45 protein-coding genes and 3 pseudogenes (2 of these 48 running past the window's edge) are annotated in these 57671 nt (G+C 72.3%); 27 read left to right on the top strand and 21 right to left on the bottom strand.

Annotated features, from left to right (window positions below; translation table 11 throughout):
• The 4 genes from eccCb to ACOBQU_RS13880 all read left to right on the top strand — a co-directional run.
• Positions 1–3353, top strand: the 3' portion of a protein-coding gene (gene eccCb, locus ACOBQU_RS13895) for a type VII secretion protein EccCb (protein WP_423627068.1). The gene continues 730 nt to the left of window position 1, outside the view; only the last 3353 of its 4083 coding nucleotides appear in the window; the start codon falls outside the window, past its left edge; the stop codon is at positions 3351–3353.
• Complete coding sequence (locus tag ACOBQU_RS13890) at positions 3350–4813, top strand: DUF6177 family protein (protein ID WP_423627066.1); 1464 nt, start codon at positions 3350–3352, stop codon at positions 4811–4813. The genes eccCb and ACOBQU_RS13890 overlap by 4 nt, the downstream gene beginning before the upstream one ends.
• Positions 4814–4888: 75 nt before the next feature.
• Positions 4889–5644 carry a class I SAM-dependent methyltransferase gene (locus ACOBQU_RS13885; protein WP_423627064.1) on the top strand — a complete coding sequence of 252 codons (756 nt, stop codon included), beginning with the start codon at positions 4889–4891 and terminating at the stop codon, positions 5642–5644.
• Between the two features lie 76 nt (positions 5645–5720).
• Positions 5721–6101 carry a winged helix-turn-helix transcriptional regulator gene (locus tag ACOBQU_RS13880; RefSeq protein WP_423627063.1) on the top strand — a complete coding sequence of 127 codons (381 nt, stop codon included), beginning with the start codon at positions 5721–5723 and terminating at the stop codon, positions 6099–6101.
• Positions 6102–6543: 442 nt separating this feature from the next.
• Here ACOBQU_RS13880 and ACOBQU_RS13875 read toward each other — a convergent pair whose 3' ends face one another.
• Positions 6544–6906 carry a DUF192 domain-containing protein gene (locus tag ACOBQU_RS13875; RefSeq protein ID WP_423627061.1) on the bottom strand — a complete coding sequence of 121 codons (363 nt, stop codon included), beginning with the start codon at positions 6904–6906 and terminating at the stop codon, positions 6544–6546.
• A 424-nt stretch (positions 6907–7330) separates the two neighbouring features.
• Positions 7331–8371 carry an L-glyceraldehyde 3-phosphate reductase gene (mgrA, locus tag ACOBQU_RS13870; protein ID WP_423627059.1) on the bottom strand — a complete coding sequence of 347 codons (1041 nt, stop codon included), beginning with the start codon at positions 8369–8371 and terminating at the stop codon, positions 7331–7333.
• Between the two features lie 235 nt (positions 8372–8606).
• On the opposite strand from mgrA, the gene ACOBQU_RS13865 reads away from it, so the two are divergent.
• From ACOBQU_RS13865 to ACOBQU_RS13850, 4 genes are all read left to right on the top strand, one after another.
• Positions 8607–9368, top strand: coding sequence for an isoprenyl transferase (locus ACOBQU_RS13865; protein WP_423627058.1), 762 nt, complete (start codon positions 8607–8609; stop codon positions 9366–9368).
• A 310-nt stretch (positions 9369–9678) separates the two neighbouring features.
• Positions 9679–11001: a PhoH family protein gene (locus ACOBQU_RS13860; protein WP_423627057.1), complete on the top strand. Its 1323-nt coding sequence runs from the start codon at positions 9679–9681 to the stop codon at positions 10999–11001.
• A 532-nt stretch (positions 11002–11533) separates the two neighbouring features.
• Entirely contained in the window at positions 11534–12295 is a 762-nt protein-coding gene (locus ACOBQU_RS13855; RefSeq protein WP_423627055.1) for a transglycosylase SLT domain-containing protein, read from the top strand.
• 120 nt (positions 12296–12415) lie between these two features.
• Entirely contained in the window at positions 12416–14002 is a 1587-nt protein-coding gene (locus ACOBQU_RS13850; RefSeq protein WP_423627053.1) for an AI-2E family transporter, read from the top strand.
• A 70-nt stretch (positions 14003–14072) separates the two neighbouring features.
• On the opposite strand, the gene ACOBQU_RS13845 is transcribed toward ACOBQU_RS13850, so the two are convergent.
• Both ACOBQU_RS13845 and ACOBQU_RS13840 read right to left on the bottom strand, forming a co-directional pair.
• A complete protein-coding gene (locus ACOBQU_RS13845; protein WP_423627051.1) occupies positions 14073–14603 on the bottom strand; it encodes an alkyl hydroperoxide reductase in 531 nt (176 codons plus the stop codon).
• A gap of 2 nt (positions 14604–14605) precedes the next feature.
• Positions 14606–15160, bottom strand: a complete 555-nt coding sequence (locus ACOBQU_RS13840; protein WP_423627049.1) for a peroxiredoxin — start codon at positions 15158–15160, stop codon at positions 14606–14608.
• 131 nt (positions 15161–15291) lie between these two features.
• Between ACOBQU_RS13840 and ACOBQU_RS13835 the strand changes: the two genes are divergently transcribed.
• Positions 15292–16230 carry a LysR substrate-binding domain-containing protein gene (locus ACOBQU_RS13835; RefSeq protein ID WP_423627047.1) on the top strand — a complete coding sequence of 313 codons (939 nt, stop codon included), beginning with the start codon at positions 15292–15294 and terminating at the stop codon, positions 16228–16230.
• Between the two features lie 87 nt (positions 16231–16317).
• Here the strand turns inward: ACOBQU_RS13835 and ACOBQU_RS13830 are convergent, their stop codons facing one another.
• The 3 genes from ACOBQU_RS13830 to ACOBQU_RS13820 are packed head-to-tail and all read right to left on the bottom strand — an operon-like array spanning position 16318 to position 19978.
• Complete coding sequence (locus ACOBQU_RS13830) at positions 16318–18762, bottom strand: FtsX-like permease family protein (protein ID WP_423627045.1); 2445 nt, start codon at positions 18760–18762, stop codon at positions 16318–16320.
• On the bottom strand, positions 18759–19454 hold the full coding sequence (locus tag ACOBQU_RS13825; protein WP_423627043.1) for an ABC transporter ATP-binding protein: 696 nt from the start codon (positions 19452–19454) through the stop codon (positions 18759–18761). The genes ACOBQU_RS13830 and ACOBQU_RS13825 overlap by 4 nt, the downstream gene beginning before the upstream one ends.
• On the bottom strand, positions 19451–19978 hold the full coding sequence (locus tag ACOBQU_RS13820; RefSeq protein ID WP_423627041.1) for a PadR family transcriptional regulator: 528 nt from the start codon (positions 19976–19978) through the stop codon (positions 19451–19453). Before ACOBQU_RS13820 ends, ACOBQU_RS13825 begins: the two co-directional genes overlap by 4 nt.
• A 335-nt stretch (positions 19979–20313) precedes the next feature.
• Between ACOBQU_RS13820 and ACOBQU_RS13815 the strand changes: the two genes are divergently transcribed.
• Positions 20314–22926, top strand: a complete 2613-nt coding sequence (locus ACOBQU_RS13815; RefSeq protein ID WP_423627039.1) for a transglycosylase domain-containing protein — start codon at positions 20314–20316, stop codon at positions 22924–22926.
• A 94-nt stretch (positions 22927–23020) separates the two neighbouring features.
• Here ACOBQU_RS13815 and ACOBQU_RS13810 read toward each other — a convergent pair.
• The 4 genes and pseudogenes from ACOBQU_RS13810 to ACOBQU_RS13795 form a co-directional block, all read right to left on the bottom strand.
• Positions 23021–25083, bottom strand: a pseudogene (locus tag ACOBQU_RS13810) (SpoIIE family protein phosphatase).
• 56 nt (positions 25084–25139) lie between these two features.
• Positions 25140–25817: a class I SAM-dependent methyltransferase gene (locus tag ACOBQU_RS13805; protein ID WP_423627038.1), complete on the bottom strand. Its 678-nt coding sequence runs from the start codon at positions 25815–25817 to the stop codon at positions 25140–25142.
• 116 nt (positions 25818–25933) lie between these two features.
• Positions 25934–26587, bottom strand: a complete 654-nt coding sequence (gene fomD, locus ACOBQU_RS13800) for a cytidylyl-2-hydroxypropylphosphonate hydrolase (RefSeq protein ID WP_423627036.1) — start codon at positions 26585–26587, stop codon at positions 25934–25936.
• 255 nt (positions 26588–26842) lie between these two features.
• Entirely contained in the window at positions 26843–28249 is a 1407-nt protein-coding gene (locus tag ACOBQU_RS13795) for a class II fumarate hydratase (RefSeq protein WP_423627034.1), read from the bottom strand.
• Between the two features lie 226 nt (positions 28250–28475).
• Here ACOBQU_RS13795 and ACOBQU_RS13790 point away from each other — a divergent pair, with 226 nt between their 5' ends.
• On the top strand, positions 28476–29981 hold the full coding sequence (locus tag ACOBQU_RS13790) for a ricin-type beta-trefoil lectin domain protein (protein WP_423634454.1): 1506 nt from the start codon (positions 28476–28478) through the stop codon (positions 29979–29981).
• An 86-nt stretch (positions 29982–30067) separates the two neighbouring features.
• On the opposite strand, the gene ACOBQU_RS13785 is transcribed toward ACOBQU_RS13790, so the two are convergent.
• Positions 30068–31732: a fumarate hydratase gene (locus tag ACOBQU_RS13785; protein WP_423627033.1), complete on the bottom strand. Its 1665-nt coding sequence runs from the start codon at positions 31730–31732 to the stop codon at positions 30068–30070.
• Positions 31733–32468: 736 nt separating this feature from the next.
• Here ACOBQU_RS13785 and ACOBQU_RS13780 point away from each other — a divergent pair.
• Together ACOBQU_RS13780 and ACOBQU_RS13775 are read left to right on the top strand one after the other, a co-directional pair.
• Complete coding sequence (locus ACOBQU_RS13780; protein WP_423627031.1) at positions 32469–33134, top strand: DUF1707 SHOCT-like domain-containing protein; 666 nt, start codon at positions 32469–32471, stop codon at positions 33132–33134.
• 181 nt (positions 33135–33315) lie between these two features.
• Positions 33316–33717: a WhiB family transcriptional regulator gene (locus tag ACOBQU_RS13775; RefSeq protein WP_423627029.1), complete on the top strand. Its 402-nt coding sequence runs from the start codon at positions 33316–33318 to the stop codon at positions 33715–33717.
• 163 nt (positions 33718–33880) lie between these two features.
• Here ACOBQU_RS13775 and glpX read toward each other — a convergent pair.
• Positions 33881–34914, bottom strand: a pseudogene (glpX, locus tag ACOBQU_RS13770) (class II fructose-bisphosphatase).
• 150 nt (positions 34915–35064) lie between these two features.
• Here glpX and ACOBQU_RS13765 point away from each other — a divergent pair.
• Positions 35065–35616, top strand: a complete 552-nt coding sequence (locus ACOBQU_RS13765) for a DUF4245 domain-containing protein (protein ID WP_423627027.1) — start codon at positions 35065–35067, stop codon at positions 35614–35616.
• Between the two features lie 149 nt (positions 35617–35765).
• Here the strand turns inward: ACOBQU_RS13765 and ACOBQU_RS13760 are convergent, their stop codons facing one another.
• The 4 genes from ACOBQU_RS13760 to ACOBQU_RS13745 all read right to left on the bottom strand — a co-directional run bounded on the left by ACOBQU_RS13760 (position 35766) and on the right by ACOBQU_RS13745 (position 39434).
• Positions 35766–36356, bottom strand: a complete 591-nt coding sequence (locus ACOBQU_RS13760; RefSeq protein ID WP_423627025.1) for a malonic semialdehyde reductase — start codon at positions 36354–36356, stop codon at positions 35766–35768.
• A gap of 179 nt (positions 36357–36535) precedes the next feature.
• On the bottom strand, positions 36536–36841 hold the full coding sequence (locus ACOBQU_RS13755; protein ID WP_423627023.1) for an exodeoxyribonuclease VII small subunit: 306 nt from the start codon (positions 36839–36841) through the stop codon (positions 36536–36538).
• Between the two features lie 9 nt (positions 36842–36850).
• Positions 36851–38065: an exodeoxyribonuclease VII large subunit gene (gene xseA / locus ACOBQU_RS13750; protein ID WP_423627021.1), complete on the bottom strand. Its 1215-nt coding sequence runs from the start codon at positions 38063–38065 to the stop codon at positions 36851–36853.
• Positions 38066–38105: 40 nt separating this feature from the next.
• Positions 38106–39434: an APC family permease gene (locus ACOBQU_RS13745; RefSeq protein WP_423634452.1), complete on the bottom strand. Its 1329-nt coding sequence runs from the start codon at positions 39432–39434 to the stop codon at positions 38106–38108.
• Positions 39435–39610: 176 nt separating this feature from the next.
• Here ACOBQU_RS13745 and ACOBQU_RS13740 point away from each other — a divergent pair, with 176 nt between their 5' ends.
• The gene (locus tag ACOBQU_RS13740; RefSeq protein WP_423627019.1) at positions 39611–40603 is read left to right on the top strand and encodes a 4-hydroxy-3-methylbut-2-enyl diphosphate reductase; all 993 of its coding nucleotides are present in this window, start codon (positions 39611–39613) and stop codon (positions 40601–40603) included.
• 56 nt (positions 40604–40659) lie between these two features.
• Positions 40660–41418, top strand: coding sequence for a polyphosphate--glucose phosphotransferase (gene ppgK / locus ACOBQU_RS13735; RefSeq protein WP_423627017.1), 759 nt, complete (start codon positions 40660–40662; stop codon positions 41416–41418).
• A 4-nt stretch (positions 41419–41422) separates the two neighbouring features.
• Here the strand turns inward: ppgK and ACOBQU_RS13730 are convergent, their stop codons facing one another.
• Positions 41423–42163 carry a DUF6542 domain-containing protein gene (locus ACOBQU_RS13730; RefSeq protein WP_423627015.1) on the bottom strand — a complete coding sequence of 247 codons (741 nt, stop codon included), beginning with the start codon at positions 42161–42163 and terminating at the stop codon, positions 41423–41425.
• 225 nt (positions 42164–42388) lie between these two features.
• Between ACOBQU_RS13730 and ychF the strand changes: the two genes are divergently transcribed.
• The 5 genes and pseudogenes from ychF (at position 42389) to ACOBQU_RS13705 (ending at position 49387) form a co-directional block, all read left to right on the top strand.
• Positions 42389–43477, top strand: a complete 1089-nt coding sequence (gene ychF / locus ACOBQU_RS13725) for a redox-regulated ATPase YchF (RefSeq protein WP_423627013.1) — start codon at positions 42389–42391, stop codon at positions 43475–43477.
• A 202-nt stretch (positions 43478–43679) separates the two neighbouring features.
• The gene (locus ACOBQU_RS13720; RefSeq protein WP_423627011.1) at positions 43680–43952 is read left to right on the top strand and encodes a hypothetical protein; all 273 of its coding nucleotides are present in this window, start codon (positions 43680–43682) and stop codon (positions 43950–43952) included.
• Positions 43934–44197, top strand: a pseudogene (locus tag ACOBQU_RS13715) (DNA-binding protein); the annotation flags it as partial. The gene ACOBQU_RS13720 and the pseudogene ACOBQU_RS13715, both read left to right, overlap by 19 nt.
• Positions 44198–44314: 117 nt before the next feature.
• Positions 44315–47659, top strand: a complete 3345-nt coding sequence (locus ACOBQU_RS13710) for an AAA domain-containing protein (RefSeq protein ID WP_423627009.1) — start codon at positions 44315–44317, stop codon at positions 47657–47659.
• A 525-nt stretch (positions 47660–48184) separates the two neighbouring features.
• Positions 48185–49387 (top strand): amidase family protein, encoded by a 1203-nt coding sequence (locus ACOBQU_RS13705; protein ID WP_423627007.1) that lies wholly within the window; start codon positions 48185–48187, stop codon positions 49385–49387.
• A gap of 61 nt (positions 49388–49448) precedes the next feature.
• Here ACOBQU_RS13705 and ACOBQU_RS13700 read toward each other — a convergent pair whose 3' ends face one another.
• Both ACOBQU_RS13700 and ACOBQU_RS13695 read right to left on the bottom strand, forming a co-directional pair.
• Complete coding sequence (locus ACOBQU_RS13700; RefSeq protein WP_423627005.1) at positions 49449–50720, bottom strand: MFS transporter; 1272 nt, start codon at positions 50718–50720, stop codon at positions 49449–49451.
• A 257-nt stretch (positions 50721–50977) separates the two neighbouring features.
• Positions 50978–51592, bottom strand: a complete 615-nt coding sequence (locus ACOBQU_RS13695) for a malonic semialdehyde reductase (RefSeq protein ID WP_423627003.1) — start codon at positions 51590–51592, stop codon at positions 50978–50980.
• Between the two features lie 345 nt (positions 51593–51937).
• Between ACOBQU_RS13695 and ACOBQU_RS13690 the strand changes: the two genes are divergently transcribed.
• The 6 genes from ACOBQU_RS13690 (at position 51938) to ACOBQU_RS13665 (ending at position 57232) form a co-directional block, all read left to right on the top strand.
• On the top strand, positions 51938–52447 hold the full coding sequence (locus ACOBQU_RS13690) for a MarR family winged helix-turn-helix transcriptional regulator (protein ID WP_423627001.1): 510 nt from the start codon (positions 51938–51940) through the stop codon (positions 52445–52447).
• A 333-nt stretch (positions 52448–52780) separates the two neighbouring features.
• Entirely contained in the window at positions 52781–54373 is a 1593-nt protein-coding gene (locus ACOBQU_RS13685; RefSeq protein ID WP_423626999.1) for a S8 family serine peptidase, read from the top strand.
• A 428-nt stretch (positions 54374–54801) separates the two neighbouring features.
• Positions 54802–55554 (top strand): GntR family transcriptional regulator, encoded by a 753-nt coding sequence (locus tag ACOBQU_RS13680; protein WP_423626997.1) that lies wholly within the window; start codon positions 54802–54804, stop codon positions 55552–55554.
• A gap of 377 nt (positions 55555–55931) precedes the next feature.
• Positions 55932–56114: an SPOR domain-containing protein gene (locus ACOBQU_RS13675; protein WP_423626995.1), complete on the top strand. Its 183-nt coding sequence runs from the start codon at positions 55932–55934 to the stop codon at positions 56112–56114.
• Positions 56115–56179: 65 nt separating this feature from the next.
• Positions 56180–56566, top strand: coding sequence for a (deoxy)nucleoside triphosphate pyrophosphohydrolase (locus ACOBQU_RS13670; protein ID WP_423626993.1), 387 nt, complete (start codon positions 56180–56182; stop codon positions 56564–56566).
• Positions 56567–56779: 213 nt separating this feature from the next.
• The gene (locus ACOBQU_RS13665; protein ID WP_423626991.1) at positions 56780–57232 is read left to right on the top strand and encodes an ATP-binding protein; all 453 of its coding nucleotides are present in this window, start codon (positions 56780–56782) and stop codon (positions 57230–57232) included.
• Positions 57233–57530: 298 nt separating this feature from the next.
• Here the strand turns inward: ACOBQU_RS13665 and ACOBQU_RS13660 are convergent, their stop codons facing one another.
• Positions 57531–57671: the 3' end of a hypothetical protein gene (locus ACOBQU_RS13660; protein ID WP_423635021.1), read on the bottom strand. The gene runs 285 nt beyond the window's last position; the window shows 141 of its 426 coding nt (coding positions 286–426); the start codon falls outside the window, past its right edge; the stop codon is at positions 57531–57533.

Below are 57671 nucleotides of genomic sequence, written 5' to 3'. Positions count from 1 at the left end.
CGATCGCGCTCGGCGTGCCGGGGGAGCGGCTGGACGCCTGGGAGTGGGTCAAGTGGCTGCCGCACGCCCTCAGCGGCCGCGACGCCACCGACGCGCCCGACGGGGACGCCGCGTACGGCGAGCCCGTCGCCGCCCGCCGCATCGCGCCCGACCTCGCCCAGCTGGCCCGGCTGTGCGCCGCCGACCTGCGGCGCCGCGCCTCGTACGCCGCCGAGGTGCGGCGCGGGCTCGCCGACCGGCGGGCGCTGCTGATGACGGACCGGATGCTGGTCATCAGCGATGTGCACGGCGACACGGCGGCGGAGCTGCCGCGCCCCGACACCGCCGTCTCGCTCGCGGACATGGGCGTCACCGTGCTGCACCTGCTGGCCGAGCGGATCCACGAGCCGGACGAGGTCAGCGTCCGCGTCACGGTCGACGGCGAGCGGATCACCGTCGAGGACCTGCGCCCGGCCCCCGGCACCCCGGGCCCCGCGGGCACGGTCACCGCCCCCGCCTGCGCCCACGGCCTCGCCGACACCGTCACCGTCCCCGGCGCCGAAGGCCTCGCCCGCCTCCTCGCGCCGCTGCGGCTGTCCCCCGAGTCCGCCGCCGAGGGCACCCCGGTCTCCGGCCCCGTCGACTTCCCCGCGCTGCTCGGCGTCGACGACCCGGCCGCGCTGGACCTGACGCGGCTGTGGGCGCCGCGCGGCGAGCGCGACGCCCTGCGCGTGCCCATCGGCGTGGACGACCGGCACGAGCCGGTGCTGCTCGACCTGAAGGAGTCCGCCGAGCTGGGCATGGGCCCGCACGGCCTGTGCGTGGGCGCCACCGGCTCCGGCAAGAGCGAACTCCTGCGCACCCTGGTCCTGGCGCTCACCGCCACGCACCCGCCCGACGACCTGGCGATGGTCCTCGTCGACTACAAGGGCGGCGCGACCTTCGCGCCCTTCACCGGCCTGCCGCACGTCGCGGGCGTCATCACCAACCTGGAGAACCAGGCCGACCTCGTCGAGCGCGTCCACACCAGCCTCGCCGGGGAGATCACCCGCCGCCAGCAGGTCCTGAAGGACGCGGGGAACGTCGCCGACGTCGGGCACTACGCCGCGCTGCGCGCCAAGGAGCCGGGCCGGGGCCTGGAGCCGCTGCCGCACCTGTTCGTCGTCATCGACGAGTTCGGCGAACTCATCACCGCCAAACCCGACTTCATCGACCTGTTCCTGTCCATCGGGCGGATCGGCCGGTCCATCGGCGTGCACCTGCTGCTGTCCAGCCAGCGCGTCGAGGGCGGCAAGCTGCGCGGCCTGGAGACATACCTGTCGTACCGGCTCGGCCTGCGCACCTTCTCCGCCGACGAGTCGCGGACCGTCCTCGACACCGTCGACGCCTTCCAGCTGCCGCCGCTGCCGGGCTTCGGCTACCTGAAGGTGGACACCTCGACGTACGTCCGCTTCAAGGCCGGATACGTCTCCGGGGCCTGGCGCGGCCGGGCCCTGCCGGACGCCGACGACCGGCCGCGCGCCTGGCCCTACCCCGCCTTCCCCGCGCTCGCGCCCGGCCCCCGTCCGGCCGCCGACGAGGGCGGCCCGCGCGAGCGGGAGACCGGCCCCACCGTCCTGTCCACCATGGTCGAGCAGCTCGCCACCGCCGCCCCGCCGGTGCGCCGCATCTGGCTGCCGCCGCTGCCCGACGCCATCGCCCTCACCAGCGCGGCCGGGCCGCTGACCGTCTCCGAGCGCGGACTGCGCTTCGCCGGTGCCGAGGGCCGGTTGCGCGTGCCGCTCGGCGTCCTCGACGACCCCGCCAGGCAGTGGCAGGGCCAGTGGACCCTCGACCTGAACGTGGCGGGCGGGCACGTCGCCGTCATCGGCGGCCCGCAGTCCGGCAAGACCACGCTGCTGCGCACCCTCGCCCTGTCCCTGGCGCTCACCCACACCCCGTACGACGTCGCCGTGTACGGACTCGACCTGGTCGGCGGCGGCCTCGGCGCGCTCGCGGGCCTGCCGCACGTCGGCGGCGTCGCCTCCCGCGCCGACCGCGAACGCCTCGCCCGCACGGTCGCCGAGATGACCGCCCAGCTCGCCCTGCGCGAGGAGCTGTACCGCGCGCACGGCATCGACTCCCTGGACCACCTGCGGCAGCTGCGCGCCCAGGGCGGCCTGCCGGAGCTCGGCTCCACCGACCTGGTCCTGCTCGTGGACGGCTTCGGCGCGCTGCGCGAGGAGTTCGACGACCTCGACGACGCCGTCGCCGACCTGCTCAAGCGGGGCGGCGGCTACGGCGTCCACGTCGTCGCGGGCATGCTGCGCTGGAACGACGTGCGCATCGCCACCCAGTCGATGTTCGGCACGCGCGTCGAGCTGCGCCTGAACGATCCCACCGACTCCACGGTGGACCGCAAGCTCGCCGAGACCGTCACGGCGGGCACCCCCGGCCGGGCCCTCACCGACGGCAAGCTGTTCGCGCAGACCGCCCTGCCCCGCACCGACGGCGCCACCGCCACCGGCGACCTCGGCACCGCCCTGGAGGACGCGGCCCGCACGGTCGCCGCGACCTGGCACGGCGAACCCGCCGCCCCCGTCCGGGTGCTGCCGCTGAACCTGCCCGCCGCGAAGCTGCCCTCGCCCGCCGCCGAGCCGGACCTGGTGCCGATCGGCGTCGAGCAGGACACCCTCGGCCCGGTCCGCCTCGACCTGTTCGACCGCGACCAGCACCTGCTGGTCCTCGGCGACAGCGAGTGCGGCAAGACCAACCTGGTCAGGCTGGTCGCCCGGCAGCTCGTCGCGCGGTACGGCGACAAGGAGCTGGTCTTCGGCGTCTTCGACCCCCGCAGGGGCCTGCGCGGCCACATCCCCGAGCCCTACCGCGGCGGCTACGCCCACAACGCCAAGCTGGCCACCGCCCTCGCCACCGGCATCGCGGGCGAACTGGAGAAGCGCCTTCCGGAGACCGCCGACCCCGACGCCCCCGACACCGGCGAGCCCGCCTTCACCGGCCCCCGTATCGTCATCCTCGTCGACGACTACGACATCCTCACCACCGCGGGCCAGCAGCCGCTGGCGCCCTTCCTGCCGTACGTCTCCTCCGCGCAGGACATCGGGCTGCACTTCGTCGTCGCCCGCCGCGTCGCCGGGGCGTCCCGCGCCCTGTACGAGCCGTTCCTCACCGCGCTGCGCGAGAGCGGCACCACCACCCTGCTGATGTCCGGCGACCGCGACGAGGGGCAGCTCTTCCCCGGCCTGTACGCCACCCCGCGGCCTCCGGGCCGCGGCACCCTCGTGCGCCGGGGCCGCCGCCACCAGTTGATCCAGACCGCCCTCGCCGCCGAGCCCGCCGACTCCGCCGACCCCGCCGAAGGGACCCAGGCGCCGTGACCAAGGACGTCATCGCCCTCACCCCCGCGATGCCCGACCCGGCGGCCCTGGTCGCGGGCCTGTACGCGGGCGGCCCCGACCTCGGCGTGACCAGTGCCGCCGACGGCGCGGTCATCCAGCTGTGCACCCCCGCGGGGCGCCCCCTCGTCTCGGTCGAGGCCCCGGTCATCGTGCACACCCCGGGCGAGGCGCAGCGCCTCCTCGGCGCCGACGTCCCGGCGCCCGCCGTGCCGTTCTGGTGGACGGAGGCCCGCGCGTCGACCGCCGTCCCCGAGGCGGAGGCGCTCGCCGGGTCGTTCTGCGGCCGCCTGACGCTGCTCCTCGGGGGGACGACGTGGCCGCGGGGGGCCGGTGGGGTGGGGGTCGTCGAGACCGCCGGGGACGCGGGGGACGCCGGGAGCGAGGGGGAGTCCGGGGGCGCCCGGGGCGATGTCGCCGCGCGCCCGGCGCCCGACGGCGCCCTGCCCGCCGTCGACGTCCTCACCGAGTCCACCGCCGTCGTCATCGCCGACCGGCCCGTGCTCGCCCTGACCGCGTGGCTCTCCGACGTGCTGCGCGCCACCGTCACCTCCGGCCGCGCCCTGCACCTCGTCACACCGCCGGGCACCCGCCTGAGCCTGCCGCTGCGCACTGCCCTGACCGGGCCGCCCAACCGCTGGGTGGTCCAGGACCCCGACTGCGGCTACTACGACGGGCTGAGCGGCGCCGTGCTGCGCTGGCGGGACGGCACCTTCGCACCCGCCCTCGACCAGGACGGCGAGGCCGCCCTCGCGGCGGCCTTCACCCCGTCGGGGCCCGCCGACGAGCGGCAGCTCAGCGTCTCCTTCCGCACCCGCCACGCCCCCGCCGCCGACCTCCTGCTCGGCCGCTCCCTGGCCGCCGCCTGGCAGCAGCTCACCGGCGCCGCCCCCGTCGGCTGGGGCACCGCCGAGCCCATCAACCTGCCCTGGTCGCCCCGGCAGTTGACCGCCCTCGCCCGCGACCGCGCCCCCGCGCCCAGCCACCTGCTCGCCGTCGGGCACCCCGAGCGGCCCGCGCTGGCCACCCTGCGCGTCACGCGCACGGAGTCCGGCGTCAGCGAGGACGTCACGCTCACCCTGGGCCACGGCCCCGACGAGACCCCGCCGCTGGACGCCGTGGTGCCGCTCGCGGAGGCGCTGGTCGCCGAGCACGGCCTGGACAGCATGTTCGTCACCCTGCGCCGGGCCCGCCGCGACCTCACGGCCCCCGCCCGCTTCGAACTCCCGCCCGTGCCCGTCTCCTTCACCCTGGGCCCCGCGGACGTGGCCGCCGTCGGCCGCGCCCACGCGAGCCGCCCGCCGCTGCCGCACCGCCCCGTCCCGCTCGGCCCCGGCGGCGCCCCGGCCCTCCACTACGCCCTCGGCGACGGAACCGACGCCTCCGCCTGGGCCGGGCTGCACGCGCTGACCCGGCACCTCAGGGCGCGCCCCGCCGCGTAGGGACGCCCCGCCGCGTGAGGGCGCCCCGCCGTATAAGGAGAGGCAGGGGCGGGTCCGGCTCCGTACGATCCACGCATGCGCACGTTCGATGAACTCGTCGCCGAAGCCGCGGCCGCCCCCACCGAGGGCTGGGACTTCTCCTGGTTCGAGGGCCGGGCCACCGAGGCGCGGCCGTCCTGGGGGTACGCGCGGGCCATGGGGGAGCGGCTCGGGCGGGCCGAGGCGTCGCTGGACGTCCAGACGGGCGGCGGCGAGGTCCTTGCGTCCGCGCCCGCGCTGCCGCCGGTGGCCGTCGCCACGGAGGGTTGGCCGCCGAACGTGGCCAGGGCGACGGCGCTGCTGCACCCGCGCGGCGCCGTGGTCGTGGCCGCGGCGGAGGACGCCCCGCTGCCGTTCGCGGACGGCGCGTTCGACCTCGTCACCAGTCGGCACCCGGTGACCCCGCACTTCGACGAGATCGCGCGGGTGCTGCGGCCCGGCGGGACGTACTTCGCCCAGCACGTGGGGCCGGGCAGCGTCTTCGAGCTGGTGGAGTACTTCCTGGGGGAGCAGCCCGCGGAGGTCCGCGCCGCGCGCGACCCCGAGGCGGAGCGGGCCGCCGCCGAGGCCGCCGGGCTCGACGTGGTGTCGCTGCGCGCCGAGCGGCTGCGGATGGAGTTCCACGACGTCGGCGCCGTCGTCCACTTCCTGCGGAAGGTGGTGTGGATGGTGCCGGGCTTCACCGTCGACGCCTACCGGGACCGGCTGCGCGAGCTGCACGAGCGGATCCGCGCCGAGGGCCCGTTCGTGGCCCACAGCACCCGCCACCTCTTCGACGCGCGCAAGCGGTAGTCCGCTGCTGGGCGGTACTGTCGCTTCGGTATGTGAGCCGCGCGCGTGGGCCAGGGGCACGGACGAGGGAGTGGGCATGGCGAAGGGCAAGGGGCCGTACGTCTGCGGTCTGGACGCGGCCGTCGACGTCGTCGGCGGCAAGTGGAAGCCGATGATCCTGTGGGCGCTGTACGCGGGCGGCACGCTGCGCTTCGGCGAGCTGCGGCGGCACGTGCCGGGCGTCAGCGAGAAGATGCTGATCCAGCAGCTCCGCGAGATGGAGACGGACGGCATCGTGCACCGCGAGGTCTACCGCGAGGTGCCGCCCAAGGTCGAGTACTCGCTGACCGACCTCGGCCAGTCCCTGAACAAGGCCCTGGAGCCGCTCGGCCTGTGGGGCGACCGGAACATGGAGCACCTCGTGGCGGTCCAGGCGGCCAAGGCCGAGGCCGCCGCCGCGGCCCAGCACGGCGCCTGACACCTCGGGCCGCGCCCGAAACCCCGTACGGGGAAGCGGGAGTCCCGTACGGCGGGCGTGAAGCTCCGTACGCGGGTGAAGGCCCGTACGGGGAAGGGTAATTCGGGCAATTCCGGGCCGACGGGGCCTTCGATTCCGCATTGTTATCGATTGTTCGTGCACAGGGCTCGATTCGGCCACCGCTCTGGCGTAAGTTCAGACCAACGCTAATTCGCGTCAGCAAAGCTGCGCGGGCGGTGCCGCGCAGTGGAGGGGGCTGCGCGGCCCTGTGCGTCCTCTCCCCCGCGTTCCCCGCGTTCCCCCACGTTCCCACGTGTCCCCCCGTGTTCCCTCGCGTGGCTTGTGCCCCGCACGCCCGCGCCCGCGCGCCCCCTCGCACACCCAAGCGCCGCCCCGGCACCCCGCACGCGGCCCCCGTGGCCCCGCACCTCGCTCCCGCGCCCTACGTGCCACCCCGCACGGCGCCCACCACCCCGAGCCGGGCGCCCACCCGCACCCCCCACCCCGCCATGGCCCCCGCCTCCGCCTCCAGGACCTGCCGGGCCCGAAGCCGCGGCAGCCCGACCCGGCCCGGCCGCATCGTCCGCACCGCCAGGACCCGCGACTCCCGGTCCAGGTAGGCCACGTCCAGGGCGAAGCGCATCCCCACGGTGTGCACGCTCCTCGTGCGGGGCAGCAGCAGCGCGCCCGTCACGCCGTCCCGGCCGAGCAGCCCGCGCCGCCGCGCGCCGGGGGAGTCCGCGATCTCCAGGGGGACGCGCACAGCGGCGCCCGGCCCCGGCCCCGGCACCACGAGCATCGCCATGCGCGCGACGCTAGCGCCGTCGCCGTCAAACGCGCGCCCCTCACGCGCATCACCCGTCAGGGGACGGCCTTCGGCGGCCGGATCCTGCCGCCGGGGCCGAAATCCAGTGGGACAGCGGGCTCAGGCAGTCGCCGGGCGATTCCGGAGCGTAGTTGTGGCACGCCGATGCACCGCGAAGCACTTACGAAGGGTTATGGTGGAAACCCCCCCTCGGGCCGGTCCGTCTCCCCCCACGGACCGGCCCGTTTTCTTTTGTGCACGGACGGGCCCCTGAGGCTCCGTGCGCCCGGTGATGCCGGTGCGGGCCCCGCACCTCCCGTCCGGCCCCGCGCGGCCCCGCGCGGCCCCGCGCGGCCCCCGCCACCACCCGGGCGGACGCCGCCCAGGCGGGGGACCCGGCCGGGCCCCCGCCCCCGGGACGGCGTCAGCCCCGACCAGCCCAGATGTTGGTCCCCGGCGTCGACACCGCGAACGTGTCGATCTCCGCCAGCTCCTCCTCCGTGAGCTTCGGGCCCGAGAGCGCCGCCACGTTCTCCTCCACCTGGCGCACGCTGGAGGCGCCGATCAGGGCCGACGTCATCCGCTCGTCCCTGAGCACCCAGTTCAGCGCCAGTTGCGCGAGCGACTGCCCGCGCCGGGCGGCGATGTCGTTCAGGCCATTCAGGCGGCGCACCACCTCGTCGCTGAGCAGGTCCGGGTCGAGCGACTTGCCCTGGGTGGCGCGCGAACCCTCCGGGATGCCCTTCAGGTACTTGTTCGTGAGCAGGCCCTGCGCGAGCGGCACGAAGGAGATGCAGCCCATGCCCTCCGCCTCCAGCGTGTCGAGCAGGCCGTCCTCCTCCGTCCACCGGTTGATCATCGAGTACGACGGCTGGTGGATCAGCGGGCGCACGCCCATCTCGCGCAGCAGGCGCGCCGCCTCGGCGGTCTGCTCGCTGGTGTACGAGGAGACGCCCACGTACAGCGCCTTGCCCTGCTGGACCGCGGACGCGAGCGCGCCCATGGTCTCCTCCAGCGGGGTGTCCGGGTCGAAGCGGTGCGAGTAGAAGACGTCGACGTACTCCAGGCCCATCCGCTTCAGCGAGGCGTCGAGCGACGAGAGCAGGTACTTGCGCGAGCCCCACTCGCCGTACGGGCCCGGGTGCATCAGATAGCCCGCCTTGGTCGAGATGACCAGCTCGTCCCGGTAGCGGGCGAAGTCCTGCGCGAAGAGCTTGCCGAAGTTCAGCTCGGCGCTGCCGGGCGGCGGGCCGTAGTTGTTCGCCAGGTCGAAGTGGGTGACGCCGAGGTCGAAGGCGCGGCGCAGGATCGCCCGCTGGGAGTCCAGGGTGCGGTCGTCGCCGAAGTTGTGCCACAGGCCGAGGGAGACGGCGGGCAGCTTGAGCCCGCTGCGCCCGCAGCGGCGGTACTCCATCGAGTCGTAGCGGTCCTGGGCGGCGAGGTACGCGGAAGTCTCGTCGTTCATGGGAGCGAAGCTACTTCAGCGAGCGCCCGCTGGGTACAGGGGGACAGGCGGGGCGAAGCGAGTGCAAAGCCCGCCCGGCGGACGCCGGGGCGCAAGCCGGACACGGGGCGCACGGCGGGCCACGGGGCCGCGCCGAAAGCGCCCCCGGGCCCGGCACCCGGGGCCGGGAGGCCCCCGCACAGCGGTACTCTTTCGGCTTCGGGGACTGCCGTCTGCACGGAGGGGCTGACATCACGTGAAGCTGCGCGACCTGGTGTACGGACTTTACGCACGCCGGGTGGAAGGCCGCCTCGACCACGACCAGGTGCCCAAGCACATCGGCGTCATCCTCGACGGCAACCGCCGCTGGGCGAAGGCCTCCGGCGGCACCACCGCCCAGGGCCACCAGGCGGGCGCGTACAAGATCGAGGAATTCCTCGGCTGGTGCGCCGAGACCGACGTCGAGGTCGTCACGCTGTGGATGCTGTCCACGGACAACCTCGACCGCCCCGACGAGGAGCTGGTCCCGCTCGTCGGCATCATCGAGGAGACCGTGCGCAGCCTCGCCGCCGACGGCCGCTGGCGGGTGCACCACGTCGGCACCCTCGACCTGCTCCCCGGCTCCACGCAGCGCGTCCTGAAGGAGGCCGAGCAGGCGACGTACACCCACGAGGGCATACTCGTGAACGTCGCCGTCGGCTACGGCGGCCGCCAGGAGATCGCCGACGCCGTCCGCTCCCTGCTGCTCGACCACGCCGAGCGCGGCACCTCCATCGAGGACATCGCCGACAGCGTCGACATCGAGCAGATCTCCAAGCACCTCTACACCAGCGGCCAGCCCGACCCCGACCTGGTGATCCGCACGAGCGGCGAGCAGCGCCTGTCCGGCTTCATGCTCTGGCAGTCCGCGCACTCCGAGTACTACTTCTGCGAGGTCTTCTGGCCCGCCTTCCGGAAGGTGGACTTCCTGCGCGCGCTGCGCGACTACGCCGCGCGCCACCGCCGCTACGGCGGCTGACGGGCCCGTACCCGGCCCACCCGGGGGCGGGGCCCCGGTAACCAGGAGTTAACGAACGCGCCGTCATATGCCCTGGCATGGCGGCGCTTGTTCGAGGGAATAAGCCTTCCAGGTCGGCGTCCGATTCACGGACGCCGTATGTCAGCGGACGGCACGGGGCCGTCCGCCCGGGAGGCCCTTTGCGCAAGGACGACCGCGCGCCACGCGCGGACGACACGGAGGGCCGGTGCTCGGCCCGCGCAGGGTGGCCGCAGACCGGCCCAGTTCCCTCCGTCGCTCCCCGACCTCATCCGAGGGGGTACGTCCTTCCGTGGTGACCAGCACAAAGCGCCAGCAAGGCCGGCGCACCTACGTACTCGACACCAGCGTCCTGCTCGCCGACCCGAACGCGCTTTCGCGCTTCGACGAGCACGAAGTGGTGCTGCCGATCGTCGTCGTGACGGAGCTGGAGGCCAAGAGGCACCATCCAGAGCTCGGTTACTTCGCCCGGGCGGCCCTGCGCCTGCTCGACGACTGCCGGATCCGGTACGGCCGCCTCGACGCGCCCATCCCGATCGGCGGCCTCGGCGGCACGCTGCGCGTCGAGCTCAACCACTCCGACCCCGGCGTGCTCCCCGCCGGTTACCGCCTGGGGGACAACGACTCCCGCATCCTCGCGGTCGCCCGCAACCTCCAGGCGGAGGGGTACGACGTCACGGTCGTCTCGAAGGACCTGCCGCTGCGGATCAAGGCGTCCTCCGTCGGCCTCCTCGCCGAGGAGTACCGCGCGGAGCTGGCCATCACGGACTCCTCCGGCTGGACGGGGATGTCCGAGCTGACCCTCTCGGGCGAGCAGGTCGACCTCCTGTTCGAGGAGGAGACGCTGTACGTGCCCGAGGTCGCCGAGCTGCCCGTGCACACGGGTCTGACCATCCAGTCCGAGCGCGGCAAGGCGCTGGGCCGGATCACGGCCGAGGGCAACGTCCGGCTCGTCCGCGGCGACCGCGAGGCCTTCGGCATCAAGGGCCGCAGCGCCGAGCAGCGCATCGCGCTCGACCTGCTGCTCGACCCGGACGTCGGCATCGTGTCGATGGGCGGGCGCGCGGGCACCGGCAAGTCCGCGCTCGCGCTGTGCGCGGGCCTGGAGGCCGTCCTGGAGCGCAGGCAGCACCAGAAGGTGATGGTCTTCCGGCCGCTGTACGCGGTGGGCGGGCAGGAGCTGGGCTATCTGCCCGGCACCGAGGCCGAGAAGATGGGCCCCTGGGCGCAGGCCGTCTTCGACACGCTCGGCTCGGTCGCGGGCAAGGAGGTCATCGAGGAGGTCTCCGCGCGCGGCATGCTGGAGGTCCTGCCGCTCACGCACATCCGCGGCCGCTCCCTGCACGACGCGTTCGTGATCGTGGACGAGGCGCAGTCCCTTGAGCGAAACGTTCTGCTGACGGTCCTGTCCCGCATCGGCGCGAACTCCCGCGTCGTCCTCACCCACGACGTCGCCCAGCGCGACAACCTGCGGGTGGGGCGGTACGACGGAGTGGTCGCCGTCATCGAGAAGCTGAAGGGCCATCCGCTGTTCGCCCATGTGACGCTGACGCGCTCGGAGCGGTCGCAGATCGCGGCGCTGGTGACGGAGATGCTGGAGGACGTCCAGCTCTGACGCTCCTCGCCGGGCCACGCCGGACCTCGCCGGAGGCGCCGGAGTCACCGGACCTCGCCGGAGTCGCCGGGTTCGTCCGAAGTGACGGAATCCCCGTTCCGTACGAAGTCGTACGGAACGGGGGATTCTTGTGCGTCGAGGCTGAGGTGCGGTCAATCGCCCGTGGGGCGGCGGCGCTTGGCCGCGACCGGTGAAGCGAGCGAGCCTACTGGGACGGCCGCCCGCCGCGTCTGCCTTTCCGTAAAACTCCTGGGACAAACGAGGTGTGAGCTTTCACACGTAACTCGGAATTGCCTCGCGGCGTCTGGCTACGGCAGAGTCTGGGTCCTGTCAGGCCCCGCATACGGCACTCCTGTACCCCCAGCGGTACGGAACAACAGAACTTCATAGTGGCCGCCGTATGCCGCCCGAGCACCACGCGGCGCTCCCGCCACGGGAGTTGTCGACCGGGCCCGTGCCTCCCGTGACCGAGCAGCAAGCGGAGGCCAGCGTCAGGGGCACGATTGCGTCCGCGGGGTCACCTATGCGGGCGATGCTGGAAGGAAACCGTGTGAGCCGGATTTCGGTCCGGGGATTCGCCGTGGCTTCGGCCACCGCGGTCACCACCGTCGGCGCCGTCGTGGGCGTCGCCTCGGGCGACACCCAGTCCTCGAAGTCGAACGACCTCGAGGCGACGGCGAGCGACGCGACTCTCCTCGCAGACATACCCGCGGGCCAGCAGGCCCAGGTGCAGACCACCTCCGTGGCGCAGCAGGCCGACGCGCAGGCGATGGCCGCCGACACGGCCGCGAAGAAGTCCGCGGCGGAGGCCGCCCGCGTCCAGGCGGCCAAGGCGGCCGTGGCCAAGCAGCAGGCCGCGGAGCAGGCCAAGAAGGACGCGGCCGAGGCCAAGAAGAAGGCCGAGGAGGCGAAGAAGAAGGCCGAAGAGCGGGAGAAGCTGGAGAACAAGGCCAGCCGCTCCTCCACGCGCGACGCGGGCAGCTTCGCCCCCCAGGGCTCGTACTCGGTCTCCCAGGTGCAGTCGATGGCCCGGCAGATGGTCCCCTCGGGCCAGTTCCAGTGCTTCAGCAACATCGTGAGCCACGAGTCCGGCTGGAACTACCGCGCCACCAACGCCTCCTCCGGTGCCTACGGCCTCGTCCAGGCGCTCCCCGGCTCCAAGATGTCCTCGGCCGGTGCCGACTGGCGCACCAACCCGGCCACGCAGATCAAGTGGGGCCTGAACTACATGAACGACCGCTACGGCAGCCCGTGCGGCGCCTGGTCGTTCTGGCAGGCGAACAACTGGTACTGAGCCGCGCGCTCTCAACCATCCCACGGCCCCTCACCGTCCTCCGGTGAGGGGCCGCACCCGTGTACGGTCGGTCCGAACGCTCCGGGAACCAGGTGGGGAAAGACGGGGAAGAGGACGGTCATGTCGCGAGTACCAGGGTGGCGCGGACGGGTCGGCGCCGGCCTGACGAGGATCGGCGAGCGGCTCTCGGGCACAAGCGGCTCCCGGTCGCCCGAAGGCGCCGGGAGCCCCGGGGCAGCCGCGGCTTCCCCGGAACCCACGGCGCCCTCAGGTGAACCGCCCGGCGCCGAGCGCGCGCAGGAGGCGGTCGGTGAGGGCCCGGTGCCTGAGGGCTCCGGCACGCGGGGGGACGACCGTGCCGCCGGGGCCGAGCCGCCCGCCCCCGGGGCGTCCGACGAGCCGCAGCCGGGGCCCAAGCTCTCCCTGCGGAAGCGTTACGCCGACATGGTGCGGCACGCCGCGGAGGCGCGCGGCGACTTCGACGACCCGGTGGACGACGCCGCCGACGGCGGCTCCGGAGCCGCCGTCACCGACCAGGTGCCCGCCCCGCCCACGTACGCGCCCGCGATAGCCGCCCGGCCCGACCCGGTCGCCACGGTGCCCTGGGGGGTGCGCGTCGCGGCCGAGGTCGGCTGGCGGCTGCTGGTCCTCGCGGGCACCGTCTGGGTCCTGATGAAGGTCATCAGCGCGGTCCAGCTCGTGGTGTTCGCGTTCGTCGCCGCGCTGCTGATCACCGCGCTGCTCCAGCCGACCGTGGCCCGGCTGACCCGGCTCGGGCTGCCGCGCGGGCTCGCCACGATGGTCACCGCCGTCCTCGGCTTCGTGATCATGGGCCTGGTGGGCTGGTTCGTGGTCTGGCAGGTCATGGAGAACGTCGACACGCTCTCCAACCAGATCCAGGACGGCATCGAGGACCTGCGCAAGTGGCTGCTCAACAGCCCCTTCCACGTCACCGAGGACCAGATCAACGACATCGCGAAGAGCCTGCGCGAAGCCGTCGGCGCCAACTCCGAGGAGATCACCTCCGCCAGCCTCGAAGGCGTCACCGTCATCATGGAGGCCCTCACCGGCATCCTGCTCGCGGTGTTCTCCACGCTCTTCCTGCTCTACGACGGCCCGCGCATCTGGCAGTGGTTCCTCAAGCTGGTGCCCGCCGCCGCGCGGCCGGGCGTCGCGGGCGCGGGGCCGCGGGCGTGGAAGACGCTCACCGCGTATGTGCGGGGCACGGTGATAGTGGCCCTCATCGACGCCGTCTTCATCGGCCTCGGCATCTACTTCCTGGGCGTGCCCATGGCCGTGCCGCTGGCCGTGTTCATCTTCCTGTTCGCGTTCATCCCGCTGGTGGGCGCGGTGATCTCCGGGGCGCTCGCGGTGGTCGTCGCGCTCGTCACGCAGGGCGTGTTCACGGCCGTGATGTCGCTGGTCGTGGTGCTCGCGGTGCAGCAGATCGAGGGGCACATCCTCCAGCCGTTCATCCTCGGCCGGGCGGTGCGGGTGCACCCGCTGGCGGTGGTGCTGTCCGTCGCGGCGGGCGGCATGGTCGCGGGCATCGGCGGCGCCGTGGTGGCGGTGCCGCTGGTCGCGGTGACCAACACGGTGGTGGGTTATCTCCGGGCGTACTCCCGCGAGATCGCGCTGAAGCAGGCGCCCCAGCCCCGGGGGGCCACGGCGGTGGACGTCGCCCCGACGGAGCCGTCGCGCCAGTGACCCCGTACGCCGTACGCAACGCAGTGGGCCGGAACCCCGAGGGTTCCGGCCCACTGTGTGTACGGAGGCGTTACGCGAGGACGTCCTCGGAGTCCAGCGTCACGCCGACCGCCTGGATGACGGAGGCGATCTTGAAGGCTTCCTGGATGGTGTCGCGGTCGACGCCCGCCTTGCGGAGGACCTGCTCGTGCGAGTCCAGGCACATGCCGCAGCCGTTGATGGCGGAGACGGCGAGCGACCACAGCTCGAAGTCGACCTTCTCGACGCCCGGGTTGCCGATGACGTTCATCCGCAGACCGGCGCGCATCGTCCCGTACTCCGGGTCGGAGAGCAGGTGGCGCGTGCGGTAGAAGACGTTGTTCATCGCCATGATGGCGGCCGCGGACTTCGCCGCGGTGTACGCCTCGGGGGAGAGGTTCGCCTTCGCCTCGGGCTCCAGCTCGCGCAGCACCTTCGGGGAGCGGGAGGCGATCGCGCAGGCGAGCACCGTGCCCCACAGCTGCTGCTGGGGCAGCTCCGAGTTGCCGATGACCGAGCCCAGGTTCAGCTTCAGGTCCTTGGCGTAGTCCGGGACCGCGGCCTTCAGCTCATCGAGGGCCATGCTCACTCACCGGCCAGGAGCGCGACCGGGTCCAGGGTCTCGTCGCCCTTGCTCCAGTTGCACGGGCACAGCTCGTCCGTCTGGAGGGCGTCGAGGACCCGCAGGACCTCCTTGGGGTTACGGCCGACGGAACCGGCGGTCACCATCGTGAACTGGATCTCGTTGTTCTGGTCCACGATGAAGACGGCGCGCTGCGCGAAGCCGTCCTCGCCCTCGATGCCGAGGGCGCGCATCAGCTCGTGCTTGGAGTCGGCCAGCATCGGGAAGGGCAGGTCACGCAGGTCGTCGTGGTCCTTGCGCCAGGCGTGGTGCACGAACTCGGAGTCGCCGGAGAAGCCGAGGATCTGGGCGTCACGGTCGGCGAACTCGTCGTTCAGCTTGCCGAAGGCCGCGATCTCGGTCGGGCACACGAAGGTGAAGTCCTTGGGCCACGCGAAGACGATCTTCCACTTGCCCTCGTAGGTCTTGTGGTTGATCTGCTCGAACTCCTTGCCCTTCTCCAGCGAGACACAGGCAGTCAGGTCGAACTCGGGGAACTTGTCACCGACAGTGAGCACGCGCTCTCCTTGCAGCGTTCGGAAGCCCCGGTAAGGGGCCTCACGGGGTTGGACTGCTGACGATCGTGGCACAGAGCGCATTGATTAGTGAAATAGCTACACTCGGTCGTGTTGATCGGAGGTGGCTATCAGTGCGAGCCATACATAGGGGCAAGCAGCCCAGCCTGGCGCAGCTCCGCGCGTTCGCGGCCGTCGCCGACCATCTGCACTTCCGGGACGCCGCGGCGGCGATCGGGATGAGCCAGCCCGCGCTGTCCGGGGCGGTCTCGGCCCTGGAGGAGGCCCTGGGCGTCCAGCTCCTGGAGCGGACCACCCGCAAGGTGCTGCTCTCCCCGGCCGGGGAGCGGCTCGCGGTGCGCGCCAAGGCGGTGCTCGACGAGGTGGAGGCGCTCCTGGAGGAGGCCGACGCCGTGAAGGCGCCGTTCACCGGCGCGCTGCGGCTCGGGGTGATCCCCACGGTGGCGCCCTACCTGCTGCCGACGGTGCTCACGCTCGTCCACGAGAAGTACCCGGACCTCGACCTCCAGGTGCACGAGGAGCAGACGTCCTCCCTGCTGGAGGGGCTGTCCGCGGGGCGGCTCGACCTGCTGCTGCTCGCCGTGCCGCTGGGGGTCCCCGGGGTCGTCGAACTGCCCCTGTTCGACGAGGACTTCGTACTGGTCACACCGCTCGACCACTGGCTCGGCGGGCGCGAGGGCATCCCCCGCGAGGCGCTGCGCGAGCTGAACCTGCTGCTGCTCGACGAGGGGCACTGCCTGCGGGACCAGGCCCTGGACATCTGCCGCGAGGCCGGACGCGACGACGCGCCCGTCACGACGACCGCCGCCGGTCTGTCCACCCTGGTGCAGCTCGTCGCCGGAGGGCTCGGGGTGACGCTGCTGCCGCGCACGGCGGTGCGGGTGGAGACCAGCCGCAGCAGCCAGCTGCTCACCGGGTACTTCGCCGATCCGGCGCCCACGCGCAGGGTGGCCTTCGCCATGCGGGCGGGCGCCGCGCGCGCGGCTGAGTACGAGGAGTTGGCGCGGGCCCTGCGGGAGGCGGTGCGGGCGCTGCCGGTGCGGGTGCTCTGACGGATTCCCTGCCACGCGCCCGCCCACCCCGACCGGGCAGGTCAGGGGTGGGCGGGCGAGGCGGGGGAGCCGGACCGGCTTGGGGGGCTACTCCGTGCGCAGGCCGTCCGGGCGCATCATGCGCCACAGCGGGGGCAGGCTCAGGAGGGTCACCACGGCGACCAGCGCCGCGCCCGCGCCGGTGAGCGGCAGGAAGACCCACCAGTCGGCGACCGGCTGGTCCACCATGCGGCACATCACCGTGCCGAGGGCCAGCCCGCCGGACACCGCCACCACGAGGCCGAGCACCACCGGCACGGCCGTCTGCCACAGCACCGACCAGGCCATCGAGCCCCGTCGCGTACCGAACGCGGTGAGCGCGGCGAGCAGCCGCTTGCGCTCGCGGAGCTGCTCCAGCATGGACACCAGCATGGAGGCGGCGATGAGCATCATCGTGGCCATGGCCCCGGCCTGGAGCCCCTTCTGGACCGCCCGGTACTGCTTGTCGCTCTCCGTCATGCGGATCGTCGCCACGCTGACCTGCGGTCCCATGCGGGCCGCGGTGTTGCGCACGTGTTCGGCGGCGTCCGGCACGTCCGGGTCGAGGCGGACCATGGCCTGGGTGCGGGCGTCGTCGATCCGGCTGACGTCGATCGCGCCGGTGGTGGCGAAGATGCCGCTGAACTGGCCCCCGATGGGGTCCGTCCGGGCCGTCAGCGTGCGCGTCGACTTGGGCAGCGTCCACGGGACGTGCTTGCCGTGCCGCTTGCCCTGGTAGTCGCCCCAGCTGTCGGGGTTGAGCTCCAGGGTGTGGCCGGGGCGGGCCACCTTGTCGGTCCACTCGTTCAGCTCGGGCTCGCCGTTGTGCACGACGAAGGTGTCGCCGTCCGCGCAGGTCTTGACGTGGGCGAGTTCGCGCAGCGTCGCGCAGCTGCCGATGGACAGCTCGGCGGTGGGCCGCTCGTCGTAGTCCTTGATGCCCGGCGTGGCGGCGTACCCGTAGACGAGGCCGATGACTCCGTCGACGCCCTTGGTCTGCTTGATGTCGTCGAGCATCCGCTCGGACAGCGCCCCGTCGCCCCGGCCCGTGCCGACGCTCAGCTGGGCGCGCAGCGAGTCCTTGCCGGTGTCGATGGTGAAGTCGTCGTGCATGGACGCGAACAGCATCTGGAGGGCGACCGCGCCCGCCACCGCGACCGTGATGCCGCTGACCGCGCGGGCCGCGGTGCCGCTGCTCAACTGGAGCCGCCGGGTGGCGAGCTGCCAGGGCACCGGCCCGCCGCGCAGCCGGGCCACGGCCGCCTCGACGACCCAGGGCAGCAGCGTGGCGAGGCCGACCAGGGTGAGGGTCGAGCCGACGGCGATGGTGTAGACGTTGACGTCGGTGTCCCCGGCCCGGACGCGGTCCTGGTTCAGCAGGACCAGCAGGCCGAGCACCGGCAGCAGCAGCCGCCACCACAGGCGGCGCGGGCGCGGCGTGGAGTTGCGGAAGACACCGAGCGGTTCGATGGCGACCGACCGCAGCGACACCACCGTCACCAGGACCGCCGACACGGGTACGGCGGCCAGGACCAGCGCGGCCAGCCCCGGTGTCGGCACCATGTCGGTCGGGAACGCGGACACCTGCCAGATGTCGACGACGCCCACCAGCTCCCGCGCGGCGAGGAAGAACCCGGCGCCGAACACCAGGCCCACCAGGGAGCCGCACAGCGCCTCGCCCGCGGCGATCCGCCGCACCGCGCGCCGGTCCGCGCCGACCAGCCGCAGCGCGGCGAGGCGCCGGTCGCGCCGCTCGCCGCCGAAGCGGACCGCCGTACCGATGAAGATGGCCACCGGCGTGAGCAGGGCCACGCAGATCAGCACGATCGCCACGATCAGCATCGGGCTCATCGGGTCCTTCGGGGCGGCCTGCCCGAAGGAGGCGACCCGTGAGGCGCTGTCGTCCGCGCTGATCTTGTCGGAGCCCGCGTAGAACATCAGCTCCTTGGGGCTCATCAGGCCCGCCTTGCCGATGGTGCCGATGACGCGGTAGTCGGCGAAGCGCTCCTTGAGCAGCGAGCCGCCGGAGCCGTTCATCAGGTCGCGCAGCGCGGGCGAGACCAGCATCTCGCCGGGCTCGGGCATCTCGGGGACGCCGGGCGGCAGCACCGGGTGGGCGCCGTCGGCACGCAGCAGGCGCCCGCTGATCGAGGCGTCGCGGAACTCGGTCATGACGTCGGCGAGCAGCACCGTCGAGTCGCTGCGCTTGACGACCTTGTCGGAGAACTGGTCGGCGGCGGTGCGGGCGGCGGAGCGCGCGTCGCGGTTCTGCAGCATCTGCGGCACCGACGCGGCGCCGAGCAGCAGCGCCACGCCGAGGCCCACGCCGACGGCCGTGAGCAGGGTGCGGACCCAGCCCTCGCGGCCGCCGCCGACCGCGAAGCGCGCGCCCATGAGCAGGTCGCGGACCCAGGCGCGGGCCCCGGCGGGGCCGGTGTCCCGGTCGGGGTGGAGGGGGGCCGCGGGGTGGCCGTCCGGGGACGGCGCCGCGGCCCGCGTACGGGTCTCGCTCATACCAGTCGCTCCATGTCGCGGGAGCGGCCGTCGCGTACGACGATCTCGCGGTCCGAGTAGGCGGCCACGCGCGTCTCGTGGGTGACGAGGACGACGGCGGCGTTCGTGGAGCGGGCGGCGTCGGTGAGCAGCTCCATCACGCGCTCGCCGTTGAGCGAGTCGAGCGCGCCGGTCGGCTCGTCGGCGAAGATCACGCGGGGGCTGGTGGCGAGGGCGCGGGCGACGGCCACGCGCTGGCCCTGGCCACCGGAGACCTCGCCCGGGCGCTTGGCCGCCACGTCGTCGACCTCCAGGCGCTCCATCCAGGACAGCGCGGTGCGCTCGGCGTCCCCGCGCCGGGTGCCGTTGAGGCGCAGCGGAAGCGCCACGTTCTCCACGCAGGTCAGCTCCGGCACCAGCTGGCCGAACTGGAAGACGAAGCCGAACTCGCTGCGCCGCAGCGCGCTCAGCGCGGCGTCCGTCATGTCCGTCAATCGCCGCCCGTTGTACGAGATTTCGCCCGCGTCAGGGCGGACAATCCCGGCGAGGCAGTGCAGCAGCGTGGACTTCCCGGAGCCGGAGGGGCCCATGACGGCGACGACCTCGCCGGGGTGTATGGAGAACTCGGCACCGTCGAGCGCGGTGGTCGGTCCATAGGCCTTGTGCAGGCCGTGGGCGGCGAGGAGGGTGCCTGCCGGGGTCTTGGGGGTCATGAGGGGCTGAGCTCCTTGGCGAGCCTGCCGAGCCGGGCGGAGGCGAGCTCCAGCCAGCGCAGGTCGGCTTCGAGGTGGAACAGGGCGTGGTCGCAGATCAGCTGGTCGGCCAGGTCGCCCTTGCGCTTGCGGTCGGTGAGGATGCGCATCATGCGCAGGTGCTCGGCACGCTGGGTGTCGAGCAGGTCGGCGGCGTCGCGGTGGGTGAGCAGCGCGAGGACGACCTTGGTGTACAGCGTCGACTGGAGGTACGGCTCCGGTTTCTCGGGCGTGCCGAGCCAGCGCTCGACGTCGGTGATGCCCGCCTCGGTGATGGCGTACCGCTTGCGCTCGGGGCCGCCGCCCGCCTCTATGCCGTCGACCTCGACGAGGCCGTTCTTCAGCAGGCGCGACATGGTCGAGTAGACCTGCCCGTAGTGCAGGGGCTTGTCGTGCCCGAACTTCTCGTCGAAGGCGCGCTTGAGGTCGTAGCCGTGCCGGGGCCCGGATTCGAGCAGCCCGAGGAGAGTGTGACCGATGGACATGCGGAGCACTATACACACCACGTATACGTGGTGTGTATACGCGGGGTGTGTAGCAGTGGAGGGGGTCACTCCCGGACGGATGTGAGGCAACCGTCCGCGTGTTTGAGGAGTCGATTCCCTTGGGGCGGCAAGGGTTCCCCTGTGGTGGGTGCTGATTGTCACGTCCGGAAAAGGCCGGATCGAGGGCCTTTTGTCCTCAGGTGCGGTGTTAGCTTCATGAGCTGACCTGACCCGTACGCGGCAGCGAGCGGTGCGACGGCGACGACGGAACGACGGCAACAACGGCAACGACGGCGACGACGAGACGAACGAGCAGAAGCGGAGCGACCACAGTCATGGGCCGAGCGGAAGAGCGAAAGGCGCGGCAGCGTGGTGCGCGCCGGGCAGCGCGAGGCCGCGCGTCCGGCGACGCCCCGGCCGCGGGCACTCCCGCGGGCGGTCCGACCGGCGGCGGCCCGACCGGCGGGGGCCCGTCGGGCGGGGGCCCGTCGGGCGGAGGCGCTGGCTTCGGCGGCCCCGGGGCCGGTGGTCCCGCGGCAGGCGGCCCTGGCTCCGGGGCGGGCGGCCCAGGCGGCTCGGGCGGCCCGGGCGGCTCGGGCGGCCCGGGCGGCTCGGGCGGCCCGGGCTCCGGCTCCGGTGACGCGGGCGCCAGCGGCGCGGACCCCGGCGGCGGGGACTCCGGTGGTGGCCGCCGCGCGTCGCGCCGGTCCCGCCCGGCCAAGCCCAAGCGCAAGGGCATACGCCGCTTCTTCACCTGGAAGAAGCTCCTCGGCTACGCCTTCGGCTTCATCCTGCTCGGCATGCTGGGCTTCGTCATCCTGTACATGATGGTCGACATCCCCCAGGGGAACGCCGCCGCGAAGCTCCAGAGCAACATCTACAAGTACAGCGACGGCACGCTGCTCGCCCGCACCGGCGACGTGAACCGCGAGATCGTCGACCTCGACGAGGTGCCCAAGGACGTCCAGCGCACCTTCGTCGCCGCCGAGAACAAGTCCTTCTACTCGGACACCGGTGTCGACTTCAAGGGCACCGCCCGCGGCGTCCTGAACACCCTGTCCGGCAAGGGCAAGCAGGGCGGCTCGACGATCACCCAGCAGTACGTCAAGAACTACTACCTGTCGCAGGAGCAGACCGTCTCCCGCAAGCTGCGCGAGCTGGTCATCTCCCTGAAGGTGGACCGCGAGAAGAGCAAGGACGACATCCTCGCGGGCTACATCAACACCAGCTACTTCGGCCGCAACGCGTACGGCATCCAGGCCGCCGCCCGCGCCTACTACGGCGTCGACGCCCACAAGCTGAACGTCGCGCAGGGCGCGTACCTCGCGGCGCTCCTCCAGGCCCCCAGCTCCTACGACTGGGCGGTCGCCACGCCCACCGGCAAGAAGCTGGTCAAGGAGCGCTGGAACTACGTACTGAACAACATGGTCGAGGAGGGCTGGCTGGACTCCGCCGAGCGCGACAAGCTGACCTTCCCCAAGCCGCACGCCCCCAAGCCCGACCCCGAGAAGAAGGGGCAGACCGGCTATCTGGTCGACGCGGCCGACGCGATCGTGCAGAAGCAGCTGATGCAGCAGGGCTACACCAAGTCCGAGGCCGAGGCCCAGCTCAAGGCGGGCGGCTACACGATCACGCTGAACATCGACCCCAGGAAGCAGCGCCAGCTGGAGCGGGCCGTCGACGACAAGCTCAACGACCGCCTGAACCCGAAGAAGAGCAAGGCGGACGCGCGCGTCCAGGCGGGCGCGGTCTCGGTGAACCCGAAGACCGGCGCGATCGTCGCGATGTACGGCGGCCGGGACTACCTGAAGCACTACACGAACAACGCGACCCGCACCGACTACCAGCCCGCCTCCACCTTCAAGCCGCTGATACTGGCCGCCGCCCTGGAGGAGGGCGCCACCACCCAGAGCGGCAAGCCGATCACGGCCAACACCATCTACAGCGGCCGCAGCAAGCGCCCGGTCGTCGGCAGCCCCATCGGCTTCGCGCCGCCGAACGAGGACAACCGCTCGTACGGCCCGATCACGGTCCAGACGGCGATGAACAAGTCCGTCAACTCCGTGTTCGCGCAGATGGGCGTGGACGTGAAGATGGACAAGGTCCTGCGGACCGCGGGCAAGCTCGGCATGGACGTCAAGGGCCTGCCCGCCGTGCCCGCGCAGACCCTCGGCTCGATGGGCGCGAGCCCCCTTGAGATGGCCGGGGTGTACGCGACGCTCGACAACCACGGCAAGCGGGTCACCCCGCAGCTGGTGAAGTCCGTCTCCCACAAGGACCGCAGCGTCGACCTGCCGGAGGCCATCGGCGACCAGGCCATCAGCCGGGGCGCCGCCGACTCCGTGACCTCCGTGCTCACCGGCGTGGTCGACGACGGCACCGCCCGCGCCTCCGTGCGCGAGGCGCCCACCCGCAGGGGCCAGCAGGTCGCGGGCAAGACCGGCACGTCCGACGACAACAAGTCCGCCTGGTTCGTGGGCTACACGCCGAAGCTGGTCACCTCCGTCGGCCTCTTCGGCGAGCAGCCCGAGAACGACGGGAAGCACAAGCGCGGCGACCAGGTGTCCATGCGGGGCGCGGGCGGCAAGCCGCGCATCGACGGCGGCAGCTTCCCCGCGGAGATCTGGGCGGCGTACACGTTCAAGGCGTCGGGCTCGCGCACCAAGTTCGACCTCGACACCACCATGGGCGTCGGCGTCGCGCCGCCGCCCGCCGACCCGACCACCCAGGCGCCGCGGACACCGACGGCACCGCCGACGACCCGCGACGAGGAGAGCGACGAGCCGTCGACGAAGCCGCCGTCCACCAAGCCGCAGGAGCCGTCGACCAAGCCGCCGTCCACGCCGCCGACGACACCGTCGACCAAGCCGCCGACGACACCGCCCACGACGCCGCCGACGACGAACACGCCGACGATCGGGATCCCGGAGGACCCCGAGGACGAGTAGGCAGGCGAGTCGGCAGACGACTGGGCGAAGGCCCTCGGAGCCGACAAGGCCCCCGGAACCATCAGTTCCGGGGGCCTTGCACGTGCTACTCGCGTCACACGGTCTGGTTCAGCTCGAACCAGACCACCTTCCCCGTGCTCAGCCGGGTCGCGCCCCAGCGCCGCGCCAGCTTGTTGACCAGGTACAGGCCCCGGCCGCCCTCGTCCGTGGCGCGCGCCTGGCGCAGCCGCGGCAGCTGCGGCACGTCGTCGCCGACCTCGCAGCGCAGCACGTCCGTGCGCAGCAGCCGCAAGGTGATGGGCCGGGTCGCGTACCGCACGGCGTTGGTGACGACCTCGCTGACCAGCAGCTCCACCGCGTCGTTCAGCTCGGTGAGGCCCCAGCGCTCCAGGGCGCTGCGCGCGAGGCGGCGGGCGCGCGACGGCGTGGCGTCCTCCGGTTCCAGGAACCAGTACGCCACGTCGCTCGGCGCGATGCCGTCGAAGCGGGCGGCGAGCAGCGCGATGTCGTCGTCGCGGTCGCCGGGCCCCAGCATGTCGAGGACCTCGTCGCAGAGCGCTTCCAGCGGCGGCGGATGGTCCGGCCCGGTGAGCTGGGCGGTGGCGGCGAGCCGCTCGCGCAGCTGCTCTATGCCGGTCCACACGTCGCGCAGCCGGGACTCGACGAGCCCGTCCGTGTACAGCAGCAGCGTCGCGCCCGCCGGGGCGTCCAGCTCGACGGCCTCGAAGTCCACGCCGCCCACGCCGATGGGCGCGCCCGGCGGCACCCGCAGGACCTCGGCCCGGCCGCCCAGGTGCAGCAGGACCGGCGGCGGATGGCCCGCGTTGGCGATGGTGATGCGGTGCGAGACCGGGTCGTACACCGCGTACAGGCAGGTCGCCATGCGGTCCGAGCCGAGGCGCTGGGCCTGCTCGTCCAGGTGGTGCAGGACCTCCTGCGGGGGCAGGTCGAGCCCGGCGAGGGTCTGGGCGGTCGTCCGCAGCTGGCCCATGATCGCGGCGGACGTCATCGAGTGCCCCATGACGTCGCCGACGACCAGCGCCACCCGGCTGCCCGGCAGCGGGATCGCGTCGTACCAGTCGCCGCCGACGCGGGCGGTCTCGGCGGCCGGGAGGTAGCGCGAGGCGAGCCGCACACCCGTGGCGCGCGGCAGGGTCTCGGGCAGCATCGTGCGCTGCAACTCGTCCGCGATGTACGCCTCGCGGCCGTACAGGACGGCCTTGTCGATGCCGAGCGCGCTGTGCGTGGCCAGCTGGGCGGCGACCAGCAGGTCGTCGGCCTCGAAGGGGTGCCGGTCCGGGCGGCGCAGGAACACCGCCGCGCCGATCACCCGGCGCCGCCCGCGCAGCGGCGCCAGGATCGCCCGCTGTCCGCCGGGCACCGTCCGGCCCTCGCCGAGCAGCTCCGGGAGCGCGCCGAGCGCGGTCGCCGCGTCCGCGAACACCGGCCGCACCCCGCGCAGGACCTCGGCGAGCGCGCTGCCGACGCGGACCTCGCACAGCTCGGCGGCGGTCGAGACGTCCGACTGCACCTGGAGCGCGGGCAGCGTGCCCCCGTCGGTGTCCCGGTCCTCCGGGATGCGGTCGGTGCGGCGCAGCCGCAGCAGCAGCGGCCCGGTGGGGCGCTCGTCGCCGACCGGCAGCGGGTCGCGCAGATAGACGAGGATGGCGTCCGAGAACGTGGGGACCGTGGCCCGGCACAGGCCCATCACGATCTCGTCCAGGTCGATGCCGCGGGCGATCCGGCGGGTGGCGGCGCCGACGAACCGCAGCCGGTCCCCGTCGCGCCGCATCGCCGCGGGCCCCGGCGGGCGCGGTCGGCCCGAGCGCCGTTCCGTGCCTCCGGGCGCTCCCGGGGCGGCCTGGAGCTCCCCCGCGCGTCGTCCGCGCCCGGCCGCGCGGGCACCCCTTCGGGCACGGGGCGCGGCCGGTGACTGCCCGGGCCGTCCGTGGCCTGCGTGGACGACTGGGCGTGCTCGCTGCCCGTGCCCGCGTCCTGCTCGCCCGTGCGGGCCTGCGCGGGCAGGGCGCCCATGCCGCCGGAGCTCCGCGCGTCCGTCTCCGGGGTACGCAGCAGCGCCCCGCGGGGATCCGCGGGGGCGGGTGGCCGGGCAACTGGTGCCTTGCGGCCCTCGTAGGGGCTGAGGTGCTCCGTCACGCGTTTCGAATCCGTCCGTCCGGGGCTGCGCGCCGCGCGCGCCGTCCAAGCGTTGCTCAGCCGCGTCGGCAATGCAGGAATAGCTGGTGCTCGGGTGGTGCGTCGGTGCTCGCCGGGGCGTACGCGTACGACTCCTCGTGGGCGATGTCGAAACCGGCGTCCCGCACGACCTGCCGCAGTTCGTCCCGCAGGTATCCGGATACCCGGATCGTGTGCCTCAGGAACGGAATCGCCGCGTCGTCCAGGTCGGCCTCCACCATCGACAGTGCGAGCAGGCCACCGGGCCTGAGCAGCGACCGCAGCAGCCGAAGAGCAGACGGTATCTCCTCGCGGGGCAGCATCAACAGCGCGAAGAAGCAGACAATCCCGTCGAACTGCCCCACCGCGCCCGGACCTTCGCCGTCCACCCGCAGGTCCGCGAGGTCCACCCGGCGGAACTCGGCGGCGGGCGGCGGCACGTTCTTCCGCGCCAGATCCAGCATTCCGGCTGACAGGTCGACCCCCACGACGGTGTGTCCCGCCTCGGTGAGCTGACGCGCCGTGGGCACGCCCGTGCCGCAGCCCACGTCCAGGACGCGTGCTCCCGGCGGCAGTTCGGCGGCCAGCCGGGCACCGGCCGAAATCTGCCCCTCCTTGTGCGGGAAGGCGTCGTCGTACGCCGCGCCGATGGCGTCGAACGCCTCGGCCTGGCCCGTGCGGTCGCGGCCGCCACGCGCTCCGTAATCCTCGCTCACGTTCAGCCGCTCCTTGATGACATCCTGTCAGGCCGTGCGAGGGCGCGAGGAGTTGTTGCGGTGCGCCCCTGCGGAGGACGATCCTACGTTTGAACCACGGTGCTGCATCAAGGGTCTCATGACCGAGTGGGCGCGGGCGTGCGGTCCCAGTCACGCGGCAGGGCGGGAACCCGCCAGGCCGGGTCCGGGCGCCAGTCCTGCCAGCCGTCCCGGAACGGCGGTCCCCAGGCGCGGATCGCCTCGACCGCGTCGAGGCCCGCCCGCCGCACCCGCTCCGCCTGCGCCTCGCTCATCAGGCCCGCCCGGCGCGCCTGCGCGAACTCGTCCTCGTCGTGCCAGCGCCACGAGCCGTCCGGGCGTACGGAGATGTCGAGGAAGTGGTCCTCGGAGTCCACCCCGCCCGCCCAGCGCGTGCGCGGCGCCTCCAGGTTCACGTACCAGTTCTTGAACCGCCAGCCCGGCTCCCAGAACAGCCACACCGACCACGGCTCGCCCGGGCGGGCCAGCTTCAGCACGCCGGTGCCGAACCAGCGGTCCCTGCGGGTGGTGCGGGGCTTGGTGTAGCGGGTGGCCAGCGGCTCCTCGTGCACCGGGGTGCCGTCCTTGAGCACCGGCTTCACGCACTCGGTGCCCGGCGCGAGCCAGACCGCGAGGGTCTGCTCGGTGTCCTCGACCACGGTGACGGGGCGGCAGATGTGGACGCTCTCACTGCCGTTCGCGCGGTAGCGCCACAGGATCGGGGTGCCGGGCGCCCAGTGATGGTCTGTCATGAACAGATACTAGGCGCCGCGCCGTGTCCCTGCCGGGTGGCCCCCAAGCCCGCCCCTTCACCGAAACCATGGGGCTCCGCCCCCTGGCACCCCCGGAAATCGGCCTTCGGCCTCGTCCTCAAACGCCGGACGGGCTAGAACTCTGCCGCACCGGCAGAGTCCAGCCCAGCCCGCGAAGATCCAGCCCGTCCGGCGTTTGAGGACGAGGCGCGGAGCGCCGATCAAGCGGCGCCGGGCGCCCACGCCAGGAAGGGGCTACGGCCGGGTCATGCGCAGGACGTCCAGCGCCGCGTCCAACTGCTCAAGGGTCAGCGCCCCGCGCTCCACGTACCCGGCGTCGAGGACCACCTCGCGGATGGTGCGCCGCTCGGCCAGCGCCCGCTTCGCGACCTTCGCCGCCTCCTCGTACCCGATGTACTTGTTGAGCGGGGTGACGACGGACGGCGAGGACTCGGCGTACTCCCGGGCCCGCTCCCGGTGGGCGACCACGCCAGCGACTGTGCGGTCGGCGAGCAGCCGCGACGCGTTCGCGAGCAGCCGCACCGACTCCAGGACGTTCTTGGCGATGACCGGCAGCATCACGTTCAGCTCGAAGTTGCCCGCGGCCCCGGCGACGGCCACGGTGGCGTCGTTCCCGGTGACCTGCGCGGCCACCATCAGGACGGCCTCGGGGATCACCGGGTTCACCTTGCCCGGCATGATCGAGGACCCCGGCTGGAGGTCGGGCAGGCTGATCTCGGCGAGCCCGGTGCGCGGCCCCGAGGCCATCCAGCGCAGATCGTTGGCGATCTTCGTGAGGCCGACGGCGATGGTCCGCAGCTGCCCGCTGGTCTCGACGACGCCGTCCCGCGCGCCCTGCGCCTCGAAGTGGTCGCGGGCCTCGGTGAGCGGCAGCCCCGTGGACCGCGCCACCTCGGCGATGACGGCGGCGGAGAACCCGGGCGGCGTGTTGATGCCGGTGCCGACGGCGGTGCCGCCGAGCGGCAGTTCGGCCAGGCGCGGCAGCGAGGCGCGCAGCCGCTCCACGCCGTACCGCACCTGCGCCGCGTACCCGCCGAACTCCTGGCCGAGGGTGACGGGCGTGGCGTCCATCAGGTGCGTACGCCCGGACTTGACGACGTCGGCGAATTCCTCCGCCTTGGCCTCAAGGGCCTCCGCCAGGTGGTCGAGGGCCGGGATCAGGTCGCCGGTGACCGCGGCCGTCGCCGCGATGTGGATCGACGACGGGAAGACGTCGTTGGACGACTGCGAGGCGTTGACGTGGTCGTTCGGGTGCACGTCCCGGCCCAGGCGCTCGGCGGCGAGCGTGGCGATGACCTCGTTGGTGTTCATGTTGGACGACGTGCCGGAGCCGGTCTGGAAGACGTCCACGGGGAAGTGGTCGTCCCAGCGCCCGTCGGCGACCTCGCGGGCCGCGTCCGCGATGGCCCCGGCGACGTCCGCGTCCAGGACGCCAAGCTCCGCGTTGACCTTCGCCGCGGCGGCCTTGATCTCCGCGAGGGCGGCGATGTGCGCCCGCTCCAGGCGCTGGCCGGAGATCGGGAAGTTCTCCACGGCGCGCTGGGTCTGGGCGCGCCACTTGGCGCCCGCGGGCACCCGCACCTCGCCCATGGAGTCGTGCTCGATCCGGTACTCGCCGCTGTCGTCCGCGCCGCCGCTCATGTTCCGAGGGTCCTTCCGTTCCGTGCCGTGCGCAACCGCCGGGGGCCGCCGTGCCCGACGCCGCCGGGCGCGCCGCAACTCCCTCGAAAAGGTGAGCACTTGTCTTGTTCGCAGTATTCCCAAGACTCTTACTCACCAGTAAAAACCCTGGGTAACACCAATCTCGGGGAGGCGCGATGAAGCGCGTGACAGGCGCCGGACGCGGCGGCGCGGGGCGGCTGCGACGATCGGTCACGGCGGTGGCGGCCCTGGCCGCCCTGGTCGGCGGGGAGCGGCGGCGGTACCCGCCCAGGCCGCGCCGAACGGCCCGGGGGCCGGGCGCACCGGGGCGAGCACCCCGCTGCCGCCCGACCTGGAGAAGATCCGGGCCGCCGAGGCCCAGAAGCTGTACGGCGACCCGGCCGAGCGCCCGCTCGCCGACCGCAAGACCGGCCTGATCTCGCTCGGCGACAGCGAGATCAGCGGCGAGGGCATCGGCCGCTACGAGCCGGGCACCGACGGCCCGGACAACTGGTGCCACCGCTCGCCGGACGCCGCGATCCACCGCACGGGCATCCCCGTGGACGTCACCTACAACGTGGCCTGCTCGGGCGCGACGACCGCGAACATCCGCATCGGCGGCCAGAAGCAGTACGCCGACGAACTGGTCCAGTCCGACAACCTGGCCATCAAGGCCCGCAACACCAAGATCAAGGCGATCCTGCTGGTCGTCGGCGCCAACGACGACCTCCAGTTCGCCCCCGTGATGACGGACTGCGTGACCCGCTACCTCACCCTCCAGGGCCCGTGCGCGCCCAAGTACCGGGACGGCTGGCAGGCCCGCGTCGAGGCGCTGCGGCCCAAGGTCGAGCAGACCGTGCGCGACCTGCGGACCGTCATGACCCAGGCCGGGTACGCCGGGAACGACTACAAGCTGGTCGTCATGGGCTACCCGAGCCCGATCGGCCCCGACTTCCGCGACAACCCGGACTTCCCCGGCAAGCTCGTCTGCGGCGGCATGGGCTACGACTCCGACACCGAGTGGGGCCGCAACGAGGCCGTGCCCGCCTTCGAGCGCGGCATCCGCGAGGCCGCCCGCGCCACCGGGGCGACCTACCTCGACAACTCCCGCCTCTTCCACGGCCACGAGGTCTGCATGGAGGACACCTGGGCCCGGGGCCTCTACATCGAGCTGTCCAACCCGGTCCCGCCGGACTCCAACTCCGTACGCCAGTCCTTCCACCCCAACGCCCGCGGCCACGGCGCCTTCGCGTCCTGCCTCACCCAGCTCTACGCGTCCGGCTGGCGGGAGGGCGGCTGCGCCGACCCGGCCAGCACCGGCAGCGCCAAGCTGTACCAGGGCGCCTGGGCCGACAAGTACCGGCCTCTGAAGAACGAGGCCACCGGCACCTGCGTCGACGCCGACGCCTCAAGCAGCCGCAACGGCACCAAGGTCCAGGGATGGGACTGCACCGGCAACCGCAACCAGACCTGGTGGTACGACTCCGAGCGCCGGTCCCTGCACACGGGCCTCACCCAGGACCGCTGCGTGGACGTCCCCGAGGGCGCCTACAAGGAGGGCGCGGCCGTCACCCTGTGGAACTGCCACGGCGGCGCCAACCAGCAGTTCGTCCGCCAGTCCGCCACCCTGCGCCCGGCCGCACAGCCCGACCTGTGCCTGACCCTGTCGGGCCCGAAGGACCCCGTACGGCTCCAGAAGTGCGCCGACACCCCGAACCAGCGCTTCGCCTAGAGCGCGCCCCGTACCTGGTACGGGAACGGGCAGGGGCGGCGGGGATGAAGAACTCCCCGCCGCCCCTGCCCGGCAGCGACTGGCGACTAGCCCAGCCCGGGACCACGCACCGGAATGGACGTGAACGTCGGGGACGGCGCCGGGTCCTGGAAGAAGTCGTTCCCCTTGTCGTCGACGACGACGAACGCCGGGAAGTCCTCGACCTCGATCTTCCAGACCGCCTCCATGCCGAGCTCCTCGTACTCGACGACCTCGACCTTCTTGATGCAGTCCTGCGCGAGCCGCGCCGCGGGCCCGCCGATGGACCCCAGGTAGAACCCGCCGTGCGCGGCGCACGCGTCGGTGACCTGCTTGCTGCGGTTGCCCTTGGCCAGCATGACCTTGGAGCCGCCCGCCGCCTGGAACTGCTCGACGTACGAATCCATGCGCCCGGCGGTGGTCGGCCCGAACGAGCCCGACGCGTAGCCCTCGGGCGTCTTCGCCGGGCCCGCGTAGTACACCGGGTGGTCCTTCAGGTACTGCGGCATCTCCTCGCCCGCGTCGAGCCGCTCCTTGATCTTGGCGTGGGCGATGTCACGGGCCACGACCAGCGGGCCGGACAGCGAGAGCCGGGTCTTGACCGGGTACTTGGTCAGCTCGGCGAGGATGTCGTCCATCGGCTGGTTGAGGTCGATCCTGACGACGTCGCCCTCGTCGAGGTGCTCGTCCGTGGTCTCCGGCAGGAACCGCGCCGGGTCCGTCTCCAGCTGCTCCAGGAACACGCCCTCGGCGGTGATCTTCGCGACGGCCTGCCGGTCGGCGGAGCAGGACACGGCGATGGCGACCGGGCAGGACGCGCCGTGCCGCGGCAGCCGCACCACGCGCACGTCGTGGCAGAAGTACTTGCCGCCGAACTGCGCGCCGATGCCGATCCTCTGCGTCAGCTCGAAGACCTTCTCCTCCAGGTCCTTGTCCCGGAAGCCGTGGCCGAGCGGCGAGCCCTCGGCGGGGATCTCGTCCAGGTAGTGCGCGGAGGCGTACTTCGCGGTCTTCAGGGCGTACTCGGCGGACGTGCCGCCGACGACGATCGCCAGGTGGTACGGCGGACAGGCCGCCGTGCCGAGCGAGCGGATCTTCTCCTCCAGGAACTTCATCATGGAGGCCTCGTTCAGGACGGCCTTGGTCTCCTGGTACAGGAAGCTCTTGTTCGCGGAGCCGCCGCCCTTGGCCATGAACAGGAACTTGTACGCGCCGCCGTCGGTGGCGTACAGCTCGATCTGCGCGGGCAGGTTGGAGCCGGTGTTCTTCTCCTCCCACATGGTGAGCGGGGCCATCTGGGAGTAGCGCAGGTTCAGGTTCTGGTAGGCGTCGTAGATGCCGCGGGAGAGGGCCTTCTCGTCCTCGCCCTCCGTCAGCACGTTCTGGCCGCGCTTGCCCATCACGATCGCCGTGCCGGTGTCCTGGCACATGGGGAGCACGCCCGCCGCCGCGATGTTCGCGTTCTTCAGCAGGTCGAGCGCGACGAACTTGTCGTTGCCGGACGCCTCGGGGTCGTCCACGATCTTCCGCAGCTGGGCCAGGTGCGCGGGGCGCAGATAGTGCTGGATGTCGTGGATGGCCTCCTCGGCCAGCTTGCGCAGCGCCTCCGGCTCGACCTTGAGGAACGTGCGCCCGTCGGCCTCGAAGGTCGAGACGCCCTCGGAGGTCACCAGCCGGTACGGGGTGGTGTCCTCTCCCAGCGGGAGCAGATCGGAGTACGCAAACTCTGGCATGACGCCCAATTCCTCACTCGCAGACAGGGGCGCGGCCTCCGTTGGCGGCGCCGCTCCAGCGTAGAACCCTCCGGGTACGGGGTGCCGGTGAGGTAAGCCTCACCTGGCGGGGCGCCTTTCGCGGGGCCCCCTCCCACCCGCCCACCCGTGCGGGCCCAGTCACGGGGTGAACGCCCCCCGCGCGGCTCGCCCGCCGTCGGCGGCTGTCCGCCGGTGGTCCTCCCTCCCTCCCGCCCGCCCGCCCGTGCGGGGCGGGTGCGGGGTGGTCGCCCCTCGCGGTGGGCGCCCGCCGTCGGCGGCTGTCCGCCGGTGGGTGGTGCCCCGCCGCCGGCGCGGCGGGATCTCTCCCACCCGCCCGCCCGTGCGGGGCAGGTGTGGGGTGGTCGCCCCTCGTGCGGCTTGCTCGGCGTCGGCGGCTGACTGCCCGTGGGTGGTGCCCGCCGCTGCCGCGGCGGGATCTCTCCCGCCCGTCCGTGCGGGGCCGTGCGAGGTGGGCGCTCCTCGTGGCGGGTTGCCCGCCGTCGGCTGCCAGCGGGCCTGGCGCGGGCGGTGCGCGCAAGCGGAAGCGCATGGGGTGGGTGGGCGGGAAGTCCCCGCCGCGGCAGCGGCGGGCCGGAAGCGCAACGGGCCCGGGGCGCCGGAAGGGGGGCGGGGCGCCAAGGGGCGCCCCGGAGTCTGCGGAGAGCCCCCGGCTAGGTCTGGTCGCGATCTATCGCGTTTCGGTACGCTGACCCCCGTGGACCTAGAGAAGCGTTCCCAGCCCCCCGCCGGAAAGGCGACCCCGCTGCGCGCCTCGGACGCCGACCGGGACCGCGCCGCCGAGATCCTCGCGGAGGCGCTCGCCGTGGGCCGCCTCGATCCGGAGGAGCACAGCGAGCGGATCGACGGGGTCTACAAGGCGAAGACGCTGGCGGAGCTGGAGCCGTTCGTCGTGGACCTGCCCGCCCCGGGCGAGCGGGCGCCGTCATTCGAGAAGTCCCCGGCGGACTCGGGCCCGGCCGCCTTCCCCGAGACCGCCGACGAGACGCTGCACGCGGTCTTCGGCGACGCGATCCGCAAGGGCCGCTGGCGCCCCGGCCGCCGCACGCACGCGTACGCGATCTTCAGCGACGCGGTCATCGACCTCAGCGAGGCCGTCTTCGAGCACCGGCACATCATGGTCAAGAGCTTCGCGGTCTTCGGCGACGTGCGCATCCGCGTCCCGGAGAACGTGTCGCTGCGCGGCAGCGGCACGGGAATCTTCGGCACGTTCGAAGTGGACACCCTCGAATCCCAGGACCACGACGCCCCCGTGGTGCATGTGGCGGGCTTCGCGATCTTCGGTGACGTCAGGGCCCGCCCGAAGCGCGGCAAGCTCATCCGTGACCTGCGTGGTTATCTCCGGAGGAAACTGGAGGGCTGACCCGGGCGGCGCACGCCGGCGCGCGGCGGCGACGACACGGCGGCGACGGGTTTCGGCCAGGCGCCCGACGCGGAGGGAATCCCGACTTCCGTACGCGGGGACTCAGTGCATAGGCCCGCACACAGCGGGTAGAGCTTGGTGCATCGTCTCTCGCTCGCGAAGCCGTCGTCAGGAGTAGACCGTGCTGCAACCGACGCATCAGTCCCTGGTCGCCGCCGTCCCGGCCGATGGGGCCTCCGCCGCACGAGCGCAGCCTGCGTGGGGAAGGGTGCCAGCGCGCGAGCGGGACCAGGACAACCCATGGCATTCGGACGCCGTCTGCCGTCGCGACGAGGCCGGTCTGTTCTTCGCCCCCTCCAAGGAGCCGACGGCCGCCCGGCTGTCCCGCGAGGAGGCCGCGAAGCGGGTCTGCGCCCGCTGTCCCGTGATGGTCGAGTGCCGCGAGCACGCACTCCTCCAGCCCGAGCCGTACGGCGTGTGGGGCGGCCTGACCGCCGCCGAGCGCCGCGTGGTCCTCGCCCGGCGCCGCCGGCGCGACCTGGAGCTGAAGAAGGCCGCCAGGGCGGTCGCCGCGGCGGGCTAGCCACCCGCTCCCCGTACGAGCCGCCTCGCACGCCTCCCTCGTACACCTCCTCGTACGACCCCTCGTACGACCCCGCTCTTCGTACGACGACGGGGGCGCTCCCCGCACGGAGCGCCCCCGTCGTCGTACGCGGCCCGGGCGGGCCGCCCGGTGAACCGGGCCGCTACTTGGCGCGGTCGAAGTCGATCGCGCTGTACGCGCGCAGCTTCGCCAGCCGGTGGTCGGAGTCGATCTTCCGGATCGTGCCGGACTTGGAGCGCATCACGAGCGACGACGTCGAGGCGGTCTCCGCGCGGTAGCGCACGCCCTGGAGCAGTTCGCCGTCGGTGATGCCGGTGGCCACGAAGAAGACGTTGTCCCCGCTGACCAGGTCGCCCGTGGTGAGCGTGCGGTCCAGGTCGTGGCCCGCGTCGAGGGCGCGCTGACGCTCCGCGTCGTCCTTGGGCCACAGCTTGCCCTGGATGACGCCGCCCAGGCACTTGATGGCGCAGGCGCTGATGATGCCCTCGGGGGTGCCGCCGATGCCCATCAGGAGGTCGACGCCGGTGCCCTCGCGCACGGCCATGATCGAACCGGCCACGTCGCCGTCCGAGATGAACTTGATGCGCGCGCCGGTCTCGCGGATCTCCTTGACGATGCCCTCGTGGCGCGGGCGGTCCAGGATGACGACCGTGACGTCCTCGGGGGTGGACCGCTTGGCCTTGGCGACACGGCGGATGTTCACCGACACCGGGGCGTTGATGTCCACGTAGTCGGCGGCCTCGGGGCCCGTGACCAGCTTGTCCATGTAGAAGACGGCCGACGGGTCGAACATGGTGCCGCGGTCGGCGGCGGCGAGGACCGCGATCGCGTTCGGCATGCCCTTGGCGGTGAGGGTGGTGCCGTCGATCGGGTCGACGGCGATGTCGACCTCGGCGCCCGTGCCGTCGCCGATGCGCTCGCCGTTGAAGAGCATCGGCGCCTCGTCCTTCTCGCCCTCCCCGATGACGACGACGCCGTTCATCGAGACGGTGGAGACGAGGGTCCGCATGGCCCGGACGGCGGCGCCGTCCGCGCCGATCTTGTCGCCGCGGCCGACCCAGCGGCCCGCGGCCATGGCGGCGGCCTCGGTGACCCGGACGAGCTCCAGGGCGAGGTTGCGGTCGGGGGCCTCGGGGAGACCTCCAACTCGGACGGCAGGGAGTGATGCTCGGTCATCGAGACGCACCTTCCTGATACGACGACGGCCGGATGAGGGTGATGCCCTTGACTCTATCCGCAGGTCGGCAGGATGAGCAGAGGGCCCCACGGATGAGCGGAGCGGGGCTGCCGTCGGGCCGGACCCGGGCACCTGCGACGATAGGGGGCGTGGCAGGCAGAACCGGCAAGCAGACCGTGCGGAACATGCTGCTCTCGATGGCCGTCATCGGCCTGGTCGTGGCAGCCGTCTACGTCTTCATCCCGCACGACGAATCCAAGGACCCGGTCAAGCGGGTCGACTACCGCGTCGAGCTCCTGACGGCCCGGCGGGCGGCGGCGTACCCGGTGGCGGCCCCCAAGGGCCTGCCCAAGGAGTGGAAGCCCACGTCGGTGCGGTACAACGGCGCGGCCCACGACAGCTGGCACCTGGGCTTCCTCGACCCGAAGGGCGAGTACGTGGCGGTCAAGCAGTCCACGGCCAAGCCGACGGAGTTCATCGAGGAGGCCACCCAGCGGGCCGAGAAGACCGACGCCACGCAGGAGATCGCGGGCAGGACGTGGCAGCGCTACAAGGGCGCGCGCTACGACGCGCTGGTCCTGCGCGAGAAGGGCGCCACCACCGTCGTCCTCGGCACGGCCCCCTTCGACCGCCTGGCTGCGATGGCGGAGGCGCTGGAGATGAAGCGCACGCCGGTGAACGCGGGCGCGGAGAACGGCTGAGCCGCCGTCCCCTCCCGAGCACGGTCAGAGGCCCCCGGCGTGTGCCGGGGGCCTCTGGTGTGCGGTCCCGGGGGTTTTTGCGGCCCCCGCGCGGACGGTGCGTGTGTGCCTGCGCGGACGGCGCGTGCCGTGGCTGCGCGGGCCGTGGCTCAGACGGTCGTGATGACCTGGTCGTACTCCAGGCGCGGGGAGCGCGGGAACCAGGCGTCGTCGCCCGGCTTGCCGATGTTGACGACCATCAGCGGGGTGTGGTCGGTGTCCAGGAACTCCTTCTGCACGCCCGCCGGGTCGAAGCCGGTCATCGGGCCCGCGGCCAGACCGGCGGCGCGGATGCCGACGATGAAGTACGCGGCCTGGAGGGCGGCGTTCAGGCCCGCGGCCTGCTCGCGCACCGGGCGCTCCGAGAAGAACGCGTCCTTGACGCCCGGGGCGTGCGGGAAGAGCTGGGGCAGCTCCTCGTGGAACTCGTTGTCCGCGGAGAGGATCGCGACGAGCGGGGCCGTCAGGGTCTTCGGGCGGTTGCCCTCGGCCATGTGCTGGACCAGGCGCTCGCGGGCCTCCTGGGAGCGGACCAGGGTGACGCGCAGCGGGGACTGGTTGAAGGCCGTCGGGCCGAACTTGACCAGGTCGTAGATCGCCTGGACCTGCTCGTCGGTCACCGGCTCGTCGGTGAAGGTGTTCGCGGTGCGGGCCTCACGGAAGAGCAGGTCCTGGGCGGCGGGGTCAAGAACGAGGGACATCTCTTTCAACCTTCTCGATACGTCAGGGAGGCGGGGTGCCTGAGTGGCGCCCCGGGGACGGCCAACAGGGACGACAGTACGCCAATGAGGTTCAAAGTTCAACTAAACCGGGGGTGTGGTGATCCGCTTCACAGCCTCCGTGCGCGATCTGCGCCGGGGCGGGGCAGCCGGGCGCGCCGTCAGGCGTCGGCGGCGCCGTCCGCGCCGCCCGTGCCGCCAGAGCTGTCCGGGCCGTCCCCGGCCCCGCCCTCGTCCCGTGCGAGCGCCGCGTCCAGGCGGGCCCGCGCCCCGTCCAGCCAGCGGCGGCACACCGCGGCCAGCTCCTCGCCCCGCTCCCACAGGGCCAGGGACTCCTCCAGTGAGGTGCCGCCCGCCTCCAGGCGGCGGACCACCTCGATCAGCTCGTCCCGCGCCTGCTCATAGCCGAGCGCGTCCGCCGCGCCCGGCCCGCCCCCGGTGGCCCCGGCTTCCGTCTTGCTGGTCATGCGCCCACCCTAGATGTCGACTCGTACCGTGAACTCGCCCTCGGCGACCCGGGCGCGCAGCTCCTCGCCGGGCTCCACCTCGGCGGCGGCCCGGACGACGGCGCCGTCCTCCCGCTTCCTCTGGAGCACCGCGTACCCGCGCTGGAGGGTCGCGGCGGGGGAGAGGGCCACCACGCGCGCGTGCGTGTGCGTCAGCTCCGACTCCGCGCGGTCCAGGAGATGGCGCAGCGTGCGGCGCGCGCGGTCCACGTACGCCGTGACCTGCTCCTCGCGGTCCTCGACCATGCGGTGCGGGTGCTCCATGGAGGGGCGGGCCAGGGCGTGCGCCAGGCCCCGCTCCTCGCGGTCCAGGAACGCCTCCACGCTGCGCCGCGCGCGGTCCCGCAGGAACGCCACGCGCTCGTACTCCTCGCCGACGTCCGGCACGACCCGCTTCGCGGCGTCCGTGGGCGTCGAGGCGCGCAGGTCCGCCACATAGTCCAGGAGCGGGGTGTCCGGCTCGTGGCCGATCGCGGAGACCACCGGCGTGCGGCACGAGGCGACCGCGCGCACCAGCTGCTCGTCGGAGAACGGCAGCAGGTCCTCCACGCTGCCGCCGCCGCGCGCCACGATGATCACGTCGACCCCGGCGAGCGCGTCCAGCTCCTTGACCGCCTGCACGACCTGCGGGACCGCGTGCACGCCCTGCACCGGGACGTTGCGCACCTCGAAGCGGACCGCGGGCCAGCGGTGCCGCGCGTTCTCCAGGACGTCGCGCTCCGCCGCCGACGCGCGGCCGCAGACCAGGCCGATCAGCTGCGGCAGGAACGGCAGCGGCCGCTTGCGGTCCGCGGCGAACAGGCCCTCCGCCGCCAGCGACTTCTTCAGCTGCTCAAGCCGGGCGAGCAGCTCGCCCACGCCCACCGGTCTTATCTCGGCCGCGCGCAGCGACAGCTGGCCGCGCGGGGCATACCACTCGGGCTTGGCGTGCACCACGACGCGGGCGCCCTCGGAGACGACGTCCGCGACCGCGTCGAACACCTGGCGGTAGCACGTCACGCTCACCGAGATGTCGTGCGACGGGTCGCGCAGCGTCATGAACACCACGCCCGCGCCCGGGCGGCGCGAGAGCTGCGTGATCTGCCCCTCCACCCAGACCGCGCCGAGACGGTCGATCCAGCCCCCGATCAGACGGGAGACCTCGCCCACGGGGAGGGGAGCGTCGGCGGACGTGTTGAGACCCATGCCGTGAGACTAGCCGCCGGCACTGACAGCGCCGCCGGTGCTACGTCCCGTCAGCCGGGGCCCGGCGCACCCCCTGCACCACCAGCACCACGAGCCCCACCGCCAGCCACACGGCGCCCACCACCTGCGCCGTCCCCGAGGCCTCCACGATGACCGCGATCACGATGGCCGCGCCGAGCGCCGGAACCAGCAGGTGCCGCCACCAGCTGACCGGACCCCCCGCGCGCCGCACCACGAACCAGCCGACCACGCTCGCGTGCAGCAGCGCGAACGCCGTCAGCGCGCCGATGTCCACGACCGACACCAGATGGTCCATGCCGTCGTCCCGCCGGGCCGCCCACACGGCCGCCACGAGGGTCACCACGGCCGCGCAGAGCAGGGCGACGCGCGGCGTCCCGGACTCCGTACGGGACAGCGCCCGCGGCAGCCGCCGCCCCCGGGACATCGCGAAGAGCAGCCGCCCGGCCGCGGCCTGCCCGGCCAGCGCCGCGAACGCCGCGCCGATCGCCTTGCTGACGGCCACCAGGTCGTGCAGCCAGGTCCCGACGGAGGCGTCCACGGCGCTGTAGAACGCCGAGCCCTGCTGCCCGGGGTCGGCGGCGAGGTCCGCCGACGACACCGGCGTCAGCAGCGCCACCAGGTACGTCTGCGCCACGAACAGCACGCCCGTCAGGGCCAGGCAGAACAGCACCGCCCGCGCCACCTTCGCCGACCCGCCGGTGACCTCCTCCGCGAAGGAGGCGATGGCGTCGAAGCCCAGGTACGACAGGACCGCCACCGACACCGCGCCCACCACCGCGGACAGCGCGAACGCGCCCTGCGAGCCGTCGCCCGAGAACGGCGACAGCCAGCCCCGCTCCGCCCCGTCCCGCGCGAGCACCACCAGGGCCGCCACCACGAAGACGACGAGCACCACGATCTCCATGGCGAGCACCGCGAAGCCGACCCGCGCCGCGGGCCGCACCCCCCACAGGTTCAGCGCCGTCGTGATCACCACCGCGATCGCCGTCCACACCCACCGGGACACCTCCGGCACCAGCTCGTGCATGGCGATCCCGGAGAACAGATACGCCACGGCCGGGATCAGCAGGTAGTCCAGCATCGCCATCCAGCCCGCGACGAAACCGGCGCCGTTGCCGAGCCCCACCCGCGCGTACGCGAAGACGGAGCCCGCCTGCGGCACCACCCGCACCATCTGCGCGTAGCTGAACGCCGTGAACGCCATGGCGACCGTGGCCACCACGTACACCAGCGCCACCGCGCCGTGGGACTTCGCGTCCAGCGTTCCGAAGACGCCGACCGGCGCCATGGGGGCGATGAAGAGCAGGCCGTAGACGACGAGGTCCCGGAAGCCGAGACTCCGTCGCAGGCCGTCCCCTCCGTAGCGCCGGGGGTGCCGGGGCCGCCGCCCCCGTCGCCGTCGGACGGGAGGGGCGCATTCGTGGTGTGGGCGGACATCGTGCCTCCGGGTGCATCCGCTGGTCGCGCACTGGCTCCCAGTCTCCCCACAGAAGCGATCTCTGACCTCTCGTGCGCGGCCTTACGATGGGCCCTATGACTGCAACGCCTGGCTCCCGCCGTGTCCTGCTCGCCGCTCCCCGTGGCTACTGCGCGGGCGTGGACCGTGCCGTGATCGCCGTCGAGAAGGCCCTGGAGCAGTACGGGGCCCCGATCTACGTACGCCACGAGATCGTCCACAACAAGTACGTCGTACAGACCCTGGAGCGGAAGGGCGCCATCTTCGTCGAGCGGACGGAGGAGGTCCCCGAGGGGTCCATCGTGATGTTCTCCGCGCACGGCGTGGCGCCGACCGTGCACGAGGAGGCGGCCGAGCGCAAGCTCGCCACCATCGACGCCACCTGCCCCCTGGTCACCAAGGTCCACAAGGAGGCCGTGCGGTACGCCAAGGAGGACTTCGACATCCTCCTGATCGGCCACGAGGGGCACGAGGAGGTCATCGGCACCTCCGGAGAGGCGCCCGACCACATCACCCTGGTCGACGGCCCGGGCGATGTGGAGAAGGTCGAGGTCCGCGACCCGGACAAGGTCGTCTGGCTCTCCCAGACCACCCTCTCCGTGGACGAGACCATGGAGACGGTCGACGCCCTGAAGGGCAAGTTCCCGAACCTGCTCTCGCCCCCCAGCGACGACATCTGCTACGCCACGCAGAACCGCCAGCTCGCGGTCAAGCAGATGGGCGCCGAGGCCGACCTGGTCATCGTCGTCGGCTCGCGGAACTCCTCCAACTCCAAGCGGCTCGTCGAGGTCGCCAAGCTCGCCGGGGCGCAGGCCGCCTACCTGGTGGACTTCGCCTCCGAGATCGACGAGGCCTGGCTGGAGGGCGTCTCCACCGTCGGCCTCACCTCCGGGGCATCCGTGCCCGAGGTGCTGGTCGAGGAGGTCCTGGAGTGGCTGGCGCAGCGCGGCTTCGAGGACGTCGAGATCGTCAAGGCCGCCGAGGAGTCGATCACCTTCTCGCTGCCGAAGGAGCTGCGCCGCGACCTGCGCGCGGAGGCCGCGGAGCTGTCCCGCCGCTGACCGCGCCCGCCGCGGCCGGGCGGTGGCTGTCAGAGGCTGCCCGTACCGTGGAGTCCATGCAGATCTTCGGTGTGGACATCGGCGGATCAGGGATCAAGGGCGCGCCCGTGGACCTGGACCGCGGAGACCTGGCACAGGAGCGCCACAAGGTGCTGACGCCGCACCCGGCCACGCCCGAGGGCGTGGTCGAGTGCGTGCGCGAGGTCGTCGAGCACTTCGGCTGGACCGGCCCCGTCGGCGCCACGTTCCCCGGCGTGATCACGGACGGCATCGCCCGCTCGGCGGCCAACGTCGACAAGAGCTGGATCGGTACGGACATCAGCGGCCTCGTCTCCGAGCGCATAGGCGGCGCCCCGGTGACCGTCCTGAACGACGCCGACGCGGCGGGCGTCGCGGAGATGCACTTCGGCGCGGGCCGCGGCCGCACGGGCACGGTCATCGTGCTCACCCTCGGCACGGGCATCGGCAGCGCCGTCTTCACCGGCGGCCGCCTCGTGCCGAACACGGAGCTGGGCCACCTGGAGCTGGGCGGCCACGACGCGGAGAAGCGCGCCTCCTCCAGGGCCCGCGAGGACGAGGACCTGAGCTGGGAGCACTGGGCCCGCCGCGTCCAGAAGTACCTGGCGCACGTGGAGATGCTGTTCTCCCCCGAGCTGTTCATCATCGGCGGCGGCGTCAGCCGCAAGGCCCACAAGTTCCTCCCTCTCATCAAGGGAATCGAGGCGGAACTGGTCCCGGCGCAGCTGCAGAACAACGCGGGGATCGTGGGGGCGGCGATGGCGGCGAGCAGCGGACCAAGCCCGTCCGGCGCCTAGGGGGCTATAGCCCGTCCGGCGTTTGAGGACGAGCCGCGAAGCGGCAACAAGGGCGGGGTGCCAGGGGCGGCAGCCCCTGGTTTCGGTGAAGGGGCGGGCCTGGGGCGCCCCCGCGAGGCCCCGCGCCCCCCGCTAGGCCACCGCCCCCCGCCGCCCCGCCGCCCCGCGACGACGCCGCCGCGCCATCAGCCGAAGCTTCCGCACGGTCACGATCGACCCGGCGACCAGCGTCCCCCGTACAACCACCCGGCATGCAGCGCCAGCGACGTGAGCAGCCCCACCAGCTGCCCCCGAAGCCCCCCGCCCCCTCGGCGATGGGCAGGATGCCCGCCGCGAAGGCGATCGGCACGCACACGGGCGCGGTCACCAGGTCCGCGGGCCGCACCCACAGCGCGGTGAGCGCGCTCACGGGCAGGAACAGCACCCCGTACGCGACCGGCGACCCACCGAAGAGCAGCCGCAGCAGACAGGCCAGCAGGAACATGACCGCGACGGCGAAGAGCCCGCCGCCGAGCCCGGTGAGCCGGGGGTTCGGCATGCGGCGCAGCTTGCGGTACAGCGGCATCCGGCTCAGCGCGCGGTACAGCGGGGTGCGGCGCAGGGCGCGGCCGAGCGGGGTCGGGGCCGGACGGGGACGGGACGCGGCCCGGTACACCGTCGCCGACTCCGCGGGGCTGCCCTGCTCGGGCAGGGGCGGAGTGCGGCGCGGCCGGGCGCTCGGGGGACGGGTCCTGTGTTGCTCCACTGGACCAACCTAGGTCGGCCAGGCCGGGGAACCCGGACTGGGACACGCGTTTTGGCCGAGCTTGGCCGAGCGTTCGACGGTAAGGCGGTACGCGGGCGGGGCGGCGGGGCCGCCACACCGTAGACTGGGGGATCGCGCCGCAGGCGCCGAGGACTCCCCGAGGGGCCCCTGACCCCCCTCGCGCCCCTCCAGCCCACCCAGCCCTCACGTACGGGAAGTCGCAACGTGTCGCTCACGATCGGAATCGTCGGTCTGCCCAACGTCGGCAAGTCGACCCTGTTCAACGCCCTGACCAAGAACGACGTCCTTGCGGCCAACTACCCGTTCGCGACGATCGAGCCGAACGTGGGCGTCGTCGGCGTCCCGGACGAGCGCCTCACCAAGCTCGCCGAGATCTTCGGCTCCCAGCGCATCCTCCCGGCGACCGTCGACTTCGTCGACATCGCGGGCATCGTGCGCGGCGCGAGCGAGGGCGAGGGCCTGGGCAACAAGTTCCTCGCGAACATCCGCGAGTCCGACGCGATCTGCCAGGTCATCCGCGCCTTCAAGGACGAGAACGTCGTCCACGTCGACGGCAAGGTCTCGCCCAAGGACGACATCGAGACGATCAACACCGAGCTGATCCTCGCCGACCTCCAGACCATCGAGAAGGTCCTGCCGCGCCTCCAGAAGGAGTCGCGGATCAAGAAGGACATCGCGCCGAAGGTCGCGGCCGTCGAGGCGGCCAAGGAGATCCTGGAGGCGGGCCAGACCCTCTTCGCGGCGGGCTACGCCCAGGGCACCGACAAGACCGAGCTGCTGCACGACCTCCACCTCCTCACCACCAAGCCCTTCCTCTACGTCTTCAACGTCGACGAGGACGAGCTGACCGACGACGCCTTCAAGGCCGAGCAGCGCGCCCTGGTCGCCCCCGCCGAGGCGATCTTCCTCAACGCCAAGCTGGAGGCGGACCTCGCCGAGCTCGACGAGGACGACGCCCTGGAACTCCTCCAGTCCGTCGGCGCCGAGGAACCCGGCCTCGCCACCCTGGCCCGCGTCGGCTTCGACACCCTCGGCCTCCAGACCTACCTCACGGCAGGCCCCAAGGAGTCCCGCGCCTGGACCATCAAGAAGGGCGCCACGGCCCCCGAGGCGGCCGGTGTCATCCACACCGACTTCCAGAAGGGCTTCATCAAGGCCGAGGTCATCTCCTTCACCGACCTGGTCGAAACGGGCTCGGTAGCCGAGGCCCGAGCAGCGGGCAAGGCCCGCATGGAGGGCAAGGACTATGTGATGCAGGACGGGGATGTGGTGGAGTTCCGCTTCAACGTGTAGCGGCTGACGTATCACCACCTCACTGATCTTGCAAGCATACGGTTCAGAAGGGGCCCGGCTCTTCGGAGTCGGGCCCTTTGTTCTTTCCCATGCTGGGATGGGGTGAGGGTACCCGTGCCGCTATTCAGGGAGCAGGTCGCTGCCCGAGCCGTGAATGCAGTGAGACATGGCACTTTTCCTACTCGTGCGACGCAATCGAGGTATGGCTGAGACGGCGTACGGCATCGGGGAAAGGCCTGCGCCGCGGGTGAGTCTGTCGCGTCCTGAGGGGGCCGCGGAGGCGATTCGGGCTCGGGTGGGTAAGCGGGAGTTCTCCGCGTTCATCGCCGAGGCGGTCGAGCGTGAGCTGCGCGGGCAGGTCTTGGACGAGTACCTGGCGGACTACGAGAGCCGCAAGGGCCCGGTCTCCGGGGTGGCTCGTCAGCGGGCGCGGCATGTGTTCGCCGAGGAGGTCGAGTGGCCCGCCGCAGGCTGAGCCACGAGGAGACGCTGGTTCTCGACAGTGAGGGACTTTCGAAGCTGCTCGCCGACGACGAGCAGGTGGTGGCGCTGATCGCCGAGGCGCGCTCGCGAGGCATGGAGGTCGTGATCAGCGCGCTCACCCTTGCCGAAGCCGTCCACACCCGTACGAACAAGTCCCGCCTGAGATGGGTCCTTTCCGGGCTGCGGGTCGTCCCGGTCGGTGACGAGGAGGCGAGGGCGGCCTCGAAGTTGCTGATGCGGCTAGTGGGCGTCTGAACGCCTCTAGCCCCGGTGCTGCCTTCCGGCCGAGACCGCAAGCACGGGACTTGGACGCCGTACCTTGGCAGGATTGCCAGTGGTGAACGCGAATCGGGAATGATACCACTGATCAAGGTCCGGGCAGTGCGGTTTGAGCGGGGGAACGTGGGCTGGCAGGAAGAAGTCGTCTCGGCGCTGGACGCCTGGCTGGCACACGAGGGCGTAGCTGCTCGCGAGCCACGATGGCGTCCCCTGGGGCGAGCGGTGCGGGGCCGGAAACCTGGGGAGTACGTAGTCGACGTGCGCGGGTCCGAAACCGGGACGGACCAGCTCCAGGGGGACAGCCTGCGACTGGCCGGACTTGATGAGAGCGACATCGACGCAGGTCACTCCGTGCTCGACGTGTACAAGGACGGCACCGCGCTTCGCGTGCGTGTTCCGGAGTTCGCAGACCCTGCCGATCCCTGTCTGTGGATGAAGCCGCAGCCCACCGGTTTCCTCGTCAAGGCGCTGAGGGAAGGCGTGGCCTCGCTCACCGATGCTCCGCTGGCCCATCTTATGGCCCGAGGCGAGGCGGGCACGGGACGGCTTGCTGCCATTGGACTGCCCCCCGGCACGCTCTTGCCCGCCCAGGATCGGGCCTATCGGGCATGCATGGGGGAGGGTCTGTGGCTGGTGTGGGGGCCGCCGGGTACTGGCAAGACCACGGTTCTCAAACGTGCCATCAGCGATCTCGTTGCCCGGGGGAAGCGGGTCCTGTTGGTCTCGGCCACCAATATCGCTGTGGACAACGCCCTGTGGGGCGTGGTCAAAGAGCGACGGCATGGTGGTGGCGAGCTCGTCCGCGTGGGGCCGCCTCACCTGAGGGAGATCGCGGAAGACGCGAGTGTCTGCCTCACGCTGATGGTGCGCCACCGATTGACCGAAACCGATGAGCGTCGCCGTGCTGTCGCCGCTCAGCTGGTTGAGGCTCGGGAGCGGGCCCGGCAGTTGGAGGAGCTGGAGCGGGGCCTTGTGGACTTCGACGCTGTGGCGTACGCCGCTGACCGTGTCCGACTCGACGATCCTGCCCGAGCCTCCACGGCGTTGGAGCAGACGCGCGATCAGGCACGCCGGGATGCCAAGGACGCGGAGGACACTGTCGAGCGGCTGGAGCGGTCCCGCCAAGCCGCGTTTGACGCGGTGAGGGTGACGAAGCAGGCTCAAGCTGACTGGAAGTCGTACGACGAGCATCAGGAGGCCCTGGACCGACTCCGTCGGGCAGTGACCGACTTGGAGGCGAAGGCACTCGTCGCCGACGGGGAGTGTGTGGCGGCTCAGGAGCTCGTGGACGGACTTGAACAGCTGAAGGGCTTTGCGAGGCGCCGGGCGAAGCGGGAACGGGAAGCTGCGCGCAGTCGACTGGAGACAGCGCGCGCTGACGCGCACCAGGCCGGTCAGAAGGCGGTGGACGCCCGGTCGGTCCTGGCCCGGCAGGAGGACGCCATCGTGACTCGGCTGGCGGAACTCGGGGCTCGGATTCCGTTCAGCAAGCAGGAAATCGCGCTCCGGCAGTGGAGTCTGCAGAAGGTGGACAAGGCTCTGGAACAGGCCCGGCGACACCATCTGGCGGCGGACGCCACCCTGGCCGTTCTCACCAGGGAACTTAGGCTGTCCCAAGCGGCTGAAACTCGTATCGAGGAGGCCGACCGACTCGGCTACCCCCGACGCCATGCACAGGTGGCGGAGCTGAAACCTCGGGTGGCGGAGGACAAGGAGCACCGGCCGACGCTGGAACGCCGACATCGCGTACTCCAGGAGGAGTACGACAAGCTTGCGCGTGACGCCCAGGGCGAGATCATTCGCGGTGCCAAGGTTGTTGCCACTACCCTCGCACGGTTCCGGACCACGAAAGCGGTCTTCGAGGGTGAATACGACGTTGTCCTGGTCGACGAGGCCGGGGCCGCGCCCCTGCCCGAGGTCCTCCTGGCCGTAGGGAAGGCGAAGACCACCGCGGTCCTCCTTGGGGACTTCATGCAGCTCGGTCCCGTGCTACCGCAACTCGACGGAAGCAAGCGGCCCGATGTCGCCCGTTGGATCCTGCGCGAGGTCTACGAGCACTTCGGTATCGAGTCCCCTGCGGCGGCCGTGAATCACCAAGGTTGCGTCGTACTGGATGTCCAACACCGCTTCGGCCACGATGTCATGCGTCTGGCGAACTCACTCGCCTACGACGGCGTGTTGAAACCCGGCCCAAGTATCGAGCAGCGCGCAGCGCGGCGCGCCTCGGACGACCCCGAGATCGTGATCGTCGACACCGACGGGCTGCTCAACCTCGCCCAGGTCCACCGCACTGGCCGTCGAAAGGGATGGTGGCCAGCTGGCTCCCTGCTCGCACGAGCCCTGATCGACCTGCACAGAGAGGACGGTGAGGAGGCCGGTGTCGTGACGCCGTATCAGGTACAGGCCGAAGCCACCTTGGAGGCGCTCCGGGACAACGAGGGCGCCAGCAGTCGGCTCGCCGAAGTCGGAACGGCTCATCGTTTTCAGGGCCGCGAGTTCCCCGTAGTCATCTTCGACACAGTGGAGGACGACTACGGTGACGGCCTCTGGATATCCCGGGCGTCTAGGGCTCCTGGAGCATCCGTCTGGGAGCGCAATGGGGTACGACTCTTCAACGTCGCCGTCACCCGCGTTCAGACCAGGCTCTATGTTGTCGGAAGCCGAAGGCGCATTCTCGCTGCGGGTGAGCAGACCGCCATGGGCAGGCTTGCTGTCCTCATCGGCGACCGACGCGTCCGCACGGTTCCGGCCGCTCAGCTGATCGCCCCCGGCGAGCGGCGGGACATTCCTCTCGGTCCGTTCGGCACGCGTCTTGCCGATGTCCTCTCCCGCCATGTCGAAGTCTCCGACGTCGACGACGAGATCTCGTTCTACGAGACGTTTGCCGCACGGCTGGCCGAAGCGCGCAATTCCTTGTGGATCTGGTCTCCATGGACTGCGAAGCGTCTCATCGGGCTGTTGCCGGTGCTGGACGAGGCTGTGCGCCGAGGAGTGCGTGTAACGGTCTTCGTCCGTGATCCCTACGACACAGGCCAAAGGAAACAGGCCGACTTGGTCAGGCAGCTTCGGGCAGTGGTGCAGACGGTCGTCCCCGTCAACGTAATGCACCAGAAGATCGTCGTAATCGACGAGCACACGGTGCTGCTGGGTAGCCTCAACTCCCTCTCGCAGAGCCGCTCACGTGAGGTCATGCTGACCATCAGGGGTGGCCACTTCGCACGCAAGATCCTGGCTCACGAGCATGCGGAGGACTTTGCCAAGCCTCCTCGGTGCGATGCATGCAAGGGGGACGAAGTGGACCTGCGCCGCCGGGCCGACGGTTCCTGGTACTGGCGATGCTTCAATCGGATATGTCCAGCGAGGCGAGGTAGCCGGGCGTGGGAGAAGGCTGTTCGTCTTAAGTCGCGGGCGCGGCGTTAGCTGGTTCAACCTCAACTAGGACATTGGCATCGTCGATGGACGCCTTCATGGTGTGGGGAAACCGGAGACGAACAGACGGGCATTCGTGCACTGGCGCCCGCGGATGTCGGATAGTGGTCTCGGTCTCGAAGTCTCTTGTGCTTTGTCGAAAAACCCGTGCTGGGACGCGCCCGCGAACCCTCAGGACAGACTGGTTGTGGTGGAGTTCCGCTTCAACGACTGAACGGAGTGCCGGGTGTCGGGCGGTCCCTTCGGTGTGTGCGGGTGGTGTTGACGTGCTCGTGTCCCGCCTCCAGCGTGGTGCCCCATGGGTGAGGACGATCTCTGCTTTCTGGATGCTGTGGGGCTTGCTCGGATGGTGCGGGAGCGGGTGGTGTCCGTGCGGGAGGTGGTGGGGGCGCATCTGGGGCGGGTTGAGCGGGTTGGGGCGTTGGTGAATGCCGTGGTCACCGTGGATGGCGAGGGGGCCGTGGCGGCGGCGGGGCGGGCCGATGAGCGGTTGGCTCGGGGGAGGCGGTCGGGCCGTTGCACGGGTTGCCGGTGGCGTTCAAGGACACGCATCTGACGCGGGGGATGCGGACCACGCTGGGGTCGCCGGTCTTCGCCGAGCAGGTGCCGGACGAGGACGAGCTGGTCGTGGCGCGGCTCCAGGGCGCGGGGGCGGTGCGGATGGGGAAGACCAACGTGCCGGAGTTCGGCGCCGGGTCGCACACCTTCAATCCCGTGTTCGGCGCCACCCGCAACCCGTACGACCTCCGGCGCTCCGCGGGCGGCAGCAGTGGCGGCGCGGCCGCCGCGCTCGCCGCGGGGCTGCAGCCGATCGCCGACGGCAGCGACATGGGCGGCTCGCTGCGTAACCCCGCCTCGTTCTGCAACGTCGTCGGGCTCCGTACGACGCCGGGCCGCGTCCCCTCGTACCCCACCGTGAACGTCTGGGACACCCTCACCGTTCCCGGGCCCCTGGGCCGTACCGTCGCCGACGTCGCGCTGCTGCTGTCCGTCATGGCCGGGCCCGATCCGCGGTGTCCGCTGTCTTTGGAGACGCCGTCTCCCGACGCCTTCCGCGCGCCCCTGGAGCGCGACACCCGGGGGCTGCGGGTCGCCTGGGCGCCGGATCTGGGCGGGCGCGTTCCGGTCGACCCCGACGTGCGGGACGTCCTCGGGCGGCAGGGCGCCGTCTTCGAAGCGCTGGGGTGGCGGGTCACGGAGGACTGCCCGGACCTGGACGGGGCCGACGCCGTCTTCCGTACGCTGCGGGCGCGGGCCTTCCACTTGTCGCTCGGGGCGGTGCTCGACGCCTTCCCCGGCCAGGTGAAGGCGACCGTCGTGCAGAACGTGGAGGAGGGGCGGCGGCTCACCGCGGACGACATCGCGCGGGCCACGGCCGAGCACACCCGCATCCTGCTCGCCGCGACCGCGTTCTTCCAGCGGTACGACGTGCTGCTCGCGCCCGTCAGCCAGGTTGCCCCCTTCGACGTGGACCTGGAGTATCCGACCGTCGTCGACGGGCAGCGGCAGGAGTCGTACATCGACTGGATGCGGTCCTGCTCCTGGCTTTCGCTGCTCGGCGCGCCCGCCCTGTCCGTGCCCGCCGGGTTCACGGCGGACGGGCTTCCGGTGGGGCTGCAGATCGTGGGGCCGCCACGGGCGGAGCGGGCCGTGCTCGAGGTGGGGGCCGCGTTCGAGGCCGCCACGGGGTGGGGGCGCAGGCGGCCGCCCCTGCGCTGACGAGGGGCAGGCCCCCGCCGGGGGCGGGGGCCTGCGGGCGTCCCGGGCCGGTCAGGGGGCGCTAGCCCAGGACGAGCAGGGTGGCGATGCCGGGGCCGAAGGCGCCGCCGAGCTGGTAGCTGAGGGCGAACAGGCCGATCGCGGTGGGGCGTTGGGCGTCCGTGGCGGCGGAGGCCGCGTGCACCGAGAGGGTCGCGTTGGCGCCCGTCGCCGTGAAGGCCGCCGCCCCCGCCGCGAGCAGCAGCAGCGGCCCCGAGACGGCGAGTGCCGCGGTGGCGGCCGCCGTGGCGCCCACCGCGACCAGCACCGCGCGCACCGCCGTGCGGCCGAGCCGGACCGAGGCCGCGGCGAGCAGCCAGGACGCCGCGGACGCGACCAGCAGCGTCACCAACTGCCCCGTGCTGATGGCGCCCTTCGACCAGCCCGCCCGGTCCTGGAGCAGCCGCGGCACCGCGAACAGGAGCGTGAAGTACGAGGTCGAGAGGGTGACGCCGAGCGCCGCGGAGGCCAGGAAGAGCGGGGAGCGCAGCAGCCGCGCCGGTACGAAGCCGTCGGGGCGGCGGCGGATGTGCAGGGCGAGCAGCGGCACGGACACCAGGGCGGCGGTGACGGCCGCCAGCGGGCTGGTGGGCAGCAGGATCAGGGCGGTGGCCAGGGCGATGACCAGCGTGGCGCCGCGGGCGTCGAAGCGGCCCCGCGCGGCGGCCGGTTCCCGCCTGGCGTACCGCGCGACCACGGGCACCGCCAGCACCCCCACCGCCGAGACCGCGAGCGCGAGCCGCCAGGACACGGCGTCGGTGAGCGTCGCACCGAGCAGCGGGCCCATGGCGCCGAGGACGCCGAACCCGGAGCTGATCACGCCCATGCGGCGGGCGCTGCCCGCGAGGTTCATCGCGATGGCGACCAGGCCCGCGCCGCCGAGCGACTGCGCCGCGCGGCCGACGAGCGCCACCGGCAGCCAGGGCGCGAGGGCGACGAGCGCGGTGCCGCCGAGGACCAGGGCCGTGCTCAGCCGCAGCACGGGAGCGGTGCCGCGCCGCCGCAGCAGCCCGGCGAGCAGCGGGGTGCCCGCCGCCATCGCCCACGCGAACGCGGTGACCAGCCAGGTCGCGGTGGCCGTCGCGACTCCCAGGGAGCGCGCCATGTCCGGCAGGATCAGGACGGGCGCGTTGGCCCCGGCGGCCACCGGGGCGGCCAGCAGGGCCAGCCAGACGATGGGGACTTGGCGGGGGGCTTCTTCGGAAGGGCGGGGGGCTTCTTCGGAGTGGCGGGGGGTCTCTTCGGAGTGGGGTGCGCTGGTGGTGGGCGTGAGCGCCGCGAGTGCGGGTGGCATGGGTGCCGTGGGCGGCGTGGGTGCGGCTGACGGCGTGCGGCCGGTGGGCGCGGCAGGCGCGGCTGCGGTGGACATGGGAACCCCCTGAAGTGAGTGGTGTGCGGCGGCCGGTGACGGCGGCGGACGCGCTGCGTGCCGTGAGCGCGGTCCTCGGCGGTGGCCTGGCGGCAGCGCGCCGGTGGCGCCGGGCGGGTGGTGGCGGTGACGGCGGTTGTACCCCGGGTGTGCCGCCGCCGCGGAACCCCGGCCGTCCGGGCTCAGACCGTCGTGACGACGTCGGCGTACGGCAGCCGCGGCGAGCGCGGGAACCAGGCGTCGGGGCCCGGCCTGCCGATGTTGACCACCATCAGCGGCTCGTGGTCGTCGTCCAGGAACTCCGCGCGCAGCCCGTGGGCGTCGTACCCGGTCATCGGGCCCGCCGCGAGGCCCGCGGCGCGGACGCCGACGATGAAGTACGCGGCTTGGAGCGCGCCGTTGAGCAGCGCGGACTGCTCGCGCACGGCGCGTTCGGAGAAGTACGTCTCTCCGGTGCGGGGCGCGTGCGGCACCAGGCGCGGCATCTCCTCGTGGAACTCGTGGTCGGTGGCGAGGATCGCGACCAGCGGCGCGGTCGCCGTCTTCGGCCGGTTGCCCTCGGCCATGTGCTTGAGCAGGCGCTCGCGGCCCTCCTGCGTACGGACGAGGACGACCCGCAGCGGCGACTGGTTGAACGCCGTCGGGCCGTACTTCACCAGGTCGTAGATCGCCTCCACCTGGGCGTCGGTCACGGGCTCGTCGGTGAACGTGTTCGCCGTGCGGGCCTCGCGGAAGAGCAGGTCCTGGGCCTCGGGGGAGAGGGCGAGGCGGGCGGCGGGCTCGGAGGTGGCGGTCACGACTGTGCTCCTGTTCGTTGCCTTCAGCCGCGCTGTCCGCAGGTCCGCTGTCCGCAGGTCCGCTGTCCTCAGGCTCACTGCCTTCAGCTTCGCTGCCTTCAGGTTGGCTGTCTTCAGGTTGGCTGTCTTCAGGCTGACTGTCTTCTGGTTCGTCTTCTCAAGAGTGAGAGTTTCAACGTTGAGATAAAAGCACCCGCACTCGTTCAACGTCAAGTGTCTTAACATTGAGAAGATGCTCGTTGAGAGTGTGAAGGCAAGGGTGCGTGGCCGGAGCGCGTGAAGCCGACGGGCACGAAGCCGGACAGCGTGGAGACCAGCGTGGAGACCAGAGGGAGAGTGACCGGCATGAGCGACGCCGTGGACGCCATCGTCGAGCAGTGGGAGAAGGAGCGGCCCGACCTGATCGACCGCCTCTGGCCGGTGGAACTGCTCGCCAGGGTGCAGCGCATGAACCGCGTCCTGGAGCGCGAGATGAAGGCGTTCTGCGCGGCGCACGGGGTGGAGAACAACGGGGAGTTCGACGTCCTGACGACCCTGCGCCGCTCGGGCCCGCCGTACGCCCTGACGGCTGGCGCGTTCCTGAAGGCGGCCATGGTGACTTCCGGCGCGATCACCAACCGGATCGACCGGATGGAGGCGAAGGGCCTGGTGGAGCGCGTCCGGGACGGCGCCGACCGGCGCACCGTCAAGATCCGGCTCACCGACCGGGGCAAGGAGGTCACCGACCGGCTGATGGACGAGCACCTGCGCAACTACGCACGCCTGGTCGACGGGCTCGACCCCGAGGAGTGCGCGCGGGCGGCGGGACTCCTGCGGGCCTTCCTGGAGCAGCACGGCGACACGTCGATCACGTGACCCGGCGGCCGGGCGTGGCGGCCGGACGGGGTGGCCGGACGGGGGGTGAGCGCGGCGGCCGCGCCGCGGGTGCGGCCGCCCCGGTCCCGGTGTGATGCCTGGACATGGCATCGACATGGCAATCGCGTTACGTCCGAACTCGCCTCTTGTGGGATGCCCCGGGATCGGTCAACCTTTCGTCGGCGACGGAGAGTTGAACGGTGATCGACTCACCGTGGGTATGGCGTCCTTGCATTGTCATGCCCATGACTATGCGGTCCCGGGTCCGATCCCGTCCGGAACTCCCCGTCGCAGCCCCCACCAGCGCACCACTGATTGAGGAGGACCCCTCAGATGGCAGTGACGCGTCACAACCGCCGAAGACTGTCGGGCGCGGGCACCCTCGCCCTGACCGCGGCGACGGCCGTCGCCCTCGGCGTCGTCTCCGCCCTTCCCGCGAGCGCGCAGCCACAGGCACCACAGGCGGGAGAAGGCCGGATCGAGTACGCGGGCGCCGCGAACGCGGTCGCGGACAGCTACATCGTCACGCTGGACAAGGATGCCGCGAAGGCGGACTCGGCCAAGGGCCGGGCCCTCGCCAAGGAGTACGGCGCCGAGATCGAGCGTACGTACAAGAAGGTGCTGAACGGCTACGAGGTGCACGCCTCCGAGGCCGAGGCGAAGAGGTTCGCCGCGGACCCGGCGGTCGCGTCCGTCGTGCAGAACCGCACCTACACCGTGGCCGCGACCCAGACCAACCCGCCGTCCTGGGGCCTGGACCGCATCGACCAGCGCAACCTCCCGCTCGACCAGAAGTACACCTACCCGGACAAGGCCGGTGAGGGCGCCACGGTCTACGTCATCGACACCGGCGTCCGGATCAGCCACCAGGACTTCGGCGGCCGCGCCTCCTACGGGTACGACGCGATCGACCAGGACAACACCGCGCAGGACGGCCACGGTCACGGCACGCACGTCGCGGGCACCGTCGGCGGCATCGCGCACGGCGTCGCCAAGAAGGCCAAGATCGTCGGCGTGCGCGTGCTCAACAACCAGGGCTCCGGCACCACCGCCCAGGTCGTGGCGGGCATCGACTGGGTGACCCGGAACGCGGTCAAGCCCGCCGTCGCCAACATGAGCCTCGGCGGCGGGGCCGACAGCGCGCTCGACACGGCCGTGCGCAACTCCATCGCGGCGGGCATCACCTACGCCGTCGCCGCGGGCAACGAGACCACCAACGCCTCGACCCGCTCGCCCGCCCGCGTCACGGAGGCCATCACCGTCGGCGCCACCACCAACACCGACGCGAAGGCCAGCTACTCCAACTACGGAAGCGTCCTCGACCTGTTCGCGCCGGGCTCGAACATCACGTCCACGTGGAACACCGGCGACTCGGCGACCAACACCATCTCCGGTACGTCGATGGCCACGCCGCACGTGGCGGGCGCCGCGGCCCTGTACGTCGCCGAGAACCCGTCGGCCACCCCGGCCCAGGTCTCCCAGGCCCTGGTGAGCGCGGCCACCCCGAACGTCGTCGGCAGCCCCGGCACCGGCTCGCCCAACCGCCTGCTGTACGTGGGCGGCGGCGGCACCAACCCGCCGGGGCCGAAGTTCGAGAACGGCGCGGACTTCGCGATCACCGACAACGCCACGGTCGAGTCGCCGGTCGAGGTCACCGGCGTCCCGGGCAACGCCCCGGGAACCCTCGGCGTGCCCGTCGCCATCAAGCACACGTACGTGGGTGACCTGAAGATCGAGCTGCTCGCCCCCGACGGCACCGCGTACGTGCTCAAGGACTTCGGCGTGGGCGGCAGTTCGGACGACATCAACACCTCGTACACGGTGAACGCGTCTTCGGAGACGGCCAACGGCACCTGGAAGCTGCGGGTCACCGACAACGCGGCGCAGGACGTCGGGACGCTCGACTCCTGGGGGCTCCAGTTCTGAAGCACCGGCCCCATGATCCGTCCGTACGTCTTCAGGCGTCTCCACGCGTCTCCAGGCGCAGGCGTCCAGGCGTCTCCCTAGGTCACGGGTGACTCCGTAGGCCCGGCGCGCGACCTCGTCCCCGTGGTGGGGCCCGGACTCCGGTCCGGCCCGCCGCGGGGGCGAGGCGCGTGTGCCGTACGCCGGGAGTGCGGAGCGTGAGCGGCGCGCGCGGCCGGGGGCTTCCGCGACCGGTTCACCCCTCGGTCAGGTGTGCGTCAACTCCCGGTAAAAGGTGCTTAGTTGAGCGCTATAACGGTTCCCGGGAGAGGCGTAAAGACCCTCGGGCCAGGAAATCATCACTTCGGGTGATTCCTTGGCCTAGGGTTGCGGCCAACAACCCACGGTTGCCACGCTGTTGCTGTCTGTCAACCTGATGGGAGTGGCCAGTGACTTTCGGTGAGCAGCCGGCGTATCTCCGCGTCGCGGGTGACCTCCGCAAGAAGATCGTCGACGGCTCGCTGCCTCCGCACACGCGCCTTCCCTCGCAGGCCAGGATCCGCGAGGAGTACGGCGTGTCGGACACGGTCGCTCTCGAAGCCCGCAAGGTCCTGATGGCCGAGGGCCTGGTCGAGGGCCGCTCCGGCTCGGGCACGTACGTGCGCGAGCGCCCCGTCCCGCGCCGGATCTCGCGTACGGGGTTCCGGGGGCCCGGCGCCTCCTCGCCCTTCCGTCAGGAGCAGGCCGCCGACGGCACGCGCGGCACCTGGGAGTCCCGCAGCGAGCAGACGGAGGCGAGCGGCGCGGTCGCCGAGCGGCTCGGCATCCGCCCGGGCGACCGCGTGATGTGCACGAAGTACGTCTTCAGGGACGGCGGCGAGGCGATGATGCTCTCCACCTCCTGGGAGCCGCTCGCCGTCACCGGCCGGACTCCCGTGATGCTCCCCGAGGAGGGCCCCCTCGGCGGCTGCGGAGTCGTGGACCGCATGGCCGCGATCGACGTCATCGTGGACAACGTGGCGGAGGAGGTCGGCGCCCGCCCCGGCCTCGCCGACGAACTCCTCGCGCTCGGCGGCGTCCCCGGGCATGTGGTCCTCGTCATCCAGCGCACGTACTACGCCTCGGGGCGCCCCGTGGAGACGGCCGACATCGTCGTCCCGGCCGACCGGTACCGGGTCGCCTACCGCCTGCCGGTGCGCTGAGTGGCCCGTGCCCGCGCGCTTGGCGGGGGTGCTGGAATCTGGCCGTTCTGCCCGCCGTCACGGCTGGACGCGTGAGTGGTGGCGGGGCCCCTGGCGGTGTCGGCGGGGCGCGTGAGGGGCGGGGGCGCTCACGCTCGTGCGCGGTGCGTCAACAGGGCGTAAAGGAGGGGGAGTTCGGGCTCGTCACCGTTGCCCCGCGGTGGCTCAAGGGGGCGTGTCCATCTGGGTGCGCCCCCTTCTCGCTGGCCGATTGCGTATCTCTTTGTGCAAAGTCGTATCCGCTGCGTAAAGGTCGGGCGTAAGCTCGGGCATATGCGGATTGCGGTTTCCTTACTGATCGAGGCGCGTGCGCCGGGGGCGGGGAGCGGAGGGACGGCATGAACGACGGAACGGTCATACTTCCCTGGCTCGTGATACGGCAGGACGACAACGGCAACCGCTACCGCGTCGGCAGGTACGCGACCAAGGCCGAGGCCCAGAAGATCGCCGACAGCCTCGACGACCGCGGACACAAGCAGCTCTACTGGGTCGAGAGGCTGAAGCAGAACGGCGGACGCTGAGGCCGCGCTTGGGCCGGTGACGGGGGTGACCGCGGGGGCGGGGGCGGCGGCGTAGGCTCCGGCGCATGACTGAGCGGATCGTGGTGGTGGCCGCCGCGCTGTACGACGACGAGGGGCGGCTGCTCGCCGCGCGCCGCAGCGCGCCGCCCGAGCTGGCCGGGCGCTGGGAGCTGCCGGGCGGGAAGGTCGAGCCCGGCGAGCGGGACGAGGACGCGCTGGTGCGCGAGCTGAAGGAGGAACTCGGCGTCGACGTCGAGCTGGGCGCTCGGGTGCCGGGGGAGTTCCCGCTGGGGCGGGGGTATGTGATGCGGGTGTGGCGGGCCCGGATCGTGGCGGGGGAGGCACGCGGGCTTCAGGAGCACGATGCCCTGCGGTGGCTTGAGCGGGGGGATGTGTGGGGTGTGGACTGGCTGCCGGGGGATGTCCCGGTGGTCCGGGCCCTTCTGGGTTAGGGGCTCCTTCTTGCCCACCCGCCCGCCCGTTGCTTGGGGGTGCTTCGCCGTGGGTGGCCCTGTGCGTGGTGCGTGAGGTGGCTGGTTCTCTGCGGTGGGCGTGTGAGGGCGTGAGGCGGCCTCGGAGAAGGCGACTTGTACGCCGTTCGTGCCACTGTGCCACCGTGCACGCGGTACTTCTCCCGGGATATCGGGTATGTGCCCATTAACCCCATGAAACCGGACACTGGTCCGCCGCCGGGCTTGGAAGTGATCGGCGTGATCGACACCGAAGGCGACTGCGCCGAGTGGGACTTTCCCGCGGACCCGGGAGCGGTCAGGACGGCCCGCGCCGCCGTGCGTAAACAGCTGGGCGCCTGGGGCCTCGCCCCCTTGGGTGATGTCGCGGTGCTGCTGGTCAGCGAGCTGGTGACCAACTCCCTGCGGTACGCGTCGGGCCCCATCGGCGTGCGCCTCGTACGCCCCGCGGGCCCCCTCGGCACCCTCCTCGTCGAGGTCTCCGACCCCGTCCCCGACCCGCCGCGCGAGCGCACCGCCGCCCCCGATGACGAGGGCGGACGCGGCATCCAGCTGGTCGCGCGGTCGTCCCGGCGCTGGGGTACACGCCCGGGACGGACGGGGACGGCGGGGAAGACGGTGTGGTTCGAGCTGGCGCTGCCCGGTTAGAAGACAGTCAGCGTCGGTACGTACAAATGCGCGGGCCGGGCGCAAGGCGGACACGGGCCAAAACGAGTTGAGTCCGTGCCGTGATCGTGAACGGCGTGTGGGACGACCCCATAGTGCTGGATACTGCGGGCAGCCACACCCGGTGACCGGTGCCGGACGCGGTGAGCTGGAGGGGACGGTTCGCGTGAGCGAGATACCAGCGAAGGCGACGGGTTCGACGCGGCCGACGGCGGGGGTGGGCCAACCGGCCCCGGCGGAGCCGACGGGAGCCACGCAGCCCCGAGCGGGCGGCGGCACGTCACGTGCCACCGCAGGTGGCGCCGTGGACCACGGCCCGGGGACCGGCGCGGGCCGCGCCGCGCCCGCCGCCGCGGACGGCCGCGCCCACCGCGCCGCGGCCCGCGCCGACGGCGGCGCCGAGGGCGGTGCGGGCGACGAC

The organism is Streptomyces sp. G45 (assembly GCF_049542095.1).
GTDB lineage: Bacteria > Actinomycetota > Actinomycetes > Streptomycetales > Streptomycetaceae > Streptomyces.
The sequence above is the reverse complement of the archived record's forward strand: the minus strand, read 5'-3'. Positions and strand labels throughout refer to the sequence as shown.

Excerpts from the sequence above, each read along its gene's own strand:
- ACOBQU_RS13885 (WP_423627064.1), top strand. The coding sequence starts at position 4,889 with ATGCGCACGTTCGATGAACTCGTCGCCGAAGCCGCGGCCGCCCCCACC.
- ACOBQU_RS13880 (WP_423627063.1), top strand. The coding sequence starts at position 5,721 with ATGGCGAAGGGCAAGGGGCCGTACGTCTGCGGTCTGGACGCGGCCGTC.
- ACOBQU_RS13875 (WP_423627061.1), bottom strand. The coding sequence starts at position 6,906 with ATGGCGATGCTCGTGGTGCCGGGGCCGGGGCCGGGCGCCGCTGTGCGC.
- mgrA (WP_423627059.1), bottom strand. The coding sequence starts at position 8,371 with ATGAACGACGAGACTTCCGCGTACCTCGCCGCCCAGGACCGCTACGAC.
- ACOBQU_RS13855 (WP_423627055.1), top strand. The coding sequence starts at position 11,534 with ATGCTGGAAGGAAACCGTGTGAGCCGGATTTCGGTCCGGGGATTCGCC.
- ACOBQU_RS13850 (WP_423627053.1), top strand. The coding sequence starts at position 12,416 with ATGTCGCGAGTACCAGGGTGGCGCGGACGGGTCGGCGCCGGCCTGACG.
- ACOBQU_RS13845 (WP_423627051.1), bottom strand. The coding sequence starts at position 14,603 with ATGGCCCTCGATGAGCTGAAGGCCGCGGTCCCGGACTACGCCAAGGAC.
- ACOBQU_RS13830 (WP_423627045.1), bottom strand. The coding sequence starts at position 18,762 with ATGAGCGAGACCCGTACGCGGGCCGCGGCGCCGTCCCCGGACGGCCAC.
- ACOBQU_RS13825 (WP_423627043.1), bottom strand. The coding sequence starts at position 19,454 with ATGACCCCCAAGACCCCGGCAGGCACCCTCCTCGCCGCCCACGGCCTG.
- ACOBQU_RS13820 (WP_423627041.1), bottom strand. The coding sequence starts at position 19,978 with ATGTCCATCGGTCACACTCTCCTCGGGCTGCTCGAATCCGGGCCCCGG.
- ACOBQU_RS13815 (WP_423627039.1), top strand. The coding sequence starts at position 20,314 with ATGGGCCGAGCGGAAGAGCGAAAGGCGCGGCAGCGTGGTGCGCGCCGG.
- fomD (WP_423627036.1), bottom strand. The coding sequence starts at position 26,587 with ATGACAGACCATCACTGGGCGCCCGGCACCCCGATCCTGTGGCGCTAC.
- ACOBQU_RS13795 (WP_423627034.1), bottom strand. The coding sequence starts at position 28,249 with ATGAGCGGCGGCGCGGACGACAGCGGCGAGTACCGGATCGAGCACGAC.
- ACOBQU_RS13785 (WP_423627033.1), bottom strand. The coding sequence starts at position 31,732 with ATGCCAGAGTTTGCGTACTCCGATCTGCTCCCGCTGGGAGAGGACACC.
- ACOBQU_RS13760 (WP_423627025.1), bottom strand. The coding sequence starts at position 36,356 with ATGTCCCTCGTTCTTGACCCCGCCGCCCAGGACCTGCTCTTCCGTGAG.
- ACOBQU_RS13755 (WP_423627023.1), bottom strand. The coding sequence starts at position 36,841 with ATGACCAGCAAGACGGAAGCCGGGGCCACCGGGGGCGGGCCGGGCGCG.
- xseA (WP_423627021.1), bottom strand. The coding sequence starts at position 38,065 with ATGGGTCTCAACACGTCCGCCGACGCTCCCCTCCCCGTGGGCGAGGTC.
- ACOBQU_RS13740 (WP_423627019.1), top strand. The coding sequence starts at position 39,611 with ATGGGCCCTATGACTGCAACGCCTGGCTCCCGCCGTGTCCTGCTCGCC.
- ppgK (WP_423627017.1), top strand. The coding sequence starts at position 40,660 with ATGCAGATCTTCGGTGTGGACATCGGCGGATCAGGGATCAAGGGCGCG.
- ACOBQU_RS13720 (WP_423627011.1), top strand. The coding sequence starts at position 43,680 with ATGGCTGAGACGGCGTACGGCATCGGGGAAAGGCCTGCGCCGCGGGTG.
- ACOBQU_RS13710 (WP_423627009.1), top strand. The coding sequence starts at position 44,315 with ATGATACCACTGATCAAGGTCCGGGCAGTGCGGTTTGAGCGGGGGAAC.
- ACOBQU_RS13700 (WP_423627005.1), bottom strand. The coding sequence starts at position 50,720 with ATGCCACCCGCACTCGCGGCGCTCACGCCCACCACCAGCGCACCCCAC.
- ACOBQU_RS13690 (WP_423627001.1), top strand. The coding sequence starts at position 51,938 with ATGAGCGACGCCGTGGACGCCATCGTCGAGCAGTGGGAGAAGGAGCGG.
- ACOBQU_RS13685 (WP_423626999.1), top strand. The coding sequence starts at position 52,781 with ATGGCAGTGACGCGTCACAACCGCCGAAGACTGTCGGGCGCGGGCACC.
- ACOBQU_RS13675 (WP_423626995.1), top strand. The coding sequence starts at position 55,932 with ATGAACGACGGAACGGTCATACTTCCCTGGCTCGTGATACGGCAGGAC.
- ACOBQU_RS13670 (WP_423626993.1), top strand. The coding sequence starts at position 56,180 with ATGACTGAGCGGATCGTGGTGGTGGCCGCCGCGCTGTACGACGACGAG.
- ACOBQU_RS13665 (WP_423626991.1), top strand. The coding sequence starts at position 56,780 with ATGAAACCGGACACTGGTCCGCCGCCGGGCTTGGAAGTGATCGGCGTG.